Below are 57,671 nucleotides of genomic sequence, written 5' to 3'. Positions count from 1 at the left end.
GGGCGGGCTCGCGCCGGGTGAAAGGATCCCCGAGTTCGCCGCCACGACCACGAAGGGCGAGCCCATCTCGGGGGAGCTGCTCGGCGGCCCCGCCATGGTGGGCTTCTTCTCGGCGGGGTGCCGGCCGTGCAAGGACCTGCTGCCCCTCTTCGTCGAGCGGGCACGACAGACGCCGGACGCGGTGCTCGCCGTGGTCACCGCCGGCTCTGACGAGGACCCGGCGCCGTACGTCGAACAACTCGCTCAGGTGGCGAGCGTCGTTTCCGAGGAGCCTCAGGGGCCCGTCCAGTCGGCGTTCAAGGTCGCCGGGTATCCGACCGTTTTCCTCATCGACGCGGACGGAACGGTGGCCGACAGCGACTACATCATGCCCACCACAGCAGGCTCGTGACAGTGATCGTTTCCCTGGGCCCGGGTCCGCCCGGACACGGCCTACTCCATGACGAGGACGCTGCCGCTCCGGAGGATCTCCTGATGCCGGCGGCGTAATGCGTCGGCCGGCTCGATGCCGAGCTCGGAGTTGAGGATGTCGCGCAGCCGACGGTAGGCGGCGAGCGCCTCGGCACGGCGGCCACGGTCGGCGAGCGCCTGCAACAACATCGCCCACGAAGCCTCCCGGAAGGGATGGGCCTCGACGAGCCGCTCCAGTTCAGGGATGACGCGGTTGTGGTGGCCGAGCCGCAGTTCGGCCTCCGCGCACAACTCGCGCGCGGTCAGATGGACCTCGTCCAGGCGGCGGCGCTCGTCGCGGACGAGCTCGACGTCGATCTCCGGCGCCACGGGGCCACGCCATACCGCCAGGGCCTCCCGCAGCGGCTTGACCGCGGACCCGGCCTCGCCTTCCGTGAGGGCGTCCGCCCCCTTGGCGACGGCCGTCTCGAACACCCTGACGTCGACCACCCCGTCCGGGACGATCAAGGTGTAGCCGTTGCCGACGGTGGCCAGGTCCACGCCGTCGGCGGCGAGCGGGGACAGAGCACGCCGCAGGCGGTACACATACGTCTGCACGCTCGCCTTCGCCGTGGCCGGCGGCTCGTCCTGCCAGAGCTCGGATATCAGCCGGTCGATGGTGACCACCTCGCCCGGACGCAGTATGAGAACGGCGAGCACAGCCTGCTGCTTGGCGGCCCGAACCATGATCGCCCGGCCGCCGCCATCCACCACCGCCAGGCGTCCCAGCAATGTGAACATCCACCCACCTCCGACCGGAATCCTGGTCGAAGTCGGTATGTTCCGGGTATGGCGCGGGTATGCCTGCCCATCACGTTCGGACGGCCTCAGCTCGACCGGGCGATCGCGGCGGAACGGACAGGCACACGCGAGGGATCCCCCGGTTACTCCTCAGCAGCCGTTTTCGCTGATGATCTCGTACTTGGTGCAGCTGCCGTCACAGCAGTGGGCGCGGAGCCTGATGGGGTAAACGCACTTGTAGATGTAGTAACACTCCACGGCTGCGGCGCTCTCCTGCGGGACGATCATCCCCAGCAGCCGGTCGCTGAGCTTTCCCAGAGCAGACGTCATGACCCATTCCTTTTGATGTAGGGGTTGCCTGGCTTCCTCCGCCCGCCGGCCGCGTGTGCGCAACGCACGAGCGGAGATGACACGAGGTCAAGGCTTGCTCATCGCCCTAGCCCGTCGATCGCGTGCCGCTAGCGGCGCCGCGTTCGCGGGCGGGCGGTGTTGCCCGAGCGGCGTCCTCTGGCGGGGCTGGACGTCGGCTCAGGGACCGGCAGGTTCACCCCCGGACTGGCTGTTCTTGACCTGGCACCACGTCCAGCACGAGCAGGGGGCGGCAACCTCAGTGGGCGCGCCTGTGGACGGCGGCGGCCCGAATCAGACCGGGCGGCGCACGCGGCAACCGGATCGGCAGCGAGAGGATCCCGGCGACCGGCCGTTCGACCGTCGAGGCCGGCGTCGAGCACCTCCGGGGTTCAGACGCGCACCACCGCGGTGCGGGTGTGCCCGCGGCTGCCACCGAGTTCCACCTTGACCGTCTTCTTGGTCTTACGCACGCCGCGATCACCTGCCTTGACCGATTTCACCGGCCAGGGCAGCGTGATCTTCACCTCGTCGGCGGTCCTGGACGGGTCGGAGACCGCGAGCCGCACCTGCTCGTCATCGCGGCGGATCAGCAGCGCGCACGGGCCGTCGGCGGCGAGCGGCCCGTCCGCGGTCTCTACCGTCCCCGCGCGCCAGAAGACGGCGGCGAGCAGGCCGTCGCGGGAAATGGCCTGCACCCCTCCGGAGTTGGCGAGGATCTCGATCCGCCCGCCGTAGGCCGCGGTCTGCGCGACGGAGGCGCCGGGCAGCACGGCATAGGCGTAGCGCGCCTTGCGCGGATCGACGCCGTGGTCGATGAGGATCGTCGTGTAGTGCCTGGTGACGCGGGTCTTGTCGCCTCCTGTGGTGGCGCCCTTGTCGATGTCCCGCCAGCGGCCGGTGCGCTTCTCGCGGATCACCTTCGCGTCGGCGCCGTCGAGCAGCGCGTAGCCGGCCACACCGCACAGGTGGGCCCAGCCGTCGCCCCGGCACAGCGGCGGATGCCCGTCATGGGTGTTGCGGTTCTCCACGACGGTCTCGATGCGGCGGCCGTCGGAGGCGGTGATTCCGGTGCCGAGCGCGATCACCGCGTCATCGAGAAGGAACCACGCCTTCTTGGCCCGCAGCGAGGAGCCGTCGGCGATCAGCTTCATGGCCGCCGCACCGTACGCGCCGTCGAGCGCCACGCCGCCGGCCCACGGGGTGGGCGGCAGGCGGCGCTTGCCGTGCCGGAGATCGGCGCGTCCGCGGGTGTCCACCGTCGTGCCCGGCAGCCGGTACGGGTCGATCGTGGGCCACAGATCGTCGTTCCAGTGAGTGAGGTCGCCGGTGTAGAGGTAGGTCATGCCGTCACCGGTGTACCAGCCGTGCAGGTTCTCCCGGTTCATGGCCTCGGCCGCGCCGATGCGCTCCGAGCTCATCGCGATCGCGAAGGCCCAGGCTGGACGGCGGTGCACGACCCGATCCATGTCGGCGAAGACGTACGTGCCCGTCGTACGCGGGCCGATCGGCACCGACGGGTCCTCCACCAGGGCCTTGGCCTTCGCGATGCTCGCCAGCGGCGCGAGCGTGTCGTAGGGGACGGCCTGGTTGCGGGTGAGCCAGCCCTTCACCAGCGGTTGCCAGCGCCGGGCATGGCGCTCGGGCGCCGCCTCCAGCAGGGTGAGGATGGCCTCGACTGTTTTCTGCCCCGCGTGGTAGTCGCGGTGCCCCTGACGCGAGACGGCCCGGCCGCGTACGCAGTCCATCATCAGCCCGTCGAAGACGAACGGCACGAAGGAGCGATCGACGATGTCGTAGACCTTCCCGGTGTCGGAGATCTCCCAGGGCGAGTGCGCGAGCATGGCGATCAGCTTGGCCACGCTCTCCAGGTAGTCCACGCCGTAGCTGCCGGTGTAGGGGTACACGTCGTGCTGGATGAACGACCCGTCGCGATAGAAGCCGTCGCCCGGGCCCTTGGTGGTCCGCAGCAGGTCGGAGACCGCGTCCTTGGCCCGCTTGACGAGCCGGGCGTCGTGGGTGAGCAATCCCCGCATCGCCACCGCCATGGCCTTGCTCGCCCGGTTGGCGCCGGTCTCGACCACGCCGGAGTGACTGACCCGGCGCTCCGGGTCGGGGCACCAGCGGCGCAACGGGCGCAGCCAGCGCTTGAGACGGTCCTGGGGCAGGCCGTCGTACAGCAGGGCGCAGGTGTCGGTCAGCGAGCGGGGCACGCCGATCTCCCACCAGAACCAGTTGCTGCCCCGCGGGTCGAGCCTCTCGTGGTAGGCGTGCTCGTACAGGAAGTCCAGCGCCCTGACCGCGATCTCGGCGACCTGCCTGTCTCGATGCATGGCGGTGCCCGGGGTGGCCCAGCCCAGCGCCAGGGTGCGCATGCGGTTGTAGGCGCGGTTGAAGTTGCCCGTCCGGGGGTCGTCCAGCGGCAGGTCGGGCCAGAGGCTCGGGCGGCCGGGGGCAGGTTTCAGCTTGCGCAGCACCGCGTGAGCCGAGCCCTCGACCGCCCGGGTCTTGTCGGCATAGGCGGCGTTGTACGACCTGCCAGCCAGCAGGCCCACCCACCGCTCACGCGCGGCGTCGAACGCGGCCCTGCCGGCCGCCTCCGCGGGTTCTTCCCAGAGGGCGAGGCCGGCCACGCCCGCGGCGCCCAGCAGGGTGGACCGCCGGCTGAGGGGGTGGGACATGGGGGCCTTCCGACAATCGGGCAATACCAAACCAAAAGGTCAATCATATATCGATCAGCATGCGACCATCTCGACCCTGTCGGGCGTCGGCCGGGCTCCGGCATCCCGGAGATCTCACCGGGGACCCACATCGCCGAGGGTGAGCGGGGTGGTGACGAGGCGCCGTTCGCCGCCGAGCGGCGAACGACCGGCCCACGGCAGGGCCGCGTGGATGAAGGGCGGTTGCGACCCGCCGAGTTGCGGGCCGACGTGCGGAGCGGTTTTCGGATAGCCGTTGACCCCTCATGTGAACGCCGTGTATACATGCGCCATACGTGCTGGATTCCTACCCAAGACGGCTCAGTGTCAGGCCCGGCGACCTGGAGATGTCATGGCGATGATGAGCAGGCGAAGCTTCCTCGCGGGAGGCGCCGCCGCGCTGGGGACCACGACTCTGGCGGCGTGTGGCAACCCGGTGACCTTGCCGGAGTCCATGGAGGCCGTCCGGCCCAACCCCGGTGGTCCGAACCGGGGCGGAGCTCTTCACTTCGGCCTGTCCACCGATCCGGCCAACCTGGATCCGCACGTCTCCACGGGCAGCGCGTCGGACTATCTGCGGCAACTCGCTTACAACGGCCTGGTCCAGTACGACGGCTCCGGCGAGATCGTCGCCGATCTCGCGGCCGAGTTCGGGTGGACCGACGAGCAGACGTACAAGGTCAGGCTCCGTCCGGACGTGAGGTTCCACGACGGGTCCACCCTGACGACCGAGGACGTGGTCTTCTCGTTCCGCCGCATGATGGACGAGGACACCGCGGCGACGTCGGGGCCGCTCCTCGACCAGGTCGCCGCCATCGAGGCCGTCGACGCCACCACCGTGGTCTTCACCTTCAAGCAGCCCGACGTGGCCTTCCCGTTCGCCCTCGCGGCGCCGACCTCCACCATCGTGTCCAGGAAGTGGATCGAGTCGGGCGCGAACACCAAGACCCAGATGATGGGCACCGGCCCGTTCCGGTTCGTCGAGCGCATCCCCGGCGTCAGCACCACCTTCGTCCGGTTCGACGACTACTTCGAGCCCGAGCTGCCGTACCTCAACGCAATCGTGTTCCAGCCGATGAGCGATGACTACGCGCGCGTGACGGCGCTCCGCACCGCCACCGTCGACATGATCGACTATGTCCCGGCGACCCATGTCGGGGTCATCACCGGCAACCCCCGGCTGCGGTTCGCGTCCGACAAGACCTTCGGTTTCGGCTTCGTCGGGTTCGTCACCAGCTGGCGGCCGTTCGACGACGTGCGCGTCCGCAGGGCGGTCGCCATGTCGATCAACAGGCCGTCGGTCCTCGACACCGCGCTGCTCGGGAACGGGCGGCCCATGGACGGGGCTCTCATGCCCGAGATCTTCGCCCCCTACGCGCGCCAGCTCGACGGCTCCATGCCCTACGACCCCGAGCAGGCGAAGTATCTGCTCAAGCAGGCGGGTCAGGAAGGGCTGACGCTGCCGGTGGTCACCACCAGCTCGTACTCGGTCATCGCCCGGCCGACACAGGCGATGTTGCCGGGCCTGCGCGCGGCCGGTATGAACGTGAACCTCACCCAGCAGGAGTGGCTGACCTTCCGGGCCAGCGTGGCCGCCCAAACGTTCCCGGTCCATTCCTGGGGAACGGCGCCGAAGTTCGGCGATCCCGCGTCGCTGCGTGACTTCATCGGCGGCACCGGCACCTTCGCGAAGAACCTCGATTTCCAGGACGACAAGATCGATGACCTGCTCGACCAGGGAAGAAGGACAGCCGACCCGGCGCTGCGGAACGAGATCTACCTCGAGGCCGAGAAACGAGCGCTGGAACTGGTCCCGATGACCTACACCGTCCGCCGCGAGCAGGGCGAGGCTCACTACCACTACGTCAGGGGCTACGAGCATCCGCCGAAGGGCGCGTGGACGGCCACGGCTCTCCGCCGGACCTGGATGGAGAAGACAGCGTGAGGCGTTTCCTTGTCAGACGATTCACCCAGGCGATCGTCCAGCTGCTCCTCGTCGGAAGCATCGTGTTCTTCCTCGCCCGGCTCATCCCCGGCGATCCCGCCAGGGCCGCCCTGGGGGACGCCGCCACGGAGGAGCAGGTGGCCCTGACCCGGGCCGCGATGCACCTCGACGAGCCCTTCCTGGGACAGTTCTTCGGATTCTGGGTGCGGCTCTTCCAAGGGGACCTCGGCACCTCCCTCATCAGCGGCCGTGCGGTGATGCAGGACCTCCCCGCCCGTATCGGCAATTCCCTCGAACTGGTCCTGCTCGCCCTGGCCGTCTCCCTGGTGGCCGGCATCGCGCTCGGCCGCATCGCCGCCACCCGGGCCGACAAGCCGTCGGACCACGCACTGGTCGCAGGGTCGATCTTCGGGATCTCCCTTCCCGTCTTCGTCGTCGGAACCCTGCTCCTGCTGGTGTTCGCGGTCCTCATCCCGATCCTGCCGCCTCGTCGCTTCGCCTCGCCACTGGACGACCCCATCGCCCACCTGCAGATCCTCGTCCTCCCAGTGGTCACGCTGGCGGCGGCCTCATGCGCCGTGGTCACCCGGATGACCAGGGCGGCGATGCTGGAGACGCTCAACGCGGACTACGTCCGTACGGCACGGGCCAAAGGGCTCGTCGAGAAGCGCGTGATCAAACGTCACGCTCTGCGGACCGCCATGCTTCCCGTGGTCTCCATGACGACCGTCGAGCTGACGACGCTCATCGGAAGCACGGTCCTGGTCGAGACCATTTTCGGGTGGCCGGGAATGAGCTCCCTGCTCATGAACGCCGTGGGGCAGCGCGACTACCCCGTCATCCAGGCCGTCGTCCTCGCCGCGGCGACCATCGTCATCCTGGTCAACCTCGTCGGAGACCTGGTGATCAGAGCCATCGATCCCCGGGCGGAGGACAACTGATCATGGCAACTGCTCCGGAGTCACTCGCGCCGGCCCTGCCTGGCACACCGCTGGTCAAGGGCGCCGGCAGGAAATCCCTTCTCCAGCGGATGGTGTCGAACCGCAGAACGTCCATCGCGGGCGCCTTCCTCCTGCTGGTCGCCGTCGTCGCGGTGTTCGCGCCGCTCATCGCCCCCTACGACTACCGCGACATCGTCGGCAAACCGCTGACCCCCGGCGGGCCGCTGGGCATCGACGACTTCGGCCGCGACGTCCTCTCCCGTCTGCTGATCGGGCTCCGTACCTCCCTCGGAGTGGCCCTGTCGGCGGTTCTGGTGGCAGGAGTCATCGGGGTCGTGCTCGGCCTGGTGGCCGGTTACGTCGGCCGGTGGGTGTCGACGATCATCATGCGCGGCATCGACGTGCTGCTCAGCTTCCCCCCGATCGTGCTGGCGATCGCGGTGGTGGCGATTCTGGGCCCGGCGCTGGTCAACGTCGTCCTCGTCATCGGCGTCCTCTACATCCCGAGGTTCACCCGGATCGTCTACAGCCAGGTGCTCTCGATAAGGAGCATGGAGTACGTCGAGGCCTCGGAGATCATGGGCACGAAGCCGGCCGACATCCTCGTCAAGACGATCCTGCCGAACGTGGCCGCGCCGATCATCGTCCAGCTCAGTCTCTCGGTGAGCTTCGCCATCCAGATGGAGGCGGGCCTGAGCTTCCTCGGCCTCGGGGCGCAGCCGCCGCTTCCGTCCCTGGGCACGATGGTCGGCGCGGGACGTGACTTCCTGGAGGTTCAGCCGACGCTCCTGATCTATCCGTCCGTGCTCATCATTCTCGTCGTTCTCGCACTCAACGTGTTCGGGGACGGCATGCGCGACCTCCTCGACCCCCGTCACCGCACCTGACGACCGTTTTCCGCGGCGACGACGGCGATTCAGAAAGGAACCCCATCACCATGGCCCTTCCCGCCACGCACAGGCTCGGCGAGCTCTCCTGGACCCAGGTCAAGGAGTTGGCGGAGCAGGATCCGATCATCCTTCTGCCCATCGGAGCCGTCGAACAACACGGGCCGCACCTGCCGATCCATGAGGACTCCATCGTGGCCGAGTGGGTCGCGGACAAGCTGGCGAAGCAGAACGGCTGCTATGTCGCGCCGGCCCTCAACTACGGACACTCCGGAACTTTCCGGGGCTACAGCGGCAACCTCTCGCTGAGCCAGGCCACGTTGCGCAACGTCACCTACGAGATCATCGAGGCTCTGGTCCAGTCCGGCTTCAGACGCGTCATCATCATCGACAACAACGGCGGAAACGTCGGGCCGGTCACGGGCGCCGGCCTTGACGCACGGCGCGACTTCGGGGTCCTGATCGGACACCTTTATCCGTGGCAGCTGGGTTACGCGCTCATGCGCGACGTGTACGACGACCCGGCCAGGGCGTACGGCCACGGGGCGGAGCCCGAGCACTCCGCGATGCTCGCGATGTTCCCGGAGCAGGTGCAGGGCGACCTCGCCGTGGCCGGGGGCCTGGAGTCCCCCAGCGGCTGGACCCCGACGAGCTACACGGAGGCGGCGATTCCCGGCTACGACGTCCGCGGGACCGTCTTCTGGGACTTCTCCGAGGTCAGCTCGACGGGATGCACCGGCGACGTGAGCCTGGGCAGCGCGAAGACCGGCGAGATCTGGATCGAGCGCGTGATCGGTTTCTGCTCGGCGTACATCCGGGAGTACGACCGGAACACCTCGGCGCAATAGCTCACCGTCCGTCCTGCACGAGCACCTGAGGAGAGGCCATGACCACCGGCACGATTCCCTCCGACCCGATCCTCTCGGTCGAGCGGCTCTCCGTGGACTTTCAGATCGCCGGCGAGTGGACACCGGCCGTGAAGGACGTCAGCTTCTCGGTTGCCAAGGGCGAGGTGGTGGCGCTGGTCGGGGAGTCCGGCTCCGGCAAGTCCGTGAGCTCGATGTCCGTACTCGGGCTGCTGGCGCCGAACTCGCGTCGCCGCGGCAGCATCCGGTTCGGCGACACCGAGATGCTCGGCCTCGAGGAAGAGGCTCTCCGCGCCATCCGGGGCAGGAGGATCGCGATGATCTTCCAGGAGCCGATGACGGCGCTCAACCCCGTCTACACCATCGGAGAGCAGATCATCGAGGCGATCCAGTGTCACGAGCCCGTACCGGCGGCCGAGGCCCGCGAGCGGACGCTGGAGTTGCTGACGAAGGTCGGGATCCCGGAGCCGGAGCGCCGGATCCACAGCTACCCGCACCAGCTCTCCGGTGGCCAGCGTCAGCGCGCCATGATCGCCATGGCCATCTCCGGTTCGCCAGAGGTGATCATCGCCGATGAGCCGACCACGGCTCTCGACGTCACGGTCCAGGCGGAGATCCTCGAGCTCCTCCGCCGCCTGCGGGAGGACCTCGGCTCAGCGGTCGTCATCATCACCCACGACATGGGGGTGGTCGCCGATCTCGCCGACCGGGTGGTGGTCATGAGGCGGGGGGAGGTCGTCGAGGAGGCGCCGGTCACCCGGCTCTTCTCCGCCCCGCGGCACGAGTACACCAGGAAGCTGCTCTCCGCGGTGCCACGGCCCGGAGGGCACGCTGAACCGGACGCGGCCACGGCCGACGCGGGCGGGAGCACGACCCTCCGGGTCGCCGATCTGGAGGTCGAGTACCCGGGGCGGCTGGGCCGCAGGGGCTTCAAGGCCGTACACGGAGTCGGTTTCACCATCGAGAAGGGCAGGGTCCTCGGCCTCGTGGGCGAGTCCGGTTCGGGCAAGTCCACGATCGGCCGGGCGCTGGTCGGCCTGGTGCGGGCGTCGGCCGGCTCCATCGAGATCTGCGGACAGGACGTGACGAACCTCAGGCCCAAGGAGCTGCGCGGCTTGCGTAGGAAGTACTCGATGGTCTTCCAGGACCCGGGGTCGTCGCTGAACCCGCGGTTGTCGATCGGAGACTCGATCGCGGCCCCCATGATCGTGAACCGCTACGCGGATCGCCGTGCCGTCCACGCGCGTGTGCTGAACCTCCTCGACCAGGTCGAGCTGCCGACGAGCTGGGCCGGCAGGTTCCCCCATGAGCTGTCCGGCGGTCAGCGGCAGCGCGTCGGCATCGCCCGCGCGCTGGCGCTCGATCCGGAGTTGCTCATCGCCGACGAGCCGACATCGGCGCTCGACGTCTCGGTTCAGGCCACCGTTCTGCGGCTGTTCCAGGAACTGCAGGACAGGCTCGGTTTCTCCTGCCTGTTCATCAGCCACGACCTCGGCGTCGTCGAGTTGCTCTCCCACGATGTCGCCGTGCTGCAGCACGGGCGGCTGGTGGAGAGCGGCCCCGCCCGTGACGTGTTGCGCGATCCGCGGACGGAGTACACCAGGAGGCTGATCGCGGCGGCGCCGGTGCCCGATCCCGTCGAGCAGGCCGAGCGCCGCAGGCTCTGGCGGGAGACGGCGAGGTGACGGGCCCGGTGATCCGGAGGCCGCGTCGGTCATCTCAGGTGGGAGACGACCGTCTCGTCGGGGCGCAGGTGATGCCGCAGGGTCCGCTCGGCGGTGTCGAAGTCGTGATCGGTCAGCGCTTTCAGCAGGGTGCGGTGCTCCGGGGCGATGACTTCCAGGCGCTTGGGGCGCAGGGACACGGCGCTGACCGCGATCCGCTGGTGCCGCGGCTGAAGGCTCGTGTAAAGGTCGATCAGGATGCTGTTGCCCGTCGCCCTCACGAAGGAGTAGTGGAAGAAGAAGTCCATCTTCGCGTGTTCGGCGATGGCGTCCCGGTCACCGGCGCGGACCTGTGCCACACGCTGGGGGTCCTCCATCCGGTCCAGGTGCTCGGACAGCCCGGCCGGTATGTCGATGCTCTTGTCACAAAGGATCTTGAAGCCGTGGAGTTCGAGCAGCAACCGCATCTCATAGGTCTCGAAAAGCTCTCCGGCCGTCACGCGGCGCACCTGGGCGCCTCGCCGGGGCAGCAGGTCGATGAACTTCTCCGCGGCCAGACGGTGGAACGCCTCGCGTACGGGGGTCCGTGACACCCCGGCCTCGTCACAGACGAGCTTCTCCTCGAGGAACGCCCCCTCGGGGATCCGCCCGCTGAGGATCGCCTCCCGCGTCCACTGGTAGGCGCGCTCGCCGGCTGTCATCGCCCGACCGTTGTCGAGTGACTGATCCATGCCACCCCCTCATCCCATTGTATACACAGCGTATACCACCGTAGGAGATTCCATGACGCATGAGCAGGGCGGAAGGCCCGCCGCGTGGCCGTCCGGCCCCGGTTTCGCCGCGGCACTCGACGGGACGAGCTTGCTGCCCCCCGACCACCACTGACAGAGCGGACCATGCTCGCCACCGGCCGGTTCACCGCCACCGCCGTGGACGGGAACGGCGGCAGAACGAAGGAAGGGTGTGTGATGACAACACTCGTCACCGGAGTGGTGGTGATCGCGACACTGGCGGCCTTCGCCCAGGCGCTGAGCGGCTTCGGCTTCGCCCTCGTGGCCGTACCGCTCCTGACACTCCTGACGGGACCCCAGACCGCCGTCACGGTGGTGACGGCCCTGGGAGGTCTGCTGGCGCTCGCCATCAGCGTCCACCAGCGGCGTCACATCGAGGGACGGACCGCGTTCCTGGTGACCGGGGCGGGGCTCGTGGGCATGCCGTTCGGCCTGCTCGCGATCACGGCGCTCAGCGCTCGCTCGTTGTCGGTGCTCATCGCCTGCGTCGTCCTGGCGTTCGCCCTCCTCCTCGGACGCGGGGCGACTCTCAGCCGCGGAGCCGGCCCCGCGGCGGCAGCGGGCTTCGCCAGCGGGGCGCTGCTGACCTCGACCGGCATGAACGGCCCTCCGGTGGTCGCGGCGTTCCAGGCGATGGGGCTGCAACCCCGTGAGCTCCGCGCGACACTCCAGGCGACGTTCTGCGCGGGAGACGCGCTGGCCGTCCTGGGTTTCCTCGCCGTCGGCCGGTTGACCGCCGACAGCCTGCTCCTGACCGCCGCCGGTCTCCCCGGCATGGCCGTGGGCTGGTGGCTGGGAGACCGGATCTTCGCGCGGACGGACCCTCGGCGTTTCAGAAGGATCGTCCTGGCGGTGCTGGTCACCAGTGCCTGCGTGGCCCTGGCCCAGGCCGCTCTGGCCTGAGTACGGCCGCATGGCCCTGCCAGGTGCCCTTGGCCACGTGACCGGACCGAACGGCCGCCGATCCGCCTGGAGCCCTTCCCCTGGGACGACCGTCCCGGCAAAGAGGGTCGCTGACCTGCGGTGTTCTTGGTGAACGGTATGACCGGCGCGTGACGGGCACTGCCACGTCACGAGGTTCTCTTTCCTGTCAGCCACCCCACCAGCCAGGCGGCGATCGCGCGACCGCCGCGCTGCACCGCCACGGCGCGGCTGCGGTGTTCGTGACCCGGCTGGTCCCGATCGTACGCACGCTCACTCCCGCTCGCCGCAGCCGTGGCCGTGCTGCGGCGCCGGCGCCGAGCGGCGGCAGGTCAGCGAGACGACGACCCCGGCTGAGACCCCGTCAGCAACGCCGCCGTCTCCGCGGAGCCGATCGGGCGATCATGCTGAACGACGGTGAGCGTGGGGGTGCCGTGTCAGGTGCCGCGTCAGGGCGGCGGCGGCGCGGTATCAGCACGGTGGGCGATGGTGGAAAACGGCTTCACCAGGACGGGACTGCACAGACTGCACGACGTGCTGGCAGGGCATGTCGGCTCCGGGAAGATCCCCGGGCTCGTCGCCCTCGTCGGCCGGGGTGACGAGACGCATGTCGAAGCGCTCGGCACGATGCGCCATGACGGCGGCACGCCGATGCGCCGTCGTGCACGGCGACGAAGCCGTAGTCGCGGTCCCGGTCGCGGAGGTCGTCGAAGTCGTAGTGGCCGATAGCCTCCTTGCCGACGTAGAGACCGTGCGGGACCGCGCCACCGGTGGGGCCGGGGACCCCCGATGGGCACGCTCGGCAGGTGGGTCTTCGCTCGACGTCCAGCATGCAGTGGCCGGCCGTCGTGACGAGGTTGCGGTACGCGGTCTGCACGGACGTGCCGGTGCACCAGTGGGGCGCGAGGTCGCTGCCGATGAAGAACACCTTGCCCAGGCTCGTGGGCGCGTCCCCCACGGGCGGGACCGTCCCTCCACCGGCGGGACGGAGAAGGAGCGCCCGCTGGGGACGACGTCCGTGGCCAGGCGCTTCCCCGAGAGATCGGTCCACACGTCGTACGGCGTGGCGTTCCTCAGGTTGGCGGCCCCGTCGGCCAGCCAGAACCTGGCGACCTCCTGGGCATCGGCCCTCGTGTACGCCAGCCGCACCGTCACCACGCTCGCGGCCCGGGCCGGCGCGGTGACGGTTGTGGATGCCAGCACGCTCAGGCGGCGATGTTCATCGGGCCTTTACCATCCCGCCAGAGATCCTTCATCGTTGATCGATGAACTCACCGCATGCCTTCCCATGTGCTGTTACGCACCCGCGCCCTTGCTCTCGTCGCCGCCGTGCTCGGCGTCGTTCTCGCCCTCGGGACGGGTCTGCACCCCGCCCACGCGGCAGACCCGCTGCCCGGGATCGACGGCAGCGGCACACCCCGTGACCCGTACCAGATCGACTCGGCCGACGACCTGCGCACCGTCGCCGGCGCGATCAACGGGGACCCGGGCGGCCACGGCGGCGCTGCCTACCGGCTGACCGCCGACGTCGACTTCGGCGGAAGCACGTTCGGTGGCATCAACTCCTTCACGGGCACGTTCGAAGGCGCGGGTCACACGATCAGCAACATCGAGTTCGTACGGGAGGAGTCGGCGGGCGGCGAGGCCGACCGCCTGGGCCTGGTTCGTCGTCTGGACGGCGGCACGGTCCGGAACCTCACCCTCGACGGTGTGCGGGCCGACGCCGGGACGAGCACCGGCGGCTTCATCGGCGCCGTCGCCGTCGTGGCCACCAACGCCACCCTGACGGGCAACGCCGTGACCGACGCGGAGCTCACGGCGAACAGCGCCGAGAAGGTGGGCGGCATCGTCGCCGAGCTGCGCAACGGGACCGTCGAGGACAACCTCGTGACCGGTTCCCTGAACGCGGGCGAGATGCCCGGCGGCATCGCCGCCTACGTCAACCAGAACTCCCAGGTCCGGCACAACCTGGTGGCGGCCGACCTGAGGATGGCCGTTCCCGGCGGGGACGGTGGCACGCGCGGCAACGACGCGGGGCTCATCGTCGGCTACCCGGGCTCGCCCAACGGCTCCACCTTCGCCGGTAACGTCGTGCTGTCCGGCTCGATCGCCTATTCGGGCAAGGTCGACGGGTTCGTCGGCCGCATCATCGGATACACCGGCTACGACGGCTGGACGGCCGAGAACAACCTGGCCAACGCCGCGATCACCATCGGCGGCGACCCGGTCGCCGGCCCCGGCACCAAGAACCAGCACGGCACCGACGCCACGGCCGACCAGCTCGCCCAGCAAGCGACGTACGAGGGCCTGGGCTGGGACTTCACCAACGCCTGGCGCTGGGACGACGCGCTGGGCCACCCGGTGCCGCGGTACACCCCGACGTTGTTCGGCAGCGGCACCGCGAAGCAGCCCTACGAGATCGCCTCCGCCGAGGACCTGGAGCTGCTCACCGCTCAGCTCAACGCCGGCAACGCCCGGTACACCGGCGACAAGCACTTCGTCCTGACCGCCGACCTCGACTTCGCCGGACGCGAGCCGTTCGGCGGCATCAACCGGTTCGAGGGCGTGCTGGACGGCGCCGGGCACACGGTCAGCGGCCTGGTCTACGCCCCGCAGGAGAGCGCCGGCGGCGAGGCCGACCGGCTCGGCCTGGTGCGGCAGCTCGACGGCGGCACCATCCGCGGCCTCACCCTGGCGGATGTCACGGCCGACGGCGGCACGCGCGGCGGCTTCGTGGCCGGTCTCGCCGTCGTCGCCACCGACGCGACTTTGACGGGCAACGCCGTGCTCGACGCCGAGCTCACGGCCACCAGCGCCGAGAAGGTGGCGGGCCTGGTCGCCGAGCTGCGCGGCGGCTCCGTCGCGGGCAACTGGGTGCGCGCCACGGTCAGCGCGCAGAGAATGCCGGCGGGTCTCGTGTCCTACACGAACAACGGCGTGACGGTCCGCGACAACCTCGTGGACGCGAACCTCACCGTGGCGGCCGACGGCGGCGCGGGCGGCACCCGCGGCATCGACGCCGCACACGTCGTGGCCTACCCGGGCAACCCGGGCTCGGGCAGTTCGTTCACCGGCAACGTCGCACGGTCCGGCGCCATCGACTACACGGGCAAGACCGACGGTTTCGTCGGCCGCGTCGTCGGCTACACGGGGTACGACGGCTGGACCGCGCAGGACAACCTCGCGAACAGCGAGATCACCATCGGCGGGCAGACCGTCACCGGACCGGGCACCAAGAACCAGCACGGCACAGACGCCACGGCCGACCGGCTCGCCCAGCGAGCGACGTACGAGGGCCTGGGCTGGGACTTCACCAACGCCTGGCGCTGGGACGACGCGCTCGGACACCCCGTGCCGAAGTACGTCTCCTCGGACGAGGCGCCGAACCGGATCACCACCACCTTCTACGGCGACCCGGGCACGCAGCGCGCCTTTACCTGGTATTCGACGCTGGACACGGGCAACGCCGCCGCCGTGCTGAGCACGGACCGCGAGTTCCCCGAGGGCTCGGCCACGGTGACGGTCGAGGCGCAGCGTGAGCAGAACGAGTACGGGGAGACCTTCTACCGCGCCATCGCCCGCGACCTGCGGCCCGGCACCACCTACTACTACCGCGTGGGCAACGCGGCCGAGCAGGTGTGGAGCACCACCGGCACGTTCGTCACGGCGGACGGCGGGGACGAGGACTTCACGTTCGTCGACCTGACCGACACGCAGTCGCAGAACCTGGCCGAGGCGGAGCTCTCGGCGCAGACCATCGCCAAGGCGCTCAAGCACGTGCCGGACGCGGAGTTCGTCATGCACAACGGCGACGTCGTCGAGAACGGCGGCCGGGAGCAGGACTGGACGGACCTGCTCGACTCCGCCCGCGCGAGCCTGCTGAGCACCACGCTCGCGCCGGCGTCGGGCAACCACGACGCGGCGGCGAACGCGTTCGCCGACCACTTCACGCTGGAGGGCCCGCAGGACCAGGACCGGTCCAGCGGCGTGTACTACTCGTACACGTACAACCGGGCGCACTTCGTGGTGCTCAACACCAACGAGGGCGGGGCCGAGGGAATCTCCCAGAAGCAGATCGACTGGCTCCGGGCCGACGCCGAGGCCGCGCGCGCCGCCGGTGCCCGGTGGCTCGTCCTGTCCATGCACAAGGGCACCTACACGACGGCGAACCACCTGGACGACGAGGACGTCATGGCGATGCGCCGCAGCCTCGTGCCGGTGATCGACGAGCTGGACATCGACCTGGTGCTGCAGGGCCACGACCACGTGATGAGCCGGTCCAAGGTGCTGGCCGCCGACCCCAAGGGGGTCGAGGGCGCCCGCCCCGTAGAGACCACCAAGATCACCGAGGTCCGCAACGGGAAGCGCATCGAGTACGCGGTGGATCCCGAGGGCACCATCTACTTCCTGCCGAACACCGCCGGTGCGAAGCACTACACGCAGGCCACCAACCCGCAGGGTGTGGACCTGGAGCCCTACCTGCGGCTGTTCGACCGCACCGGTGAGCAGGCGGGCGAGAACTTCACGGCGGTGAACGTCACGGCCGACCGCCTCACGGTGAACGTCTACGACATCCGCGAGCGCGGCGTGCCACGCCTCTTCGAGGGCTTCGGCATCGACCGCGCGATCTCCCCGGTCAACGCCCGGATCGGCAAGCTGCCCGCCGCCGACGACGTCACGCTGAAGGACGCCGAGGCGGTGGCCGCGGCGCGCGCCGCCGTCGACGCTCTCACTGAGGCGCAGCGCGGTGCCCTGACCGGGCTGCCGCGCCTGGAGGCCGCCGAGCGGCGGCTGCGCGAGCTGGGCGGCCTGGTGTCCACGGACGGCAAGACCGTGGCCTGGGCCGACCCCGACGCGACCGCCCGCCAGCTGGTCACCGTCCGCAACGACACCGCCTCGGACTTCACGGGCACGCCGGTGCAGCTCCGCATCCCGTCGGCGCCCGACGTCGAGCGGGACGAGCTGGCCTTCTTCGCCGCCGACGGCGCGCCCCTGCCGTTCGAGGTGGAGACCTGGCAGCCGGGCGGCACCTCGACGGTGTGGGTCCGGGTGCCGAGCCTGCCCGCCAGGTCGGCGCGGCAGGTGTGGGCCTACTTCGGCGGCGGGGCGCCCGGCAACGACCCCACGGCCGTGTGGGGTGAGGCGTACTCCCTGGTCGAGCACTTCGGCGGCGACACCACGAGCGGCGCGCGCCGCACCGACTCCACGGGCCGGCAGACCGGCCTCGTGGTGGGCGACGACCTGACCACCGGCGCCTCGGAGCGGGGCACCGGCCAGACGCGGTTCGAAGGTTCGCGCCTGCAGTACCCGGGCGACGTCGGCGGCGGTCACGACCGCATAGCGATCAGCGGCGTGTACTCGCTCACCGAGGAGGACCTGGCCGCACTGGGCTCGGCGGCCCCCGTGGTCGCGAAGGAGAGCGCGACCGGTGACGGGCAGCTCACGTTCTGGCAGGGCATGCGGCCGGACGAGCGGCCAGAGGAAGGGCAGGTCGGCACGCGCCTGGCGGGCAACAGTTTCGAGTTCGGGAACGTCGACCTGAGCCACCGGTTCGGCTTCCCTGCCGACGGCAAGCCGCACCTGGTCACCCAGACCTACGACGGCATGACCTACTCGGTGTTCGTCGACGGCCGCGAGGTGCACAGCCAGATGGTCGAGTACCGCAGCACGTTCGCGGACCCGGCCGTGCAGACGACGATCGGCGACTACTACACGAACGACGGCACCCTCCGGTCGCCGTTCCGTGGCCTGGTCGACGAGGTGCAGATCGCGGGCGTGGCGTTCACGCCCGCCTTCGAGGCCTTCCGGTACGCGAACCTGTTCGGCGACGCCGTGAGCTTCGGCGAGCGGGTCGAGCGTGCGGACGAGCGGCTGACGCTGGTGGTCGGCACCCCGCGTGCCGGCAGCGCGCTGGAGGCAGGTCTGGTCGAGGTGACCGGCACGGTCAGCCGGCGCGCGGTGCTCACCGCGCAGGTGGCCGGTGAGCGGGTGCTCAACCAGCGGGTCGACGCCGGGCCGTTCACGGTCCGCATGCCTGTGAACGCGATCGGCGAGCAGACGCTCACGGTCGGCGCCGCAGCCGCCGGCCGGTCCGGTGGGCCCGGTTCCGGTGGGCCTCGCGACGTGGCCGAGCCGGTCGAGGTTCCGGTCACGGTCAAGGACACCGTGGCGCCTGCCGCACCGGAGGTGAGCGACGACGCGTCGTCGGCCTCCGGGCAGAACCCGAGCGTCACGCTGAGCGCGACGCCGCAGACCAAGGACCGCGAGCGGGTCGAGGCCACGTTCTACGCGGGCCCGACCATCCCGCTCGACGACTCGAACGTCGTGGTGCGCAGCGGGACCACCCCGGACCGGGTGCCCGACGCGCTGACGCCCGGCAGCGGCACCGTCAGCGAGCAGCTGCTGCCGACGACGGTGGGCACGAACGAGAACCCGTTCCAGATTTACGAGATCTCGCTGACCGGCGAGCAGGCGAAGCAGAAGGAGTTCCACCTGACCTGGACGGGCTCGGGGGACGAGCGCACCGTCTCGGCCCACGTGTACGACCACGCGGCCGGCCGCTGGATCCCGAAGGACTCCGGGTCGGAGCCGTCCGGCACCGCGGTCGAGCTGGACGTGACCGCCCGCGCCGACGAGAACGTCGTGGCCGGCGGGAAGCTGCACCTGCTGGTCTGGCGCGGTCTGACCGCGCTGCCGGGGCAGGAGGGCGACGACATCGAGTCGCTGCCCACCGCCGACCGGTACGACTGGGCGTTCGACCACGTGCCGGACTCCCAGCTCTACGCGCAGGCGACGCCCGACCTCATGACCCACCAGTTCGAGTACGTCACCGACGTCGCGAAAGAGCGCAAGACCGCGCTGGTGCTGCAGGCGGGCGACTGGGTCAACCGCGAGTACCTGTCGCAGGAGTACCAGTGGGCGAACGCCGAGCCGTCGGCGCGAGCGCTGGAGGAGGCGGGCCTGCCCTACATGATCTCGTGGGGTAATCACGACTACTCGGACGCGCGCAACGGCCGTGTCATGCTGCCGAAGTATTTCCCGATGGAGCGGTTCGAGAAGAGTCTCGAGGGCAGCCCCTGGCGGTTCGGGGGCAGCGACGACATCGACAACTACTACTACACGGCCGAGATCGACGGGGCGAAGCTCCTGCTGCTCACCGTCGGCTTCTTCTCCGCGGACAACGCCGGCGACGCCGGACTGGCCTGGGCCAAGGGCGTCATCGAGGCCCACACCGGCCACGCGGTGATCCTGGCCAACCACAACTCGGTGAACCAGGGCGTCAACGGCTGGTCGAACGACAACGTCACCAGGGCGCTGATCGATCCGTACCCGAACGTCAAGCTGGTGCTCGGCGGCCACATCGCCGGCACCGGCGTCGCCTCGCGGGAGACCGCGGGCGGCAACCGGGTCTACGGCGTCCTGACCGACTACCAGTCGCGCGTCTACGGCGGGCAGGAGTACCTCAAGCACATCAGCGTCGACGCCGAGAACGACCTGATGTACTTCAACACCTGGTCACCCCTGCTCGGCAAGGCGACGTCCGACGGGAACTGGCACCACGCGGTGCCCGAAGGCGCGATCCCCGGTTTCCACGGCGCGGACACGGAGAACTTCGCCCTGGAGATCGACCTCGGCGGCAGCACGACGCGGACCCTCGCGGCCACGTCGCTCACCGTCGCGGCCGGCGCGCGGCAGCAGGTCGGGGACGTGCGGTCGGCGGTCGGCGCCGAGCAGGTCTCGGTGGTGCTGGACGGCGTCAAGGGCGGCGGCTCCTACGAGTGGTACGCCGAGCTGCGCGACCCGGCGGGCCACGTGACCCGCAGCGCCGTCAGCTCCTTCACCGTGGCCGAGACGCCGGCGTTGCCCGCATGGGACGCCGGGACCGTGTACACCGCGGGCCACGAGGTGACCTACCGCGACGCCGTCTGGCGGGCGGCGTGGTGGACCCGCGACCAGGAGCCGGGCGACCCGAACGGGCCGTGGCAGGAGATCGCCACGACCGACGACGGCACCGCCGTCTGGAAACCGTCCCGCATCTTCGTGGCCGGTGACGTGGCGGAGCACCGCGGGAAACGGTACGAGGCCGCATGGTGGACCCGCAACCAGGAACCGGGCAACCCACACGGGCCGTGGCGCCCACTGAGCTGACCCCGGGTCGTGCGCACCGCCGCCCGAGCGTTCGCATCACGCACGAGAGCGCCGGCCACCAGACTGGCCCTCAGGCTGGTACGGCGACCGTCGCCGACGAGACGCGCTCCCGTCGAGACCGACCCGCTGCCGACCGACCCGGGCCCCGCCCTGAAACTACGAGTGCCGGCCGGGTGAGGGGCCCAGTTTCTGCAGGTCAGGGCGTGACGATGGCGAAGTCCGGCGTGGGCTCCTCCAGCACGGCGGTCAGACGTTGCAGGGCGGTCATGTCGCCGTCGTGGCCGAGACCGCCGGCGCCGCCGTCTCCGGCGAGCAGGGAGAGCAGGCGCTGCCTGGTGAGCTGGAGCGTCAGGTCCGCGCCGTCGCCGGACGGTGACGTCTCGTGGATCAGAACACCGTTGGACATCGTGGTGCGGTGGCGCTCGTCCAGGTCGGTGATGTGCCAGTCGATGGCGAAGTGCTCGTTCCAGGCACTGGGGCCGTTCACGCGGATGGCGAGGGAATCGAAGATCTGCTCGATGGTGAGCGCCTTGAGCATGTCCGGTGCGGTGGTGTCGGTCGTGCCCGCCGAGGGGCGGCCGGTCAGTTCGGTGGCGCCGGTCAGGTAGAAGTTGCGCCAGGTGGCGTTCTCGGCGCCGTGCCCCATCCGGGTGTAGACCTGGGCCAGGAGTCTGCGGGCCGCCGAGTCGTTCTCGTCGGCGAACACCGCGTGGTTGAGCAGGGTCGCCGCGAAGCGCAGGTCACCGTCCCGGACGTAGCGCTCGGCCAGCCCCACCACGGCGGAGGTGCCGCCCAGGCATTCTACGTAGCGGCGGGCCTGTTCGACGGGCGGGTGCTCCCACAGATGGGCGGGATTGCCGTCGAACCAGCCCAGGTAGCGCTGGTAGATGGCTTTGACGTTGTGGCTGACCGAGCCGTAGTAGCCGTGGGTGTGCCAGGCCCGTTCGAGGGCGGGCGGCACCTGCATGGTTTCGGCGATCTCGGTGCCGGTCATGCCGCGGTTCACCATGCGTACGGTCTGGTCGTGCAGGTAGGCGTACAGGTCGCGCTGCTGCGACAGGAAGGTGACGATGTCGTCCCTGCCCCAGGTGGGCCAGTGGTGGGAGGCGAAGGCCACGTCGGCGCGGTCGGCGAACAGCGCGATGGCCTCGGTCAGGTAGCGGGCCCAGACGCGCGTGTCGCGGACCAGCGCGCCGCGCAGGGTGAGGACGTTGTGCAGGTTGTGGGTGGCGTTCTCGGCCATGCACAGGGCGCGGTGGTCGGGGAACAGGAAGTTCATCTCCGCCGGGGCCTCGGTGCCGGGGGTGAGCTGGAAGACGATGCGTACGCCGTCGACGGTCTCCTCCTGCCCCGTACGCGTGATGTCGACGGTGGGCGGGATGAGGGAGACGGTGCCGGACGAGGTGCCCATGCCGAGACCGCAGCCGAGCTGGCCTTCGGGGGAACGGGGCAGGAGCTGGCCGTACATGTACAGGACCCGGCGGTTCATGGCGGTGCCGGCGTAGACGTTCTCGGAGACGGCGTGCTCCATGAAGTGGGCGGGAGCGATGACCGGGGTGCCGGTGACGTCGCGGGTGCCGTCCATGACGCCGCGGGCGCCGCCGAAGTGGTCGGCGTGGGAGTGCGTGTAGACCAGGCCGGTGACCGGGCGATCGCCGCGGTGGTCGCGGTAGAGCCGTAGTGCGGCGGCGGCGCACTCGGTGGAGACGAGCGGGTCGATGACGATGACGCCGCGTTCGCCTTCCACGATGGTCATGTTGGACAGGTCCAGGCCGCGCACCTGGTAGATACCGTCGGTCACCTCGAACAGCCCTTGCTTGGCGCACAGTTGCGCCTGCCTCCAGAGGCTGGGATGGGCGGTCTGCGGGCAGTCGCCGCTGAGGAAGTCGTAGGCGTCGTTGTCCCAGATGGCCTTGCCGTCGGCCGCCTCGACCACGGCGGGGGTCAGTTGGGCGACGAATCCGCGCTCGGCGTTGTCGAAGTCCGCACGATCGTGAAAGGGAAGGTCTGCCATGGGACGGTGCTGCCCTCAGCCGTCTCCGGAGAAGGCAAGGAGAGCCTCAAAATTCCTCGTCACGGCCAGAAACGAGCGGGAGGACGCCGGGACGATCCCGCCCGTCCCGGCAGCAGGCCTGGCGCCGCGTGGACGAGCCGGCGCGCGTCGATGCCTGCTCGACCTGGGCTTGCTCGATACGCACCCGCTCGTTCACTCTTGGCCGAGTGCATACCGTGGCCCGCGTTGAGCGCCGGATGCCTGAGGAAGGCTGAGCACATGTGTCCTTCCCGGGCCGGCCTGCCGGCATGGCTGCGGACGGCGGGCGCCATCATGGTGATCGTCGGCCTCTACTTCGTCGTGCCGATGCCGTGGGCACAGGCGGAGGCCGACCGGACCGCGCTGCGTGCGGTCGTGTGCCTGGCCGGGCTGGCCGTGGTGACGTGGCTGCTGACGCGTCAGGTCAAGCGTGCGCTGCGGCCCGACCGGCTCGTCGCGGAGCAGATGGCGGTGCTGCTGACCATCGTCACCGTCGTGGTGGTCTTCTTCGCGGCGGCCTACCTCGTGATGGCCGATCAGTTCACCGGGATCCGCACGCGACTGGACGCGCTGTACTTCTCGGTGACGACGCTGGGCACGCTCGGGTACGGCGACGTCGTCCCCGTCGGGCAGGGGGCGAAGGTGGCGGTCATCGTGCAGGTGGTGTTCGACCTCATCATCGTGACGTCGGCTTTGACGATCGTCGTGGGCGGCGTGCTCGTCCTGGCCGTGATGACCGTGCTGGTGGTCATCGGGACCGTACTGACCGGCAAGGGCGTCGGAGGGCTGCTGTGACGTTCGCGGCGGGACTGCGCGGCGTCCAGCGGGCCGACCTCGGCAAGGAGATCATCGCGGGTGTGACGCTGGCGGCCGTGGCGATCCCGCTGAGCATCGGATATGCCCAGATCGCCGGTCTGCCGCCGGTGGTCGGCCGGTACACCGCCATCCTGCCGATGCTGGTCTTCGCACTGTTCCGAGCCCGTGCTGGTCGGCTCATCGCGGGCCTGACCGTCGAGATCCTCACCAGCCAGGTGAAGAAGATCCTCGGCGTCCACACCAGCGCCGAACGGTTCTTCCGGAACGGCGGGAGATCATCACCAAGCTCCCCCAGGCACACCTGTGGAGCATCGTCATCGCGACCGTGCTGGCGACCGTCGCACCGCTCCCAGATCCCCAGCGCCGTCCGCACGCGTTTCCCAGGCCGTCAGGGTGGCCACCTCGGCGTCGCCGTGGCGCGATGGACTCACCACCCATGGGGAGCCGGCGACCGATCCGCAGATGCGCCACGGATGCAGAACCGACGCTACGCGGATGTCACCATGTCGGTAGTGATCCGATCCCACCTGCCATGATTACTTAGAGCATTGAATCAATCACCAAAAGTGACTGCCTGGCTTTTGGGGGAGGTCCATTGCTTCTCCATGTCTTTCACGCAACCCGGGCCGCGGCCGCACTCGGCGGCGCTGCCGTCCTCATTCCGCCGCTGGTCCTTCCCGCCGCGGTCGCCGGCGAGGCGCGCACCGCCGCGGTCACGGTCGCGGTCACGAACGGGGTGCAGTTCACCGGCGCGGCCGGCAAACCCCTCCACGCGCACGCAGGCGGGGTGATCCGGGTGCGCGGCTACTTCTACTGGTTCGGCCAGAACGCCCACGGCAACAACCGCTTCCGGTTCATCTCGGTGTATCGCTCGACCGACCTGCGCACCTGGGAATTCCGCAACCACGTGCTGACCCAGTCCTCGGCCCCCGAGCTGAAGGTCGCCGGCCTCTGGCGGCCCAAGGTCATCTACAACGCCCGCACGAAGCAGTACGTGCTCTGGATGCGCAAGGAGAAGAAGGAGGGGGACTTCAGCCAGGGCCGGGTCGCGGTCGCCACGTCACCCACCGTGGACGGCGACTACCGCTACCGGGGCAGTTACCGGCCTCTCAACGACAAATCCTTTGACATGACCGTATTTCGCGACGACGACGGCCAGGCGTACCTGATCTCGACCACCAACGCCCAGGAAGACCTCACCATCTTCCGCCTGACTCCCGACTACCTCAGGGTGGCCGCCAGGGTGACCACCCTGCGCGGCGTCAAACGGGAGGCCCAGGCGATCTTCAAACGCGGCGGTGTCTACTTCCTCGTGAGCTCAGGCGTCACCGGATGGCAGCCCAACCAGGCCAAATACGCCACCGCGACCCGCATCGCCGGGCCCTGGAGCCGCATGGCCGACGTCGGCGACAGCATCGCCTACGGCTCGCAGGCCGCGCACGTCCTTCCGGTCCAGGGGAGCGCCACGACCTCGTACCTCTACATGGGCGACCGGCATGCGAACGCGTGGGGCGGCAAGATCAACGCATCTGAGTACGTCTGGCTGCCGCTCCGGTTCCCGTCCACAAGGTCGCTGTCGATGCGGTGGTACCCGCGGGTCTCCATCAATACGGCGACCGGCGTGGTGCGCGGCCTCGGCTCCGGGCACGCCTACGAGATCGTGCGCGCCCGGCACAGCGGCAAGTGCCTGACCGTGCGGTGGTCCTCCAGGGCCGACGGAGCCGGGACCGCGCAGCAACCCTGCGGCACCGCCGCCAGCCAGAACCAGCACTGGCAGGTGCTCGGGCTGGGCAACGGCTACCACCAGCTCGTCGCCAGGCACAGCCACAAATGCCTCACCGTGCCGTCGTCGTCCACCGCCAGTGGAGTACGGGTGACGCAGCGGACCTGCGGCACCGGCGCGAACCAGCAGTGGCGGCTCACCCGGACCACCGGCGGCTACTACCGGATCACCGCCCGGCACAGCGGCAAATGCCTGGACATCCGCTACGGCTCGGCCGCGTCCGGCGTGCGGGCCATCCAGTTCACCTGCAAGGGCAGCGCCAATCAGCAGTGGCGGCGGGCGGGCGCACCCTATTGAGCCTGCCCCGACCGTGTGCCCGGTTCCGGATCTCCTACGGACGGAGGAACATGTATCACCCCTTCAGGCGTTCGGTGCCCGTCATCGCCGTCCTCATCGCCGTGCTGCTCGCCGCATCGCTCGCCGCCATGCCGTCGCAGGCCCTGACCCCCGCGGCGAAATCTCCGCTGCAGGTATGGGTCTATCCCGGTAACAAGGTGGCCATCCAGCCAACCGTCTACGGTGTGAACAACGAATGGCGCCACATCACCAGCGCCGAGTTCCCGGCCTTCAACGCCAAGCTGCGCAGTTTCGGATACCGGCTGCTGCGTTTCCCCGGCGGCTGGGAATCGGAGCACTACGACTGGGCGACCAATACCACTCCTGGCTGGAGCAAGGCTCCGAGGCAGACGGGCGCGAATGCGACGCAGGCCAAGAAGGCAGGCGTCAAAGCGGCGTTCGTCGTCAAGACTGCCCCCTATGTCGGCAACCCGACCACGGCCAACCTGAACATGCTGAAGAACGAGGCCCGCCGCCTGGTGCGGGCGCACGGCGGCACCGTGAAGCACTGGCTGATCGGCAACGAATGGTGGCTGCAGCAGGGTGGTGACCGGGCGACGAAGCTCCGCAGATACGTGACCGTGGCACGAGCCATCGCACGGGAGATGAAGGACGCCAACCGCTCGATCAACGTGTACGTGACCGGCGACTGGACGGCCCCCTGGGAGTTCACCTGGATGCGGAACGGCTTCGCCGCCGGATGGCGCCACGTCGACGGTGTGGACCTGCACATCTACGCGGGCGACGACGGCTCTGCCACCGATTACCGGCACATTCCACGCAACCTGGCAGCCATCAAGTCAAGAACCGGGAAGTCGAAGATCTTGGTCTCGGAGTGGGCGGCCACCAAGGCCAACTCCGTCGGGACGAAGAGAGCGTTGCGCTCGGTGAACACCATGGTCGTCATCATGCACACGATGATCCGGGCCGGCGTGACGTCCATGTCCTACTGGCCGGCACCTGACATCGCGCAAGGAATCGGGCTTGTCCACGAGGTGCGAAGCGGGGTCTATCGAGACCTGCCGCACGGTCAGGCGTTCAGATGGATGGCCAACGGGATGACGGGCCACTCCGTCGCGACCACCGGCACCCCGGCGACGGTCGCCTCACACCACACCGGCAACAGGACCATCACCGTGCTGATCCCGTCCAAGGAGCTGTCCAAGCAGCCCGTCACTGTGCATTTCGCCAACACGAACGTCACCCAGGTTCTTTCCGGACACGTCATGTGGATGAAGGACCCGAACGCGATCAAGCAGGCGGCGAACATCACCGGCATCAGCGTCACCGGCTTTGATCCGGCGAAGAACACGGTGACCGTCACCGCCAACCCCGCGACCGCCGGACGGGGCAGCAGCTACGAGCTCATCAAGCTCGTCGTCAGGTACCGGTAGGACTCCGCGTCCAGGGACCCACGCGTCGGATCGAGTCATGTAGCGGCGGCGGCGAGCGGGTCGACCTCGGCATCCTCCACCGTACCGACCAGGTGTGGACCTCCGACAACACTGACGCGCTGGACCGGCTGGAGATCCAGCACGGCTTCTCCCAGCTCTATCCGGCACGCGTCATGGGCGCCTGGGTGACCGACAGCCCCAACCCGTACACAGGCCGGACGATCCCGCTCGACCGCCGCTTCCACGTGGCGAGTGCGCGGTTCCGGTATACCGGCGTTCGCTCCGCTTCGGGCTGGCCGGCCACCGGACCAGCGTGTCAAGAATCCGCCGGCCCTCAGCTGCGCTGGACGAACTGGGGGGTGATGAGCTCGGTCCGTCCGGCGGTAGACCCACGGCCGGAGCTCGCCTTGACCCTGGCCGCCAGGATGGGGCCGTGGAGCAGCGGGTCGTACGTCTGCTCCTGCCACGTACGCAGCCGCTCGGCGAGGTCCTTCTCGACTTCCGCGAGGTCCTCGCTGCCCGCCAGGTTCACCGTCTCGTGGGGGTCTGCCTCGACGTCGTAGAGCTCGACGCGGGACCGGAGGCTGGTGTCGTCGACGCCGACGGCCGAGCCCGAACGCGCGATGTCGAGAGGCAGCGGCACGATCGGCCGCTCCTCGTAGCTGATGATGTACTTGTACCTTTCCGTACGCACGCAGCGCACCGGGTCGTACTGGCGCAGGCCATGCCAGTTCTTCTCGGCGTAGATCTCCTGACGCGGTGTGCCCTCGCCACCGACCAGCTCCGCGGCGAAGCTGGTCCCCTGCACGTTCGCAGGGACCGGCGCCCCGAGCAGGTCGAGCAGGGTCGGGACCACGTCGACGTGGCTGACCAGCCGCGAGCTGCGCGGCTGCACGGGCGGGGTCGCGGCGGGCAGCCGCACGATGAGCGCCACCTCGATGCCGGAGTCGAAGAGCGTGGACTTGGCGCGCGGGAACGGTACGCCGTGGTCGGTGGTGAAGATGACGATGGTGTTGTCCTCCAGGCCGAGTGTGCGCACCTGGTCGAGGATCCGGCCCGTGGCCGCGTCCGCGTACGAGACGGCCGAGTTGAACCGGCGCAGGTCCTCCAGCCCCTCCGCGGTCGGCCTCATGTAGGGCGGCACGTCGACCTTCATGTCGTCCGGCGCCGGGAACCGGTGCGGCGGGAAGGGCCGATGCGGTTCGAACATGCCGACGACCATGAGGAAGGGTTCGTCCTCGGCGGCGAGCGTGGCGAGCCGGTCGACCGCGAGCTCCGCGACGACGGGGGCCGCCTGGCGGTCGGCGTTGAGGTCGATGACCTGGTCGTATCCCAGGGTGGCGCAGTCGGCGCTCTCGTGCTGCAGTCCGACGAGGATCGACCGGTAACCACGCGGCGCGAGCAGCATGGGCAGGGTCTGCTCGTTCGCGTGGTACTCCCAGCCGAGATGCGCCAGGCCCATCAGCCCGTTGCTGTGCGGGTACCTGCCGGTGAACAGGGACCCTCGCGCCGGCGAGCACAACGGCGCGGTCGAGAACGCCCTGTCGAAGACCACGCCGCCGTCCGCCAACGCGTCCAGGTGGGGTGTCCGCACGTGCTCAAGGCCGTAGGCGCCGAGGTAACGACCGGTGTCGTGCCAGTGGACGAGAAGGATGTTGGGTTGGGCAGTGCTTGTCACGAGCGATCCTCGATCAGTGGGGTTCAGGAGAAGGCGGGCTATTTCAAGCCGGTTGTGGCGATGCCGCGCACCAGCCAGCGCTGTCCCAAGAGGAACGCGATGAACACCGGCAGGAGCGACACGACGGACATCGCGAAGAGCGCGCCCCATGAGGTCTCGCCCTGGGAATCGACGAAGGACCGCAGCGCCACCGGGACGGTGTAGGCCTCGGGGGACGTCAGGTAGATCAGCGGCGTGAAGAAGTCGTTCCAGGTCCAGATGAACGTGAAGATCGCCGTCGTCGCCAGGGCCGGGACCATCAGCGGGAGGATGATCCTGGTGAAGATGACCACGTGCCCGGCGCCGTCGATCCCCGCGGCCTCGTCGAGCTCGCGTGGGATGCCGCGGATGAACTGCACCATGAGGAAGACGAAGAAGGCGTCGGTGGCCAGGAACTTCGGCAGCACCAGCGGCATCAGCGTATTGATCCAGCCGAGGTGGGAGAACAACACGTACTGCGGCACGATGATCACGTGCAGCGGGAGCATGATGCTCACGAGCATGACGGCGAAGGACAGCCGGCGGCCGCGGAAGTCCTGCCGCGCGAACGCGTAGGCCGCCATCGCGCAGGACACGAGGTTGCCGGCGATGCTGAGCACGACGATCACGATGGAGTTGACCAGGTAGTGGCCGAAGGGATAGCGCAAGGCCTGCCAGCCCCGCGTGTAGTTCTCCGGCTGCGGATCCCTCAGCAGCAGACCCGATTCGCGGAAGATCTCACCCTCGGGCCGTAGCGAGCTCACCACCATCCACAGCAGCGGGTAGATCGCCACCACGCAGGCGACGATCACCGCCAGGTGTTTGACCAGGCTCTTGCGGCGGACGCTCCGCCGTGGGGCGGCCTGAGCGGCCGGGGCGCCGGCACGCCGGGTCGCCGGGGAGGCGGCTTCAGTTTTCATAGTGGACCCAGAATCTTGCGGCGTAAAAGTTCACGGCGGTGAAAGCCCCGATGATGATCAGCAGCAGCCAGGCGAGCGCGGAGGCGTAGCCCATGTCGAACTCGCCGAATCCCTTGTCGTAGAGGTACAGCGTGTAGAACAGCGTGGAGTCCGAAGGGCCGCCCGTCCCGCCGGAGACGATGAACGCCTGGGTGAACGCCTGGAAAGCCGAGATGATCTGCAGGACGAGGTTGAAGAAGATGATCGGCGTGATCAGCGGAAACGTGATGTGCCTGAACAGCTTCCACCTGCCCGCGCCATCCACCTGCGCCGCCTCGTAGTAGGACGAGGGGATCTGCCGCAGGCCCGCGAGAAAGATGATCATCGGCGCGCCGAACGTCCACACGTGCAGGCCCACGATGCTGTAGAGCGCGGTACGAGGATCGGACACCCAGCCGATCCCCTCGATGCCGAAATACGCCAGGAGCCGGTTGACCAGCCCTTCGGTGCCGAACATCTGACGCCAGAGAATCGCGACGGCGACCGACCCGCCCAGGAGCGAGGGCAGGTAGAGCACCGACCGGTAGAACGCCAGCCCGCGCATGCCGGTGTTGAGCAGTACGGCGATGGCCAGCGCCAGGCCGAGTTGCAGCGGCACCCCGAGTGCGACGTAGACCAGGGTGACCTTCAACGACTGGTGCAGCCGCTCGTCGCCGAGCATGCGGCTCAGGTTCTCCACGCCGATCCACTCGGCGGGCTGGAGCAGGTTGTAGTCGGTGAAGCTGAGGTAGAGGGAGGCGAGCATCGGGCCGGCGGTGATGACCACCAACCCGACCAGCCAGGGAGTGAGGAAGGCGTAGGCCGAACGGTCGCCCTTCCGCTTCGTGGCCGGGTTGTGCCGCAGGTCGCGCAGCTCGCTGATGACGCTCACGGACGACTACTCCTTGATCGCGGACGCCATGTCCGTGGTCAGCTTCCCTGCGGCCTCCTGCGGGGTCAGACTGCCGAACAGCACGTCCATCGCATGGCGCTGCAGAGTGCTGTCAAGCTTTCCGCCGCCTGCGGGGATCGCCGGCCGCTGCCCGCCGAGGTCGGGGGTGATCTTCTCGGCGAAGTCGAGCGCCTTCTTGTCCGCGGGGCTGACGCCGGCGGCGATGGCCTCGCGCACCTGCGAGTTCGCGGGCACACCCAGGCTGGTGAGCGTCACCTTGGCGGCCTCGGGGTTGTTGACCATGAAGTCGACGAACTTCTGCGCCATGGTGGGGTTCTCGGCGCGGGCGTTGATGGTCCACAACGAGTCGGGCTTGAAGAACAGGGCCGCCTCGGCGGACGAGCCTGTGGTGCTCGGCGGGCGCAGAACGGTGAGATCGGCTCCGGACGCCTTGGTGACCGCGCCGACGGCCGAGCTGAAGAACCAGCCGAAGGCGGACTTGTTGGTCGCGAGGCCGCTCTGCTCCAGCGCCTTGTGCTGCTCCGTGATGACCGAGGCCGGGGGGATCCCCTTCGACGCGCCGAGCCCCTTGAGGAACTCCATGAAGCCCGTCACGTCGGAGGTCTGGTATCCGAGGCCGCCCTCGTTGGTGTACATCGATTTGCCATTCTGGCGCAGCCAGAGTTCGAGCATCGGGCCGAAGTTGGAGAGGTCGGAGCCGTAGACGCCTTTCTCGCTGCCCGCGGTGACCTTCGCCGCCGTCTCGGCGTACGTCTGCCACGTCCAGGTGGAGTCGTCGGGCATCTCGACCCCGGCGGCCTTCAGCACGTCGGGGTTGGCCAGGATGGTCATGGTGTTCAGGCCCGCGGCGACGCCGAAGCGGCCCTTCGCGGTCTTGCCCTCGGCGGCGGCCGGCTCGCTGAACTTCGAGACGTCGATCGAGGCGCCGAGTTCCTTCAACGCGCCGCGGTCGGCGTACTCGCCGAGGAACGAGTCGTTCAGCATGACCACGTCGGGCGCGTCCTGAGCGGCGAACTGCGTCGCGAGCTTGTCGAAGTAACTCGCGAAGCCGGTGCACTCGAGCTGCACGGTGATGCCGGCATGGGCGGACTCGAACGCCTTGGCGGCCGCCTGCACCTTCTGCGTCCGCTGGTCGTTGCCGAAACAACCCACCCGCAGCGTCGAAGACGCCTCTCCACCGCCGGAGCCGGTCCCACAGCCGCTCGTCGCGAGCACCGAGGCGATCAGGACACCCAGCGCCACCGTTGCAGGCTTCATCATCGTTTCCCTCCTGATCTGCCCCTAGAATGAAGGCAGAATCTACACGAATAGATTTCGGAGTCAATACCGGAACCTCGGCCAGCCCGGAGACGACCGCGCACGTGAGCCGGGAAGGCTCGCCAACGCGTGTCACCAAGCAGGTTTCCGGTGTTCACAACGACGACAGCGCGCAACAGTCGCCGTTGCCGCTATGCTGATCGCGTGACATGGGACCGTGCGGTTACTCGTAACGACGTTGCCAGATACGCTCAGGTCAGCCCGGCCGTCGTCAGCTATGTGGTCAACAAGGGGCCCAAGCGGGTCCGCCCGGAGACCGAGGCTCGCGTCCTCGAGGCCATCCGCGTCCTCGGCTACCGGCCCAACGCGGCGGCGCGCGCGCTGAAGCTGCGTTCCCAAGAGATCTTCGGTCTCGTGTTGTCCTCGGGAGGCAACGCCCTGTTCGTGGAACTGGCCAACGCCATCGAGGATGCCGCCAAGGCCGAGAGGTTCGCCGTCATCCTCACCAACTCCCGCGCCTCGGCGGCCAAGGAGCGCGAGCACCTGCGCAACCTCGTCGCCCGGCAGGTCGACGGGATCCTCCTGGCCAGCGTCGATGCCGTGCCGGACATCTCCGACGTGAGCGCGGCGGGCGTGCCGATCGTGTTGCTCGACAACACCGGCACCGTCCCGGCTGTGCCTTCCCTGGGCGCCGACCTCGAAGGCGGCGCCTACGCTGCGGTCAGCCACCTGATCGGCCACGGGCACCAGCGCATCGGCATGATCAGCGGTCCGCCCGGTGACCACCCCGACGGACGCGAGACCGGCTGGCTCCGGGCGCTGTCCGAGCACGGGCTGCCCGAGGGTCCCCTGCTCCCGGCGAAAGTGTCCCGGTTCGGCGGCTACCAGGCGGCCAGGCGCATGCTGGCCTTCCCCGGCGCCCCCACCGCGATCTTCACCAGCGGGGACGCGCAGGCCGTCGGAGCGCTGCGCGCGATCCACGAGGCGGGCAAGCACATCCCCGAGGACGTCGCCGTCATCTCGTTCGACGGCTCGACGGAGGCCGAGTACACCTGGCCCCCGCTGAGCACGATGCGCCAACCGGTCGACGAGATCGCCCGCGACGCCGTCACCGCGCTGCTGGCGCTCAAGGCCGGCGGCGGCACGCCGCCACAGCACCGTCACTACACCACCACGCTGCAGGCCCGCGGCTCCTGCGGCTGCGCGGACACGCCGGCCTAGAGCGGCGGGCCGGTCTGCCCCGCCGGGCGGGCGAACCGGTCGGCGGCCGCTCAGGGCGAGTCGCCCATCTGGTGCATCGTCGTCGCCAGCAGGTTCCAGTTGAGGAATCCCGCACCCGTGATGCCCTCGCCGGTGTCGGGGTCGTAGTACTCGTGCAGTGTTCCCGTCCGCTCCAGGTCCCCGGCCAGCAGCGCCAGCGTGCCGTCGAGGATCCGGCGGGCCGGCACGGCGAAGCCGTAGCCGCGCAGCCCGGCGAAGGCGATGTAGTTGGCCACCACCCACACGGGGCCCTGCCAGTTCGACGGGTTGGCCGTCGCCGCGAGGTTGTAGAGCGGCTCTCTGGGCGACAACGTCCTGATCCCGAAGTCGCAGAAGAGGTCGCAGGCGGCGACCATGGCCGCCGCCTGCCCGGTCGTGGCCACGCCGGCCCACAGCGCATAGAAGCCGACCCACGACCGGTAGCGGAGCGGCACGGCCCAGTCGGCCTCCTGGCGCACTCCGGCAGGCGTGCGGGTCAATGCGTCGGCGTGGCAGAAGTCGCGGGCGACCGGATCCCACAGGTCCCGTCGGACCAGTTCGGCGAGCCCGTCCGCACGCAGCGCACAGTCCGCGCCGCAGCGCTGATCACCGGCGAGGTCGTGCAACCGGGCCAGCGCGCGGTACTCGGCCACCATGAGGCAGTTGAGGTCGATGCCGATCGTCGCGTTGAGCGGGCGCCCGTACACGCCGGGATGGTTGTCGGCTCCACTGCCCCGGTGCGACCGCCACACGAACAGGCCGGAGGGGTGCCGCTGCGTCCGCTCCCAGTGTTCGACGTGCCGGCGCAGCCCGGGAACGGCCTGCGCCGCCCAGTCCCGTACCTGGTCGCCGGCGAGCAGCGCCATCTGCGCGAGCACGGGCTTGGCCGAGTTCAACGGCGAGTCGGCGGCCCGCCCGGGTGGGCTCTGCGCCAGGTCGGTGGGGATGACGAAGGGAATCGAGCCGTCGGCGCGCTGGTGGTCCAGGAAGTTCATGACGCAGTCCCGCACCAGCCCGCCGTCCGGCAGGTGGGGGCGAAGGGCGATGAGGGTGAAGTACGCGTCCCAGTCCCAGAGCTGGCCACGGTAGGCGGCCGCGGGGTCCACGAACGGTCTGCGCAGGGCTCCCTCAGCTGGCCTGCGCACCTGGGGTCGCTGGACGGACAGGAAGTCCTCGATCCGGGCCAGGTCGTCTCGCGGGCGCCTCATGCGGTCACCGCCTGGCTCCGGTGTGGCCGGTCGTCCACAGCGGCCTGCTGCCGCGCCAGTTCCTCCGTGAGATCGGCGCGGATCCGCGCGTAGGCCGGGTCGTTCCAGACGTTGCTCAGCTCGTCGGGGTCGGTGGCCAGGTCGTAGAGCTCCCAGCAGGGCGGCTCCGACGTCGTGCCGGTGCCGGGCAGGCCGAGGCCGTCGTTGTAAAAATAGATGAGCTTGTAGCGGTCTGTACGGATCCCGTAGTGCGCCCATACCCCGTGGGCAGGGTCCTGGTGCTGCCAGTACCGGTAGTAGACCGCGTCGCGCGGGGGCGTGGTGGCCCATCCCGCGACCAGCGGGCGCAGACTGACCCCCTGCATGCGCGCGGGCGCCGCGATGCCTGCCCAGTCCAGGAGCGTCTGGGCGAAGTCGACGTTGGACACCAGTTCGCCGCGGACCGATCCCGCCTCCACCTCCCGCGGGTAGCGCACCAGCAGGGGCATGCGCAGCGCATGCTCGTAGATGAACCGCTTGTCGTACCAGCCGTGATCGCCCAGGAAGAAGCCCTGGTCCGAGGTGTAGACGAACACCGTGTCCCGCGTCAGACCTGCCTCGTCGAGGTAGCCGAGAAGGCGGCCGACGCTCTCGTCGACGGCCGCGACGCAGCGCAGGTAATCGGTGATGAAGCGCTGGTACCGCCACGCGGCCAGGCCCTCCTCGTCCAGGCCGGGGGGCGGCTCCATTTTGAGGTCCTTGGGCGTGAGGTCCCGGCCGACGCGCATCCTGGCAGCCTGGGCGGCGCCCGTACGGGTGGCGTAGTCGTCGCGGAAGGTCGCCGGCTCCTCGAAGGTCCGGTCGTTGTAGAAGTCGCGGTGCCGTTCGGCCGGCTCCCACCCGCGGTGGGGCGCCTTGTGATGCAGCAGCAGGCAGAAGGGCCGGCTCCGGTCCGTGGCACGCAGCCAGTCCAGGCTGAGCTCGGTGAGGACGTCGGTGACGTAGCCCTCATGCCGCTCGTCCCCGCCGGCGGTGCTCAGCACGGGGTCGTGGTACTCACCCTGACCGCGCAGGACCCGCCACTCGTCGAACCCCTGAGGGTCGTGGCCGGCGCCGTGGCCGAGATGCCACTTGCCGAACAGGGCCGTCTGGTAGCCCGCCTCCTGGAGCAGGGCGGGGAAGGTCGGCTGGGCTGCGTCGAAGGGGCCAGCCATGGACATGACCCCGTTGACGTGGCTGTGCGTACCGGTGAGGATCACCGCCCGGCTCGGCGCGCAGATCGCGTTGGTGCAGAAACAGCTGTCGAACCGGGCGCCCTCCTCGGCGATGCGGTCCAGCTCCGGAGTGTGGTTCAAGGTGCCGCCGTACGCGCTGATGGCGTGGGCGGCGTGGTCGTCGGACATGACGAAGACGATGTTCGGGGTGGTCATCGGGGTACGGATACTCCTCGGGCGCCACGGTTTCAGCGGTCAGGCGACGGCGACGCGCTGGGACGCGCTGGCCTCGCGGCGGATCTCGGCGTTGAGGAAGCGGCGCATCACCTCGGCGCGCAGGCCGGCATGCGCGGACTCGTCGAACAGGTCATGCAGCTCGGCCGGGTCTTCGACCAGGTCGAACAACTCGCCGTCCGGCCGGTCGCGGTAGAGAGTCAGCTTGTAACGCTCGTCCACATACGTGCGCAGGTGCACGGCGCTGGGCTGGTGGCGGTTCTCCACGAGCACGTGGTCGCGGGCCCGCGCCCGCCGACCCGACCACACGGAGAGCTGGCCGACACCCTGCATGTCGGTGGGCACCTCGATGCCCGCGGCCTGGAGGAACGTGGGCGCGAGGTCCACGAGACTCTGCAGGGCCCGCACGCTGCTGCCCGCGGGCACGACACCCGGGAAGCGGGCAATCAGGGGGATGCGGACGAGGTCCTCGTAATGGAACGGGCCCTTGGCGGTCAGCCCGTGCTGCCCCAGGAAGTGCCCGTGGTCGGTGGTGAACACGAGCAGGGTCCGCTCCGTCAGCCCCCGCTCGTCGAGGGCGTCGAGCAGCCGGCCGACGCAGGCGTCCACGAAGCTCACCATGCCGTAGTAGACCGCGAGGTCCCGGCGCATCCGGTCGGGGTCGACGCGGTGGCTGACGAAGCCATGGTTGGCGTGCTCGGTCTCCTGCCACGGACTGAAGTCGGGCTCGGCCTCCTGGGTGCGGCGGGTCCACTCGGACATGCGGTCGAGCTCGCCGTCCACCAGCTCCCCGGGCTCCACGTCGCTGGGATCGTACATCGACGCCCACGGCTGCGGCACAAGGTAGGGCGGGTGCGGATCCTGGAAGCTCGCCCAGGTGAAGAAGGGCTTGCCCGCCTCTACGGCCCCATCGATGGCGGCCACGGTGCGCTCGGCCACGAAATGGCCGTAGTGATAGCGCTCGGGCAGGTCCCACACATGCTCGCGCCCTCTGTCGCCGGGCCGCGTCCGGAAGTAGTCCTGCCATTCCGGCAGTCCCTTCTCTTCCATCCAGAGGGCGTAGTGCTGACCGGCCCACGCCTCGTCGCCGTGGTTCCTGGCCAGCTCGATGTGCTCGAATCCGTAGTAGGGGCCGTGGAAGCCCGCCCAGAACTCCAGGTCCCGCAGCTTGCCGGCAGCCTCCAGGGAGGGCTGCCCGGCGGTGGCGGCGAGCGGTTCGAAGTGCGCCTTCCCTATCAGGGACGTCGCGTACCCGCCTGCCTGCAGCAGGTGCCCGACGGTACGCCGGGCAGGGTCCAGTCGCGTGCCGATCGCCCAGCAGCCGTGCGTGGAGGGGTACTGGCCGGTGATGAGCGAGGCGCGCGACGGCGAGCAGGTCGGATTGGGGCAGTAGGCCCGCTCGAAGAGGGCGCCCTCCCGTACGAGCCGGTCGAGATGGGGGGTGCGCAGCAGCGGTGTGCGAAACCCGAGCGCCCGGTGATGGTGCTGGTCGGTGGTGATGAGCAGGATGTTGGGCCGCTCTGGCATGTCCTTGACTCGGTCCTCTCTACAACTATCTACCCGTGTCACTTCGGTTGCCTACTGCCATCTAAATACAGGATCCGACACGGTGTCTACGTGTAGAAACCCCGGAGAGTACGCCCGGGCGCACCTCGCGAAGGTCTTGACAAGGAATACGCCCCTTGATTGGATCAGTGGCGCCCGCCATGGTAACACGAGTAAATCATCCAGCACTCCCTAGCTGCGATGGCATGGTTCATCGCAAGAAATCGGGCTCTAATGGTCGACGAGGTCAATCGACACGAGTGGCAGGATGAGGCTGCGAACCGGTCGCGGACCGACGGAGCCCGCCTTACCCGCCGCGAACTTCTGAGCGCGTCCGGCGGCCTGGCCGCGGCTTGGGCGACCGGTTCGGCCATGGGCCCCGCACCCGTCGCGCATGCCTCCGCCCACGACCCCGAGCTCCAAGAACGTGTGCGGCGGTTACGCTCACAGTTCTTCACCGGGCCGATCCTCGACCGGCTGGATCTGGACTCTCTCGATCCCGCTCGGCGTCCACCGCACTCACAGCTGGGGGTGGTCGGGCACTTCCAGTACGCCGACCGCTATCCGTGGATCACACCCGAGACCATGCTGCCGTTCGTGGTCGCCGCCGGGATCAAGTGGGTGCGCACCGGTCTGCTCTACGACCATTGGGACTGGTCCACCGGCGGGCCGGGTGACCAGGTCCGGCACTGGGTCGAGGCGGAGTTGCGGGCCGGCGTCAAGCCCCTGTTCACGGTGAACAACAACGTCAACGTCGGAACGGCCAAAGAGATCTCCGGGTGGGTCGACCTCGTCCGCGGTGCCGTCGCCGAGTGGGGTCAGGACGTCGGAGCGTTCATGTTCGGAAACGAGCCGGGGAACGAGATCTGGAAGAACCACTACGGCGGCGACTATGCGGGCGGCCACCGGGTGGCGGCGTACGCGCGCTTCGTCGAGGAGGCGTCCAAGCAGGTCAAGGCAGAACACCCGAACGTGACGCTGGTCAACGGAGTCCAGGTCGAACAGGTGGCGATGACGCAGCTTGAACAGTCGTCACCCCTGATCGACGCGCTCTGCATGCATCATTACACCTTCAAGCACGGCCTCCCGCCGGAGTACAACCCGCGCACCGCCGACCCCAGGTTCAAGGATTTCGCGACCTCCGACCCGGAGTTCGCCCGGACGATGAACGACTACCTGCGCCAAGGGCGGATGTTGCTGGGCAACCCGGATCTCCAGCTGTGGATGACCGAGGTGGGGATCCCGTCCGCCGCCGGTCGGGAATTCGAGCCCGACACCTTGGAGCCGATGAGTCTGACCCAGCAGGCCAAGACCGTGGCCCGCATGCTGGTCCTGGGCTTTCTCGCGGTGGACAAGACGTTCGTCTACACCTTGGGCGCCCAGGGACACGATCCCGCTCGCGAGCTCGACAACTATGGGCTCGTGACCGACGAGGTGACACCCAAGCCGGCCTATTTCGTACTCGGCAGAATCAGCGCCCTCACGGGCGGTCAGGCCACCCCCGATCCGCGATTCCTCGCAACCGTGAGCAGGTTCGAAGGCGGGGCTCTGCCCACCTACGTCAAACAGATCGGCAGCCCCGTCGCCCGGCTCGTGAAGGAACGGATCGAGGCTAAGCGGTTCGTCACCGGGGATGGTCGCGGTCTCGTCGCCATCTGGTCGTCCGCGCCACCGCGCGAACGATTCCCGGCCAGACAGGCGACGTTCGCCGTCACCACCTCACTCGGCGCAAGACCCCTCGTCGTCGACCCGTTGACCGGCTCCTCCCAGGTTCTGCAGACCCATCCCGGCCCGAGCGGTACGACCCTCTTCAAGCTCGACGTGGCCGACTACCCCCGCTTCGTTCTCGAGGATTCATAGTCGCCCAACCGGTCCCGGTGCGCGGCACCGACCCCGAACACCAGATGAAGGAGTCTCATGGTCACACGACGTACCACGCTGAGAGCAAGCCTGCTCGCCATCGCGGTGACCATCTCGACCGCGCTGCCCGGCAGGGCCGATCCCCTGCCGTCGACCATGCCGCAGGCCGGCGCCGCGCCCGGTGGCTCATCGCCGTGCAGCGCCGGGCTCAAGCCGCTGAAAAAGGCAAGCGACGAGTTCGACAAGCCGCTCGCCAAGCGGTGGCAGCGCTACGACTACGCCCGCGATGACTTCTACAAGTCCGGCGAACTTGTCTTCCGGCCGGAAATGGTCGAAGTCAAGGCCGGGCGGCTGAACCTGTATATCCGTGACGAACCATCAGACGTCGACGGTGACGGCACCCTCGAGTATCCGGCCGGCGCGGTCGAGTCCACCTTCGCCGTCCCCGGGGCGAGCACGCGCCGGGCCAGCTGTGTCGAGGTGCGGACCAAGGGCTTCGCCGCCAACGTCGCCGGCTCGAACGTCTGGGACCAGAACGTCTTCAGCGCTGTCTGGCTCCACGACCGGCCCGCGTCGTTCGACAAGAACCCCAACCCGGAACTCGACATCCAGGAATTCTTCGAGTCGGACAAGCAGCACATGGCACTCCACACCTGGGAGTCGCCACCCCCACCGGCTCCGGGGACGCCCGCCTCCCACACGCAGGTCGACAACTGCCGCACCGGACGGTCCGACCAGACGGTAGACCCGGATGGCATGATCGACGACTGCCGCACCGACCTCGCCTTCGGTGATCTGACCACCGAGATGCACACGTTCGGTCTCCGCCGGGAGATCGTCGAGACCGACGGGCGCGAGGCCGGCCTGCTCACCTTCTACCTGGACGGGCAGCCCACCTGGACGAAGGAAGTGTCGGCCGGCTCCCCGTTCGTCACCGAAGGCCGGCACCTGATCCTCAGCGCCCAGGGCAATCCACCCGGTGGTCCAGGTCTGTCGTTCCCGAAGGTGGCCGAGCACGACTGGGTGCGCACCTACCACTGAGGCGCGGAATCCGGCGTGCCCGTGCACGACCGTGATCCCGGCTTCTCCGGGAGTTTTCGGCCTTACCGCGTACCGGATCGTTGAGGAGTCGCTGACCGACGCCCGTCGTCCAGCCGTTCGCCGTAGCGGGAGATCGGTGATTTGAGCCGTCAGCGCAGGTCACGGTGATCTGCGCGTCGACGATCCGCACCGGGACCGAGCCGATCACCGACAGGTAGGAGCCGTCTGCCAGGCGGGACAGGACCAGGACGCGGCGGTTGCTGCGCAGGCGGCCGACGACCTGAGCTCCGGTGCCCGTCACCGCGGCGAGGAAGTCGTTGCCTCCGAAATCAGACGTCAGATGGCGAGTTCCACGATCGTGATGTCCGGAGGTGCGCCGACTCGCACCGGTGGTCCCCAGAATCCCGCTCCCTTGGTCACGTAGAGCTGGGTGTCGCCGAAGCGCTCGTATCCGGCGAGCGTCGGCTGCGCCCAGGAGGTGAGCAGGTTCAGCGGCATCATCTGGCCGCCGTGGGTGTGCCCGGACAACTGCAGATCCACGCCGTGGCGCATTGCCTCGTTCACCTGTATCGGCTGGTGGGCCAGCAGGATGACCGGGCAGGCCGGGTCGCGGTCGCCGAGAGCCCGCTCGTAGTCGGGTCCGTCGTCCTGCCGGGCGCCGGTAACGTCGTTCACTCCGGCGAGGTCGAGGGCGGGCAGCTCCACGCGCTCGTTCTGCAGCGGACGGATGCCCAGCTCCCGCAGTTCCTCGATCCACTCGGTCGCGCCTGAGAGGTACTCGTGATTGCCGGTGACGAAGAACGTGCCGTGCCGGCTGCGAAGGCCGCGCAGGGGAGCGGCGGCGGAGGCGAGTTGCTCGACGGTGCCGTCGACGAGATCTCCGACGATCGCGACGAGGTCGGCGCCGGTGCCGTTGATCATGTCGACGATGCGCTGCGTGTGTGCTCGCCCCAGCATCGGTCCCAGATGGATGTCGCCGACCAGCGCGATCCGGAGTCCTGCCGCTAGGGGTCCGCCGCGCCGCAACCGTACGGTGACGCGGTCGAGACGGGGCGGGCTCAGTGCGGTCGCCATGCCGTACCCGACGATGCCCGTCGCGGCGGCCCCAGCCGTCACCGCGATCGAGCGGGCGAGGAACGCTCGTCGTGCCGAGTCCGGGGTCTCGGCCCGTGCTTTCGCCCGGCGCTTACCGATGAACGCCGCGGCCAGCCGTACGGGCTCGGTGAGGATGAGCAGGATCAGCAGGTAGACGGCCAGGCCGTACCAGATGTTGCTCGGCCACGCGATCCATCGGGACACGGCGATATCCACGAAGAACGGCGTGATGAGCGAGGCTGGAATGAACGCCGCGAGCACCACCGCGAGCACGGTGCCCACGCGACGGGCGCGGGACCGGGAGGGCGTGGTGCCCCGGACGAGGCGGGCCCACAGATAGATGTGGGCCAACGCCCACATCACCGACTGCCCCCATACCCATGAGGGAATCGACATACATCACTCTCCAACGAGGTCGGCGCCGGGCAGGTCGAAGGACGTGTACCGTCACCCACCCGGACCTGCGATTGCTGCTGCGTACGACGGAGCAGCCGCGATCCCTCGGCTGCATCCGTAGGTGAGTCATGCGCTGGACGGCGCCCACCGTGATCCCGGCCTCCTGATGAGGATCTCCACCACGATGAGGTTGACGATCCACCCGAGCGCCTGCCCGACCGGGATCATGGACTGAGCGCCGGCGGCGATCGAGCCTGCGTTCACCGTGTCGCTGAACGGAATCTGGACCAGCAGGAGGAGCGGCACCAGGACGCGTGAGGTGACGGCAAGGAAGGTGAGCGCGTAATTGCGCATCATCCAGTGCCGGTGGCGGAGGAAGTCGCGGCGGCGGGCGGCCCGGATGGCGAGCCGGCCGGTGATGAGCCACAGGACAGCGGGGATGACCAGGCCGATCTGGGTGATGAGGCGGCCTGAGAGCAGCGCCACCGGTATGGCGGCCAGCGCGGAGGGGAGCACTCCTCCGAGGAGATAACAACGGCCGATCGTACGGTGCGTCCGCCTGCGCGCCCGGATCGCCGGAATGAACTGCAGCGGGCCAAGAACGAGCGCCACCAGCGCCGTGAAGATGTGCGCGACGAGGAGGTAGTAGTACGGTCGGCTCGTAACGTCGAGTCGGCTGCCGTCGGTGTCGAACCCGAGGTAAGGTCCGATGAGCACGGCCCCGAACACCGCCGCGATGATGAGCATCAGCCAGATCCGGCGGGCTCTCTCCGGCCTGGCGGCGACCTTCATGTGATGCGTCCCCTTCCTGACCCAGTCTGATGACTGCTCATCATGTGGCGCGGAGGATGGCTCGGGCATCAGCCGTGGGGTGCGGGCCTGACTACGCCGATCGACGTACACGACCAGGTCGCACCCTGATGAGGGGGATCGAGGGACGCCCACAGGTGAGCGCAGCGTGAGTCAGATCGTGACGGGCCGTTCCTTACAGCGTTACCCGTGCCCTGTCTTCGTGGCGTCGGGCAGGGAATGATGTCCATCGCGGGACCCGCCTGGGTCATGGTCGGCTGCGGACCGGGGAAGCAACACCAACCGCTTCGCCTCGGCGGCAGTGCACGCAGTCGTCTCTGCGCCGGTAGTAGTAGGCGAGCGTCGCTAGGCCGAGTGCGACACCCCAGATGAGGAACGCCGGGATGGGCAGGTAGAACAGCGGTCCTACCGGATAGCCCTCGATGTCACCGGAAAAGCCATTGGCGATGAGGCCGGGCAGGCCGCGCGCCCAGGACAAGCCGACAGCCGTCACCCCGACCGCAGCGAGGCTTGCGAACGTCACGGGAAAGGCCGACGGGACCGGGCGGCCGGCAAGCCCGACCAGCCAGCGTGGCCAAATCTCGCCCCAGCGCTGGATCAGCCCCACGGTCAGGAGGGAGCCGCCGGCGCACATTCCGGCGAGCACGAGCTCCATACCCTTCGCGCCTGCTCCATCGTTGGCGGACTCCATCCGCCTCAGGAATTCCGTGGAGACGCCGGCCGGGATGTCCAGTGCCCAGGCCAGCCGTACCACCGCATATCCCCAAGGCGCCGCGATGGCTACATAGGTGATGACCCGGCCCCAGCGCAGCAGCCACGCCTCGGCCCGGCCCGTCCGATCCGTCGCCACGCGTCCGCAGTTCGCACATGCTGACCGGCTCGCCCGCTGGTAGGCCAGTGTCGCGCCGGCCCAGAAGATCCCTCCGACCATGAGGATGAGGAAATTCATGGTCGGCCAGTCCATTTTGTCGAGCGTCAGGAAGATGAGCGGGAACAGGGCTATGTTGAGTGCGCGGACCTCAGGAAGCACCAGCACAAGGAGCGCGGCAACGCTCCAGCCGAACCCCAGCAGCATCGCTCGCGGCCCTCGTGCCCGCCGCGCCATCGCCCCCGCGGTCACCACACCTGCCGCGCCGAGTGCGGCCGTGATCGATCCGGCGACTGGAGCCGTTGCTTCGGCCAGCAATTCGCCCTGGCCTTCGGCATTGATGTCGTTGGCGCCGAAGGGGAATCCTCCTCCGCCCAGCGCCCAGGAGATCCCGAGGACTGCGTAGATCACTGACCAGAGCAACGCGGCATAGGCTGTCCACGTCGGCCACCGGTTCCAGACCGGCACGGGTATTCGCTGAGTGACTGCCATGGTTGCGGCTCCTTTGCCGTTCGTGAAACACCATGGCCAGCGTGCGGCAGGTCTGAGATGGGCACATCCGCCGTCCCGAGGATGGACATCCTCTCCTGGGGGGAAATCAGCGACTTACCTCCGGGCGCCGGAGGTGTTCCTCATTCGACCAGTCCTGTTTCCCAGGCTCGTGCCGCGAGCTCGACGCGATTCCGCGCGCCCAGTTTGCGTTGGACGTTCTCCACGTGCGTCTTCACCGTGCTCGGAGCGATGAACATGGTCCGAGCGATCTCGTCGTTGGTCTTTCCCCGCGCCAGCAGTCGGAGTACCTGGGTCTCGCGCTCGGTCAGTTGTCCGGCGATGACGCTCTCACCAGCGGCTGTTCGTTGGGTGAGCCGCCGCAGGAGCCGCACGGTAATCGATGGACTGACGAGTGCGTCACCCGCCATCGCCGCGTGGAGAGCCTCGGTCAGCAGGGCGGGACCGCTGTGCTTGAGTACGTAGCCGCAGGCGCCGTTGCGGAGTGTCGCGTAGACGTAGTCGTCGCTGTCGAACGACGTGAGGATCACCACCCGCAGGGACTCTCTGACAAGAAGCTTCGTGACCTCGATGCCGTTCAGACGGGGCATCTCGATGTCGAGAAGGACGACATCAGGACGGAGCTCCCGGGCCAGTTCCACCGCCTCAGCGCCGTCGCGAGCCTCTCCGATCACGTTGATGGCCTGACTCTCCAAGATCATTCGAATGCCTGTGCGCACGAGTTGGTGATCGTCCGCGACCAGGACCCGCATCTCCGGTTCAGCCATCAGCCGGCAGCGTATCGGCTGGGATTTCGGCCACCATCTGCCATCCTCCGTGAGCACGTGGACCGGCGGTGAAGCGCCCGCCGAGAGACCTGACGCGCTCCTCCAGCGCCACCAGGCCCACGCGGGTCGTGGGCGCGCTCACCGGAGCACGTCGTCCCGGCCCGTTGATGACGCTCGCCACCACGTTCTGGCCATCACCGACCACCTTCACCTCGGCAAACTCCGCATCCGGCATGTGCCGCCGGACATTGGACAGTGCCTCGATCACGATCCTGGCCACGGTCGTGCTTACCCGCCTGGGCAACCGCCCCTCCAGGCCCGGTTCGACGTGGAGCGTGACGGGCACCGTGCCAGCAGCGGCGAACCCTTCGACGATTCGGGGAAGATCTCCCAGGTCCGGCGCGGCCGCGTCCGCTCCCGAGCCATCGTCCAACTCGTGCAACGCTCTCACCGTAGCGCTCAACGAGGCGAGGGCCCGCTGGCCGATCAACTCGATGTGGCGTAGCGCCTCCCCCTCCCTGCCCGGCGCGACCTGACCGACCTGCGCCTGGATGACCATCTCTCCTAGATCGTGGGCGATGAAGTCATGGAGATCCCTGGCGAGCACCAGCCGCTGACCCCTCCGAGCGTCGGTCACCGATCTCACCCGCTCGGAGTCCAGCCAGCGCAAATGCGTTCCGATTGCCGCCGCCCCGACCGCACCCAATCCCCAGAACGCGCAGAGTCCCGCCGCTTCCAGCAACGACGAAGCCGGCACCAGACGCAAGATCAACAATGATTCCGCGAGACCACCCACAAGCCCAGCGGCCGTAGCATGCCGCACTGGTGAGTTCCTGGCCACGACCATCACCATCAGCAGCAGGGCGAGCGTCTCGATGTACGACCAGGCACCCGCCCCGCCGCCCCGGTACCCATGGACCACGCTCACGCTCGCCGAGACCAGCGCGATCACGGCCAGGATGAGGGCGACCCAGCGCCGCACCTGGCACAGCCCGAGCACCATGGCAGCCGCCCCACACGTCACCATGGCCGACGCGACAACCACCGGCTCCGCGTCTGGGGTGATGAGCCGGCCCGCGACCGCACACGCGGTCACCCCTACGGCGATCGCCGCTGCCCGAGCCCGTGTGGTCCACTGCACGTCATGAGCCTACGGATCCTTCCGCAGGCAGGTATTCGTGGGAGCCGCTCCCACGGCGCGCTCGCGACTGCCGCATCGGGTTCCTGACAGACAGCCGCTGGCCCGGGAATTCGGGATTCACGACACAACGCTGGGCGGCGGATGCACTATCTCCATAGTAAGAAGGGCGTAACGCAGGATCGGACGAATCACGCGATGGCCTGCAGCAGGCCGCTGGCGATGCCGAGAACCAGGGAGAGCGCGGCCGTGAGGTAGGCGATCCAGGAGGCGCCGCCCTCCGGGATCCGGCTTCTCTCCCCATGCTGGAAGAGTGGTCTTATCCACCGCAGGTAGTAGAAGAGGCTGGCCACGGTGTTCAGCACGGCGACGACGGCGAGCCACGCGAGCCCGCCGTCCCACGCTGCGGCGAAGACCAGCAGCTTGCCCACGAAGACAGCGGTAGGCGGCGTGCCGACCAGGCCCAGCAGGCACACCACCAGGGCGAGCGCCAGGCGGGGTGACCGTCGGGCCAGCCCGGCGTAACCGGCCAGGCTGTCGGTCCCGGCCGCGATGACGACGGCGAACGCCCCGAGGTTCGTGATGGCGTAGGCGGCGACGTAGAAGAGCAGCGCCGGTTCGGCGAGGTCGGTCCGCCCGGCGACAGCGACCGGAACCAGCAGATAACCGGCCTGGCTGATGGTGGAGTAGGCGAGCAGGCGGCGGACGTTGTCCTGGTAGAACGCGGCGAGATTGCCGAGTGTCATCGTGGCCGTGGCGACGATCGCGAGAAGCGGCCGCCACCCCGTCTCGGAGCCGGCGAACACCTCGGACGCCAGCCGGAGCAGGGCGACGAACGCTCCGATCTTCGGCACGGTCGTGACGAACGCCGCCACAGCTCGCGTGGAACCTTCGGTGACGTCCGGCACCCAGAAGTGCGCCGGCACGCATCCGGCCTTGAAGAACACTCCCGCGAGCAGCAGCAGGACGGCGATCCCGGCCGCCGGTGACCCCGGGAGATTCCGCGCCACGTGCTCGTAGGCGGTGCCTCCGGTCAGGCCGTACAGGAGGGTGACCCCGGCCAGCATGACGACGCCGAGGAACGCGCCCATCAGGTAGTACTTCAGTCCCGCTTCCGTCCCCGGCCCGTCCTTGGCGAAGGCGGCCAGCGCGTAGGTGGGGATGCTCGCCAGCAGGTAGGCGGCCACGAGCACCAGGAGGTCGGCCGCCCCGGCGAGCGCAACCGTGCCGAGGGCTGACAGCAGGAGCAGGACGTACACCTCGGCCTCGCGGCTGTTCCCGCGCGCCCAGCGGGCCGCGAGCACGACGACCAGCAGCGTGGCGACGGCCACCGCGGCCCGGGTGGCATGGGTCAGGAGGTCGACTGCGAACGCCTCGAAGGCCATCGTGTCGGGCCGGAGCGCGGCCACCGCGGCGGCCATCACCGACGCCACGAGCGCCGCCGCGCAAATCCAGGCCACGATCTGCTGGCGCGGGCGCGGCGTGAACAGCCCCACCAGGAGCCCGGTCACCGCGCCACCCAGGATGAGGAGCTCCGGCATGAGGTCGAGAGGGTTCTCGGTCATCGGCTGACCAGGGACACGATGGTGGCCGAGACCGGTTCGATCAGGTCGAGCAGCCAGCGGGGCGCGAGACCGATCGCCAGGGAGAGCGCGAGCAGCGGCACGACGGCGGCCGTCTCGTACGGTCTCACGTCGGAGACCGTGAGCTCGCCCGGGGGCCCGAGGAACGCCTTCTGCAGGACCCGCAGCATCAGAGCGGCCGTGATCAGGATGCCGGCGACGCTGAGCGCGGCGGCCACGACGGCCCCCACCAGGCCGGTCCCGATGACGCCCGTGAAGATCTGGAACTCCGCGATGAACCCGGACAGGCCCGGCAGTCCGAGTGATGCGAACGCGGCCACGACCGTCATCGCGGTCAGCCGGGGCGCGGTGCCGGCGATGCCACCCAAGCGGCGGATGTCGTAGCTGCCCACGCGGTCCCACAGCACGCCCGCCAGCAGGAACAGTGCGCCGGTGACCAGGCCGTGGCTGACCATCTGGGTGACCGCCCCGCTGACCGCCAGCTCCCGCGCCCGCGCGTCCCCGGCGGCCAGCCCGGCGGCGCCGAACGCGAGGACGATGTAGCCCATGTGGTTGACCGACGTGTACGCGATCAGCCGCTTGAGGTTGTCCTGGGCGAGCGCGACCAGGGCCCCGTACAGCACGCTGACGACGCCGGCGACGATGACGACCCACGCGTACCGCTGCCAGGCCCCGGGCAGCATCGGCATCGCGATCCTGGCGAAGCCGTACGCGCCCATCTTGAGCAGGATGCCCGCCAGGATGGCCGATCCGGCGGCGGGCGCGTCGGTGTGCGCGGGCGGTAGCCACGTGTGGAAGGGCACGGTCGGCGTCTTGACGGCCAGCCCGATCCCGATCGCGAGCAGCACCAGGCCACCGGCGTCCGGGGGAGCCGCCGTGAGGTCGACCATGTCGAAGGTGCGCGGATGGCTGCCCAGGTAGAGCCCGATGAGCCCGAGCAGCAGCGCCAGGGAGCCGAGGAAGGTGTAGAGGAAGAACTTCAGCGCGGAGCGGCCCCGCTCCCCGTGCCCCCAACCGGCGATGACGAAGTACATGCCGACGATCGACAGGTCGAAGAAGACGAAGAACAGCAGCAGGTCGAGGGCGGCGAACAGCCCCTGCGCAACGGTCTGCAGGAACAGGAAGAGCGCGGCGTACGATCGTGGCCGCCGGCTCTCCTTCAGCGAGTAGACCGCGCACAGCAGGAAGAGCAGGGCGGTCAGCGCGATCAGCGGCAGGGACATGCCGTCGACGCCCACGTGATATCCAGCGCCCACCGAGGGGATCCACCGCAGCCGGGTCTCGTATCCGATCCCGCCCGTGTAGCCGTCCCACATGATGGTGACCAGGGCCAGGTCGGCGGCGGAGGTGGCGATCCAGATCCAGACGGCCGTCCGCCCGCCGAGCCGGGGAACGGCGAGGAGGGCCGCTCCCAGCAGTGGCAGGAAGATCACTAGGGAGAGCACGCTCACCTCACCAGCGCGATGACGACGGCCAGCAGGACGAGCCCGACCGCCGCCTGGGCGAAATAGGTGTGCACCTGACCGGTCTGCGGCCGCCGGGCCAGCTCACCGAGGCGGGCGACCGTCGCGGAAACGCCGCTGACGACGCCGTCGACCCCGGCTTCGAAGGGCGACCTGGCGAACCGGGCGACGGCCATCCCGCCCCGAGGTACAGCGCGTACGAGGCCGTCGACCACGTGGTCGTCGAATCGGGCCAGCCCTCTGCCGGCAGCCAGGAGCGGCCTCCACACCAGCAGCCGGGCAGCGCTCTCCAGCCGCAACCAGTCCCTGAGGAAACCGGGCGCAGCCCGGCGCTGGGGGCGCAGCCGTGCCAGCACGACCACGGCGATGGCCAGCGCCCCCGACAGGGCCAGCTCCACCGGCCCCGGTCCGGGCGCTGGAGCGCCGAGCAGCCGGGACCAGCCCGCCAGGACGGCGGGCATCCCGACCAACCCGAGTGCGACGGCCAGGAAGGCGAGGGGCGGCAACGGAACCTGCTCCAGCACGCTCATGGGACGGGCTTCCCACCCACCACCCGGTCTCCAGACCGCGATCACCGCCTGGCCCGCGTACACCGCTGCCAGCAGCGTCGCCGCCAGCCCGACGACGTGGAGAGCTGGGGAGTCGACAGCCGCCAGGATCAGGTCCTTGGTGACCCACAGCGACAGCGGCGGCAGCCCCGCCAGCGCCAGCCCTCCGATCGTGAAGGTGACCCCGGTCAGCCGGTGCCTCCGTGCCGCACCGCTCAACTCGCCGAGCTCCTGGGTGCCCAGCGTGGTGAGCCAGGCGCCCGCCACGAGGAACAGCAGGCTCTTCACAGCCGCATGCGCGACCAGGTGGGCGGTCCCGCCTGCCACCGCCGACACGCCCGCGGCCAGCACCATGAAGCCGACCTGCGCGCACGTGGAAGCGGCGAGCAATTGCTTGAGCTCGCGCTGGGCGACGGCGACCGCGCCGAGCAGCAGCGCCGTCAGCCCGCCGGCCCAGGCGACGAGCGTCGCGGCCCAGCCGGTCGCGGCCAGCAGCGGCTGCAGCCTGAGCAGCAGGAAGGCCCCGGCGGCGACCATGGTGGCCGAGTGCAGCAGCGCCGACACCGGACTCGGACCGGCCATGGCGCGCGAGAGCCAGAACGAGAACGGCAGTTGCGCCGACTTCCCGAGCGCCGCGACCACCACTCCCCCGGCAATGAGGTCCAGCCACGGCCGCTCGGCCGCCTCCACGCCGACCAGCCCGAGCGACAGCGTCCCCGCCAGCGCGCAGCCCGCCGCCAGGTAGAGGCCCAGGTCAGCGGCGCGCGTGGTGACGAAGGCCAGGCTCGCCGACCGTACCCGGTCCGGCTCGCGCCACCAGAAGCCGATCAAGGCGTACGACATCGCGCCCATGAGCTCCCAGCCCATCAGCAACACGACGAAGTCGGTCGCCATGACGGTGACCAGCATGGCCCCCACGAAGACCAGCATCAGGCCGGAGAACCGGCTCCGCTCCTCGCGGATGTCGCCCGCGGCGAACACCAGCACGGCGAGCGCGACGACCGCGACCGTCACGACCATCACGGCCGCGAGCCCGTCGACCGCCAGCCCGGCCGGCAGCCGCGCGAACAGCGTCGTCTCCACCGCAGGCCGAACTACCGCGGCCCAGCCGGCCAGCAGGACCGTCACCCCGGCCACCGCCGTCGCGACGGCGGGAGCGACCCGGTCGGCCCGCCGCGTGACGGCGAGCACGGCGCCCGTGGCGATGGGCAGCCCGGGCAGCAGCCACAGCAGACCGCTCAACTCTTCAGATCCCCCGCATCGTCCGTCAGGTCCACGTCGCGGGCCCGGAAGATCGCGGTGACGACGGCGAACCCCATCGCCATCTCCAGCGCCATCACCGTCACCGCGACCAGGACGAGCACCTGGCCGTCGGCCGTCGCGGGGGCGAGGAAGTACCAGAACGCACCACCCGCCACGATCAGTCCGTTGATCATGAGTTCCAGGCCCATCATCAGCATGACGATGGACTGCTGGGACAGCGCGCCGTACAGGCCGACGGCGAACAGCGCGGACGCCAGCAGCAGGAACGCCTCTAGCGTCATGACGGTGCCCCGACGCCGGGCCGCCGGTCGTAGCGGCCGCGATGGGTGGCGAGCACCACCGTGGAGATCATCGTGGCCAGGATCGCCACCCCGATCACCATCATCACGAGCATCTTGGGCCCCATGATCGACAGGCCGAGCTGGTGGGCCGGGTCGGCGGGCGGGCTCCCCCGGCGTTCCGGCCACTCCACCAGGAGCACCCCGGACGCCACCAAGGCGAACACCGTCCCCGCGATGATCGCCGAGCCTTTGTTGTTGTGCGTCATCTTCATGGGCATGAGCCCGGCCGGGTTCATCATGTACATGATCATGAAGACCGCCATGACAAGCATCTCCATGACCATCATCAGGATGATCAGTACGCCCAGGTACTGCAGGTCGATCAGCAGGAACGACAGGCCGACCGCCAGCAGGGACGCGAGCAGGGCGAACGTCGCCCGCGCCATGGAGTCGACCACGAACACCGCGATCCCCCCGGCGACGGCGACGGCCGCGAGAATCCAGAAGGCGACGGTCATCACAGCACCACGATCCCGACGACGAGAAGCTGCACCAGGGTCAGCGGGATCAGCACGACCCACGACACCGGTGTGAAGCAGTCCATCCGCACCGCCGGCACCCGATGCTTGGTCCAGATCAGGGCCGCCAGCACCCCGGCCGTCTTGATCAGCACCCAGAGCCAGGCGGGAAGCAACGGCCCGTTGCCGCCGCCGAGGAAGAGCGGCACGGCCGCCGCAGCCGCGACCACCAGAATCGCGTAGCGTCCGGCCTGGAAGATCAGCCGATCGGCGCCCGACAGTTCCGCGCCCACTCCACCGGCGATGTCCGATCCCAGCGGCTGACTCATCGGGCCCCAGAAGGCCATCGCGAGCGCCGAGACCAGGTAGACGACGAAGGCGATCGGCATCCAGACGATGAACCACAGGTCCCGCTGCGCCTGAACCGCGCCCGTCATGCTGAGCGAGCCCGCCCCCAACGCCACCGTGATGAGCGCGAACATGTGCGGCAGCTCGTACGCCAACCCCTGGGCCACGAACCGGTAGCCACCGACCAGCGGGTGGACCGAGTTGGCGCCCCATCCGGTGAGCCAGAGAGAGCCCCAGACGCACACCTCCATGGCGTTGAACCACACGATGCCCACCGGCAGGTCGACCAGCGGCGCGTCCCCGAGCGGCAGCACGATCGCGGCCAGCACAGCGGCGACCAGGAGGCTGACCACGCCGCAGCGCATCAGGAGCGTGTCGCGGAGCAGGGTGCGGCGCCGCTGCTGCACGAGGAGCCGGGCCGCCTCTCTGAGCGGGTCTGCTGCCGACCTCACCGTGCCGGCCAGAACGGAGTCCAAGGCCGCGGCCGACAGCGCCAGCACGGCCAAGGCCACCGGCAAGACCGGCACGGTCCAGATCGGCGTGACATCAACCATGAGCCACCTGCGCCTGGGCCCGTTCGAGATCGAGATCCAGCGCAGCGACGATCAGCCGGGCAGCCGCCAGCTCGACGCCGACCAGGAGCCCGGACAGCGCCGCCAGCGACGGTTGATCGTGTCGCGGGCCCTGATCATCGCCTGGACGCGAACGGTCGTCGAGGGCATCGAGCGCCTCACCGGTCCGCGCCAGCCAGTACTCCAGCCGGGACAGCACATCGCTCTCACCGGCGTTCACGCCACGCAACATCCAGCGCAGCACCAGGGAACGCCGTACCTGCCGGGCGAAGGGCGCATAGGCCGCCACGAGCGGAGTCCGTGACTCGCCCGCCAGGACACGATCGCGCAGTCCCCTGGCTCGCGCCCCCGCCGCCGGCCAACCGGCCACCGCGAACAGCCGCCCCATGCTGTCGAGATGTGCTGCGGCCCTGCGCCGTTCCGCTTCCCCTCTTGTCACTGGATGCCCCTGATCGGACAAGATCCAGGGCTCGTCCCAGAAGCTGATCCCATGTGCCGCGCCCTCGACGGGCCTGGCCGCGGCTTGCTGGATGACGTCCCCCTGCATCGTCGTCTCCACCACCAGGCCGCTCGGCCAATCGGGCAGGAGCGGCCCGAGGGGCACGTGCAGCCGGTCGAGCTTCAAGCCGTCCCGGTCCGCTCCTCGTCCAGCCATCGGCAGCCCACCGGGATTGCCCATGTGGTGCTCGTGGCCGGAGTGTTCCATATCCCCGCGATCCCCGTGATCCCCGTGGTCTGCGTGTTCCGTGTGGCCGTCGCCGTCGTGCGTCCCGTGCCCGGCGTGCGGGTCATGATGGGGGCGGTCCATCCCAGGCGTGCCGGGGTCCGGCTCCGGACCACGCACGGCTGCGTCCCGCTGTTGTGCCCGGCTGTCCGAGAGCCGAGCCGCACCGCCGTCCAGGGCATGCGCCACTTCATTTCGCGTGGCGCCACCTGGAAGTGCCACGTGCGCGCGTGGATTCGCCAGGCTGTCCCAGAAGGTCCGTACGGCAGTGTCCAGTTCGCTGCCAGGCGTACCGCAGACGATCAGCAGGCTCGCATTGCCAGGCCCGTTGGCGGCCACCCAGCCCCGCCGCGCCAGCTCCGCCTCGACGGTCAACCGCGCCCTCGTCCCGTACAGGCCCGTGACCACGAACGGCCGAGGACGAGCCGCCGCCTGACGCCGGATCCACCCGGTCAGACCCACCGGAACGCGCCCTCTCGCCACGCGTAGACGACGCCCACCATCAGTAGCCCCAGGAAGACGAACATCTCCACCATGGCCATGGTGCCGACCTCGGCGACCACCAGGGCCCAGGGATACATGAAGACCATTTCCATGTCGAAGGCCAGGAAGACCAGCGTCACCGCGTACCAGCGAACGTGATAGCGCGACACGGCATGTTCCCTGGCCACTCCTCCTGACAGGTAGGGGCCGACCGCGAGGGGCCGGGGTGCGAGGCCCCGGGACACGGCGTAGATGCCCAGCACACCGATGGTGAGCAAACTCAGCAGGCCGAGAAGGGCCGCCCAAGGTTCCATGGGTCCTCGCAACTTTGACCTACATAGTTCCCCAGCGAGTCGTGGCAAACCGCCTCTCCTGACACTCTTTGCACAGCCTGTCAAGGGCAGACGGAGGCAACGCTTCGATCATCGTGTGCCCGGCGCGGCATCGGCTGCGGCCCGCTCCACCCGGGCCGGGGCGGCCTTGATCCACCGATAGAACCCCGGGTGGGACACCTTCGAGACCCGGCACAGCCGCTTCACGCCGAAGGCGTCCCGATGATCGCCGGCGAACTGGAAGCGGCTCGCCGGTTGGCATGGGCTGCCCAGCAAGCCGTAACCTTCTCGCCACCCCGCACCGGGTGGGCCTGGCGGACGAAGGTGCGCCGTTGCGCCTCTTCTTCGATGACCGACCGGGAGAGCGAGGCCGCCGCAGCGAGGCTGGGCCCTGCGAGCACGATGAGGTCGAGGTCGAACAGGCTCGCCATGGTGACGGCCGCAGTGCCCAGGAGGTGGCCGGAACCCTCGATGAGGGTCAGCGCTTCCGGGTCGCCGGCGTCCGCGGCGGTCGCGATGCGGCGGAAGGCGGTGATGACGTCGGTGTCGCTGGCGTTGAGCCCCAGTCGCCCGCCGAGGCTCGACTCCTGCAGCGCCTGCTCGATGACGGCGGAGGGGTCGGCGTAGTTCGCGAGGCAGCCGTAGTTGCCGCAGCCGCATGGCCGCCCGTTGATATCGACGGTGATGTGGCCGATCGCAACGCCGTTGGAGGAACTGCCGCGGTACACCTCGCCGTCCACGACCACGCCGCCGCCGAAGCCGTTGCAGGCCGGCACGCTGACGTTCGCGGTGGCGACGGTGCCGCGGGAGGCTGCGACACTGGCCGACGTTGCATCCGGACCCCGCTGGTACGGGTTGTCCGCGGCGTGTGCTGAGCCCGGTAAGGCCAGGGCCGAAGCGATGCAGAAACCGGCCGTGACCACGGACGTTCGTAACTTCCACATCCGGCCTCGCGAACGGGGCCTGGCTCAGCCGGTTCCCGCCTCCTCTGGCCCGTGCGGCAGCTTTCGGTCAACAGGCGTTGTCAGTCGCCTCCTCTTCTCGGTTTCCTGCAGCGATGCGTGTCAGCTGGCTGTGATGGTCAGGTTGTTGGTGACGAAGTCCTTGCCGCCGGCCGACGATGTGATCTCGTAGCCGAACTGCACGTTGCCGATCGTCACGTCACCGAACCAGCCGCGGTTGCGGATCCAGGTGCAGATGGCCTTGATGTCGACCGTGCCGGAGGCGGCGTTGGTGGTTCGGATGAAGGAGTAGACGGCGTTGTGGCCGTTCGAGCCGCGGTGGATGTTCCAGGTATGGCCGCCGACTGTGGCCGTGGTCTGGAAGCTGCCGAGCGGTCCTACCGGGCCATATTTGTTCATCCAGAGCATGATTTCGTGCTGGTTGTCACTGGACCACACGTCGTACGCGCTGGTGAACGCGACTCCGCTCGTGGGCACGGTGACGTCGAATCTGCTGCTCAACGTGCCCAGGGCGCTGATCCGCTTGCCGGACCAACGGGTGGAGTTGGGGTAGGACTTGATCCCGCCCGTGTTCGGGTGATCGGCCCACACTCCCCAGTTGGTGGCCGAGTTCGCCCAGACGCACTGCCGACCGGCGCCGGAGCCCCAGATGTTGTTGTAGAGCGTGTACCCTCCGTTGGACCAGGTGCCCCATTGGTCGCAGGACGACCAGACGGCGGCGTGCACCGGAGCGGATACGAGACCGGACAGGATGATCGTCAGCCCAACCGCGAGGGCGGCCAGGCTTCGACGGGCCGTACGGGTCATGAGCTTCCTTTCGAGGAGGTGGAATCGGCGGTCATGTCCCGGGATCACCCCTCCGCCTCGGGTGAGCAGGACCGTCACCACTCGGCGATGGACCCGCCGGGGTGCCTCCAGAGCGGGCCGCGCCGGCGATGGCCCTGCTGCGCCATCCGCTCCACCGCGCCTTCGTCGGCTGCGATGCGGAGGGCTCGGGGCGGGTCGTGTGGGCGGCGTCAGCAGCGGTAGGGGTGGAGCCGGCGGTCGTGGTCACGGGAGCCAGCGGATGTTGGGATTGAGCTGGCCGGTCCAGTTGAAGACGGCCATGTTGTCCCACTCATCACCGGAGTTGTTGATGTCGGCCGGGTCCCAGCCGTTGCCGGGCAGCGCGTACCAGGTCGGTTCCCAGTAGAAGACGCCGATGGCGCCCGCGTTACGAGCCGTGCTCTGCACCGCCGCGAACTCGGCGGCCTGCCCTTGCCACGTGAGGTCGTAACCGGAACACCCCGACGTGACCACGTTGGGCGTCGAGTCGGCGTTGGCGGAGGTGAACGGATAGGCGGTCTCGGCGATGACGACCGGCTTGCCATAGCGAGACCGCATGTCGGAGATCACGCTGGCCATGTTCGACAGGCTGCCGTGCCACATGCAGTAGTACGACAGGGCGGTGATGTCCCACTGCACGCCCTTGGCCCGGATCCCGTCGTAGAACCAGCGTGCGCCGCTCTCCACTCGTGCCGTGTGGATGATCACCTGTGTGCTGCTGTTGCAGGCCTTGGTCGCGTTGTAACCGGCCTTGAGCAGCAGGCTCAGGTCGGTGAAGTCATTGTTGACCACCCGGCCGTCGGGCCACAGCATGCCGGTGTTGATCTCGTTGCCGATCTGCACGCTGTCCGGGGTGGTGCCCTGGGCCTTGAGGCTGGTGCACACGTCGTAGGTGTAATCGTAGACGTCGGTCTGCAACTGGCTGATGCCGTGGCCGGCCCAGGCGGCGGGCTTGTACTGCTTGCCGGGGTCGGCCCAGGTGTCGGAGTAGTGGAAGTCGACCATCAGCTTCAGGCCCTTGGCCTTCACCGTACGCGCGTACTGCAGGACCTTGTCCTTGTTGTTGTAGCCGCTGCGCGGGTTGTTCCAGATCCGCAGCCGGACGTAGTTCACCCCGGCACTCTTGAGGATGTCCAGCGGGTCGCCCGGGGTGCCGTTGGGGTAGGAGTACCGGGCGCCCAGGTCGGCGGCTCGCTGGAGCGTGGACACGTCCGCGCCCTGCATGATCGTGCTGTTCCCGCCGCCGTCTGTCGTGACGTCGAGGTAGTCGATGTTCCCGAGCCCGCCGGCGGTGGTCGCGGCGAGCCGGACGGTGTTGGTCCCGGCGTTCAGCTGCAGGGGCAGGGTCTTGCTCGCCCAGGCGGTCCAGGCGCCGGTGCCCTCGAAGCCGAACCCGGGCTGCGCCATCGCGCCGTTGACACTGATGTCCGCCGATCGGTTCGCGGTGGTGCCGTTGGCGTACCGGATGGTGAGGGTGGCGGTGCCCGCGGCCGCTGTGTTCACCGTGAGCTGGACGGCGCTGCCGATGGTGTTGTTCGTGTCGCAGAAGCCGCTACCGGAGTAACCGACATGGTTGGAGGCGATGGCACCGTCGCACACGGCGGGTGCGGACTCCGCCTCGTATCGGTTCGTCGCGGCGTGCGCGCTGGCCGCGAGTATGACGGGAGCGCCGGACAGGGCCGTCGTCATCGCCGTGACTATTGAGATCTTCGCTGGCCAGTTCATCGAGGCTCCTGGGGAGGCCGTACTCGGGGTGGAAGGGGTAGCCACCCGGATCGAACGCCGGAGGCGGAGCAGCGTGGCCGCCGAGCGGCGACAGGATGGGAAGGCTCGGGACTCGTTCGGCGGGGGTCACGGACGCGCAGATGAGTGCGGATCGCGCGGGAGAACACGCGTGGCCGCGATCCGGCAGGGCGGCCAGGTGGTGCCGGCCGCCCTGCCGGGGGTGTTCAGCGGACGTGGATGTCGGGTTGCGGCGGGGTGCTCATGCCGTTGCCCAGGAAGAAGCTCGGGTGGGGCGGCTGGTTGTAGGCGGTGTTCTGCCAGGCGACGGCGACGCGGTACTGGGCGTCGTGCATCAGCGTGTAGATCCGCCGGTCGGTCTGAACCGGGGTGGCGTAAATGCGCAGCGCGGCGTTGTCGTCACGAGGCAGGATGATCTCCTCACGCCAATCGCCGAACAGGTCGCCGGACAGGGACGGGGTGGATTTGGTGCCGTTGATCGAGTGCGCGCCGGAGCCGGTGAACAGGCGCGTGTCGCCGCCGGTGCCGTACTTGTCGACGTAGTTGCCGTTCAGCA

The 57,671-nt window shown here is 69.1% G+C and carries 44 protein-coding genes and 1 pseudogene (1 of these 45 running past the window's edge); 16 read left to right on the top strand and 29 right to left on the bottom strand.

The features are described from left to right. A protein-coding gene (locus E1294_RS14760; RefSeq protein ID WP_132508813.1) for a TlpA family protein disulfide reductase crosses the window boundary here: on the top strand, window positions 1-391 show its 3' portion. It extends 131 nt beyond the left edge of the window; the window shows 391 of its 522 coding nt (coding positions 132-522); the start codon falls outside the window, past its left edge; it ends in the stop codon at window positions 389-391. 41 nt (window positions 392-432) lie between these two features. Here E1294_RS14760 and E1294_RS14755 read toward each other — a convergent pair whose 3' ends face one another. The 3 genes from E1294_RS14755 to E1294_RS14740 all read right to left on the bottom strand — a co-directional run bounded on the left by E1294_RS14755 (window position 433) and on the right by E1294_RS14740 (window position 4,220). Then, complete coding sequence (locus tag E1294_RS14755) at window positions 433-1,191, bottom strand: AfsR/SARP family transcriptional regulator (protein WP_132508811.1); 759 nt, start codon at window positions 1,189-1,191, stop codon at window positions 433-435. A 150-nt stretch (window positions 1,192-1,341) separates the two neighbouring features. Continuing rightward, the gene (locus tag E1294_RS14750) at window positions 1,342-1,521 is read right to left on the bottom strand and encodes a hypothetical protein (RefSeq protein ID WP_132508809.1); all 180 of its coding nucleotides are present in this window, start codon (window positions 1,519-1,521) and stop codon (window positions 1,342-1,344) included. Window positions 1,522-1,931: 410 nt separating this feature from the next. Next, window positions 1,932-4,220: a polysaccharide lyase 8 family protein gene (locus tag E1294_RS14740; RefSeq protein ID WP_132508807.1), complete on the bottom strand. Its 2,289-nt coding sequence runs from the start codon at window positions 4,218-4,220 to the stop codon at window positions 1,932-1,934. Window positions 4,221-4,599: 379 nt separating this feature from the next. Here E1294_RS14740 and E1294_RS14735 point away from each other — a divergent pair, with 379 nt between their 5' ends. Genes E1294_RS14735 through E1294_RS14715 form a run of 5 tightly spaced genes read left to right on the top strand, consistent with a single transcriptional unit; the run spans window position 4,600 to window position 10,562 of the window. After that, the gene (locus E1294_RS14735) at window positions 4,600-6,183 is read left to right on the top strand and encodes an ABC transporter substrate-binding protein (protein WP_220447744.1); all 1,584 of its coding nucleotides are present in this window, start codon (window positions 4,600-4,602) and stop codon (window positions 6,181-6,183) included. Beyond that, window positions 6,180-7,124 carry an ABC transporter permease gene (locus E1294_RS14730; RefSeq protein ID WP_132508803.1) on the top strand — a complete coding sequence of 315 codons (945 nt, stop codon included), beginning with the start codon at window positions 6,180-6,182 and terminating at the stop codon, window positions 7,122-7,124. The genes E1294_RS14735 and E1294_RS14730 overlap by 4 nt, the downstream gene beginning before the upstream one ends. A gap of 2 nt (window positions 7,125-7,126) precedes the next feature. Then, a complete protein-coding gene (locus tag E1294_RS14725) occupies window positions 7,127-8,011 on the top strand; it encodes an ABC transporter permease (protein ID WP_132508801.1) in 885 nt (294 codons plus the stop codon). Between the two features lie 50 nt (window positions 8,012-8,061). Beyond that, entirely contained in the window at window positions 8,062-8,859 is a 798-nt protein-coding gene (locus E1294_RS14720) for a creatininase family protein (RefSeq protein ID WP_220447743.1), read from the top strand. Window positions 8,860-8,897: 38 nt separating this feature from the next. Continuing rightward, entirely contained in the window at window positions 8,898-10,562 is a 1,665-nt protein-coding gene (locus E1294_RS14715; RefSeq protein WP_132508797.1) for an ABC transporter ATP-binding protein, read from the top strand. A 29-nt stretch (window positions 10,563-10,591) separates the two neighbouring features. Here E1294_RS14715 and E1294_RS14710 read toward each other — a convergent pair whose 3' ends face one another. After that, window positions 10,592-11,272, bottom strand: coding sequence for a GntR family transcriptional regulator (locus tag E1294_RS14710; RefSeq protein WP_220447742.1), 681 nt, complete (start codon window positions 11,270-11,272; stop codon window positions 10,592-10,594). Between the two features lie 237 nt (window positions 11,273-11,509). Here E1294_RS14710 and E1294_RS14705 point away from each other — a divergent pair, with 237 nt between their 5' ends. Beyond that, complete coding sequence (locus E1294_RS14705) at window positions 11,510-12,235, top strand: sulfite exporter TauE/SafE family protein (RefSeq protein WP_165977281.1); 726 nt, start codon at window positions 11,510-11,512, stop codon at window positions 12,233-12,235. Window positions 12,236-13,531: 1,296 nt separating this feature from the next. Beyond that, a complete protein-coding gene (locus tag E1294_RS14690) occupies window positions 13,532-20,401 on the top strand; it encodes a DUF2341 domain-containing protein (protein WP_132508793.1) in 6,870 nt (2,289 codons plus the stop codon). 196 nt (window positions 20,402-20,597) lie between these two features. Here the strand turns inward: E1294_RS14690 and E1294_RS14685 are convergent, their stop codons facing one another. After that, complete coding sequence (locus E1294_RS14685; protein ID WP_132508791.1) at window positions 20,598-22,415, bottom strand: alkyl/aryl-sulfatase; 1,818 nt, start codon at window positions 22,413-22,415, stop codon at window positions 20,598-20,600. Window positions 22,416-22,673: 258 nt separating this feature from the next. Here E1294_RS14685 and E1294_RS14680 point away from each other — a divergent pair, with 258 nt between their 5' ends. The 5 genes and pseudogenes from E1294_RS14680 to E1294_RS55750 all read left to right on the top strand — a co-directional run. Beyond that, on the top strand, window positions 22,674-23,228 hold the full coding sequence (locus E1294_RS14680) for a potassium channel family protein (protein ID WP_165977280.1): 555 nt from the start codon (window positions 22,674-22,676) through the stop codon (window positions 23,226-23,228). Next, complete coding sequence (locus E1294_RS14675) at window positions 23,225-23,785, top strand: SulP family inorganic anion transporter (protein WP_220447741.1); 561 nt, start codon at window positions 23,225-23,227, stop codon at window positions 23,783-23,785. Before E1294_RS14680 ends, E1294_RS14675 begins: the two co-directional genes overlap by 4 nt. A gap of 59 nt (window positions 23,786-23,844) precedes the next feature. Then, a complete protein-coding gene (locus E1294_RS14670) occupies window positions 23,845-25,329 on the top strand; it encodes an RICIN domain-containing protein (RefSeq protein WP_220447740.1) in 1,485 nt (494 codons plus the stop codon). Between the two features lie 50 nt (window positions 25,330-25,379). After that, window positions 25,380-26,762 (top strand): hypothetical protein, encoded by a 1,383-nt coding sequence (locus tag E1294_RS14665; RefSeq protein ID WP_132508787.1) that lies wholly within the window; start codon window positions 25,380-25,382, stop codon window positions 26,760-26,762. A 14-nt stretch (window positions 26,763-26,776) separates the two neighbouring features. Further along, window positions 26,777-27,001 (top strand): annotated as a pseudogene (locus E1294_RS55750) (alpha-galactosidase); the annotation flags it as partial. A gap of 95 nt (window positions 27,002-27,096) precedes the next feature. Here E1294_RS55750 and E1294_RS55745 read toward each other — a convergent pair. Genes E1294_RS55745 through E1294_RS14640 form a run of 4 tightly spaced genes read right to left on the bottom strand, consistent with a single transcriptional unit; the run spans window position 27,097 to window position 31,569 of the window. Further along, entirely contained in the window at window positions 27,097-28,440 is a 1,344-nt protein-coding gene (locus tag E1294_RS55745; protein WP_165977279.1) for a sulfatase family protein, read from the bottom strand. Window positions 28,441-28,478: 38 nt separating this feature from the next. Further along, entirely contained in the window at window positions 28,479-29,378 is a 900-nt protein-coding gene (locus tag E1294_RS14650) for a carbohydrate ABC transporter permease (protein WP_132508783.1), read from the bottom strand. After that, a complete protein-coding gene (locus tag E1294_RS14645; RefSeq protein WP_246083019.1) occupies window positions 29,368-30,279 on the bottom strand; it encodes a carbohydrate ABC transporter permease in 912 nt (303 codons plus the stop codon). Before E1294_RS14645 ends, E1294_RS14650 begins: the two co-directional genes overlap by 11 nt. A gap of 15 nt (window positions 30,280-30,294) precedes the next feature. Further along, window positions 30,295-31,569 carry an ABC transporter substrate-binding protein gene (locus E1294_RS14640; protein ID WP_132508781.1) on the bottom strand — a complete coding sequence of 425 codons (1,275 nt, stop codon included), beginning with the start codon at window positions 31,567-31,569 and terminating at the stop codon, window positions 30,295-30,297. Window positions 31,570-31,770: 201 nt separating this feature from the next. Here E1294_RS14640 and E1294_RS14635 point away from each other — a divergent pair, with 201 nt between their 5' ends. Further along, on the top strand, window positions 31,771-32,787 hold the full coding sequence (locus E1294_RS14635; protein ID WP_132508779.1) for a LacI family DNA-binding transcriptional regulator: 1,017 nt from the start codon (window positions 31,771-31,773) through the stop codon (window positions 32,785-32,787). Between the two features lie 50 nt (window positions 32,788-32,837). On the opposite strand, the gene E1294_RS14630 is transcribed toward E1294_RS14635, so the two are convergent. The 3 genes from E1294_RS14630 to E1294_RS14620 are packed head-to-tail and all read right to left on the bottom strand — an operon-like array spanning window position 32,838 to window position 36,967. Continuing rightward, window positions 32,838-34,013 carry an MGH1-like glycoside hydrolase domain-containing protein gene (locus E1294_RS14630; RefSeq protein ID WP_132508777.1) on the bottom strand — a complete coding sequence of 392 codons (1,176 nt, stop codon included), beginning with the start codon at window positions 34,011-34,013 and terminating at the stop codon, window positions 32,838-32,840. Further along, window positions 34,010-35,422, bottom strand: coding sequence for a sulfatase family protein (locus E1294_RS14625; RefSeq protein ID WP_132508775.1), 1,413 nt, complete (start codon window positions 35,420-35,422; stop codon window positions 34,010-34,012). Before E1294_RS14625 ends, E1294_RS14630 begins: the two co-directional genes overlap by 4 nt. 39 nt (window positions 35,423-35,461) lie before the next feature. Further along, complete coding sequence (locus E1294_RS14620; protein WP_132508773.1) at window positions 35,462-36,967, bottom strand: sulfatase family protein; 1,506 nt, start codon at window positions 36,965-36,967, stop codon at window positions 35,462-35,464. A gap of 390 nt (window positions 36,968-37,357) precedes the next feature. Here E1294_RS14620 and E1294_RS14615 point away from each other — a divergent pair, with 390 nt between their 5' ends. Further along, a complete protein-coding gene (locus tag E1294_RS14615; protein ID WP_132508771.1) occupies window positions 37,358-38,845 on the top strand; it encodes a hypothetical protein in 1,488 nt (495 codons plus the stop codon). Window positions 38,846-38,902: 57 nt separating this feature from the next. After that, window positions 38,903-39,886 carry a LamG domain-containing protein gene (locus tag E1294_RS14610; RefSeq protein WP_132508769.1) on the top strand — a complete coding sequence of 328 codons (984 nt, stop codon included), beginning with the start codon at window positions 38,903-38,905 and terminating at the stop codon, window positions 39,884-39,886. A gap of 336 nt (window positions 39,887-40,222) precedes the next feature. Here E1294_RS14610 and E1294_RS14605 read toward each other — a convergent pair whose 3' ends face one another. The 17 genes from E1294_RS14605 to E1294_RS14525 form a co-directional block, all read right to left on the bottom strand. Continuing rightward, on the bottom strand, window positions 40,223-41,377 hold the full coding sequence (locus E1294_RS14605; RefSeq protein WP_132508767.1) for a metallophosphoesterase: 1,155 nt from the start codon (window positions 41,375-41,377) through the stop codon (window positions 40,223-40,225). Window positions 41,378-41,503: 126 nt separating this feature from the next. Further along, window positions 41,504-42,169, bottom strand: coding sequence for a DUF2306 domain-containing protein (locus tag E1294_RS14600; protein ID WP_132508765.1), 666 nt, complete (start codon window positions 42,167-42,169; stop codon window positions 41,504-41,506). Between the two features lie 265 nt (window positions 42,170-42,434). After that, window positions 42,435-43,547: a hypothetical protein gene (locus tag E1294_RS14595; protein ID WP_132508763.1), complete on the bottom strand. Its 1,113-nt coding sequence runs from the start codon at window positions 43,545-43,547 to the stop codon at window positions 42,435-42,437. Between the two features lie 140 nt (window positions 43,548-43,687). Next, window positions 43,688-44,332, bottom strand: coding sequence for a response regulator (locus tag E1294_RS14590; protein WP_246083015.1), 645 nt, complete (start codon window positions 44,330-44,332; stop codon window positions 43,688-43,690). After that, complete coding sequence (locus tag E1294_RS14585; protein ID WP_165977278.1) at window positions 44,325-45,335, bottom strand: sensor histidine kinase; 1,011 nt, start codon at window positions 45,333-45,335, stop codon at window positions 44,325-44,327. Before E1294_RS14585 ends, E1294_RS14590 begins: the two co-directional genes overlap by 8 nt. Window positions 45,336-45,661: 326 nt before the next feature. Then, window positions 45,662-47,035, bottom strand: a complete 1,374-nt coding sequence (locus E1294_RS14580) for an NADH-quinone oxidoreductase subunit N (RefSeq protein WP_132508759.1) — start codon at window positions 47,033-47,035, stop codon at window positions 45,662-45,664. Beyond that, window positions 47,032-48,498, bottom strand: coding sequence for a complex I subunit 4 family protein (locus E1294_RS14575; protein WP_132508757.1), 1,467 nt, complete (start codon window positions 48,496-48,498; stop codon window positions 47,032-47,034). The genes E1294_RS14580 and E1294_RS14575 overlap by 4 nt, the downstream gene beginning before the upstream one ends. 2 nt (window positions 48,499-48,500) lie before the next feature. Continuing rightward, on the bottom strand, window positions 48,501-50,306 hold the full coding sequence (locus E1294_RS14570; protein ID WP_181958498.1) for an NADH-quinone oxidoreductase subunit 5 family protein: 1,806 nt from the start codon (window positions 50,304-50,306) through the stop codon (window positions 48,501-48,503). Continuing rightward, a complete protein-coding gene (nuoK, locus tag E1294_RS14565) occupies window positions 50,303-50,608 on the bottom strand; it encodes an NADH-quinone oxidoreductase subunit NuoK (protein ID WP_132508755.1) in 306 nt (101 codons plus the stop codon). Before nuoK ends, E1294_RS14570 begins: the two co-directional genes overlap by 4 nt. Next, window positions 50,605-51,126, bottom strand: coding sequence for an NADH-quinone oxidoreductase subunit J (locus tag E1294_RS14560; protein WP_132508753.1), 522 nt, complete (start codon window positions 51,124-51,126; stop codon window positions 50,605-50,607). Before E1294_RS14560 ends, nuoK begins: the two co-directional genes overlap by 4 nt. Continuing rightward, window positions 51,126-52,028 carry a complex I subunit 1 family protein gene (locus E1294_RS14555; RefSeq protein WP_132508751.1) on the bottom strand — a complete coding sequence of 301 codons (903 nt, stop codon included), beginning with the start codon at window positions 52,026-52,028 and terminating at the stop codon, window positions 51,126-51,128. The genes E1294_RS14560 and E1294_RS14555 overlap by 1 nt, the downstream gene beginning before the upstream one ends. Beyond that, window positions 52,021-53,145 carry a hypothetical protein gene (locus E1294_RS14550; protein WP_132508749.1) on the bottom strand — a complete coding sequence of 375 codons (1,125 nt, stop codon included), beginning with the start codon at window positions 53,143-53,145 and terminating at the stop codon, window positions 52,021-52,023. The genes E1294_RS14555 and E1294_RS14550 overlap by 8 nt, the downstream gene beginning before the upstream one ends. A 77-nt stretch (window positions 53,146-53,222) precedes the next feature. After that, complete coding sequence (locus E1294_RS14545; RefSeq protein ID WP_132508747.1) at window positions 53,223-53,567, bottom strand: NADH-quinone oxidoreductase subunit A; 345 nt, start codon at window positions 53,565-53,567, stop codon at window positions 53,223-53,225. A 221-nt stretch (window positions 53,568-53,788) separates the two neighbouring features. Then, window positions 53,789-54,508: an ROK family protein gene (locus E1294_RS14540; RefSeq protein ID WP_165977277.1), complete on the bottom strand. Its 720-nt coding sequence runs from the start codon at window positions 54,506-54,508 to the stop codon at window positions 53,789-53,791. 141 nt (window positions 54,509-54,649) lie between these two features. Further along, entirely contained in the window at window positions 54,650-55,354 is a 705-nt protein-coding gene (locus E1294_RS14535) for a glycoside hydrolase family 12 protein (protein WP_132508743.1), read from the bottom strand. Between the two features lie 243 nt (window positions 55,355-55,597). Next, a complete protein-coding gene (locus tag E1294_RS14530) occupies window positions 55,598-57,097 on the bottom strand; it encodes a glycosyl hydrolase 53 family protein (protein ID WP_132508741.1) in 1,500 nt (499 codons plus the stop codon). A 224-nt stretch (window positions 57,098-57,321) separates the two neighbouring features. Then, on the bottom strand, window positions 57,322-57,671 hold a 350-nt coding region (locus E1294_RS14525), incomplete at its 5' end, for a rhamnogalacturonan lyase family protein (RefSeq protein ID WP_484213980.1).

Source organism: Nonomuraea diastatica (assembly GCF_004349015.1).
Lineage (GTDB): Bacteria > Actinomycetota > Actinomycetes > Streptosporangiales > Streptosporangiaceae > Nonomuraea > Nonomuraea diastatica.
Note: the sequence above shows the minus strand (reverse complement) of the source record. Positions and strands in the feature narration are given on the sequence as shown.

Bases quoted from the DNA above. Each gene is read 5' to 3' on its own strand.
- E1294_RS14590 (WP_246083015.1), bottom strand. From the start codon at position 44,332: ATGGCTGAACCGGAGATGCGGGTCCTGGTCGCGGACGATCACCAACTC.
- E1294_RS14585 (WP_165977278.1), bottom strand. From the start codon at position 45,335: ATGGTGCTCGGGCTGTGCCAGGTGCGGCGCTGGGTCGCCCTCATCCTG.
- E1294_RS14665 (WP_132508787.1), top strand. From the start codon at position 25,380: ATGTATCACCCCTTCAGGCGTTCGGTGCCCGTCATCGCCGTCCTCATC.
- E1294_RS14640 (WP_132508781.1), bottom strand. From the start codon at position 31,569: ATGATGAAGCCTGCAACGGTGGCGCTGGGTGTCCTGATCGCCTCGGTG.
- E1294_RS14530 (WP_132508741.1), bottom strand. From the start codon at position 57,097: ATGAACTGGCCAGCGAAGATCTCAATAGTCACGGCGATGACGACGGCC.
- E1294_RS14725 (WP_132508801.1), top strand. From the start codon at position 7,127: ATGGCAACTGCTCCGGAGTCACTCGCGCCGGCCCTGCCTGGCACACCG.
- E1294_RS14690 (WP_132508793.1), top strand. From the start codon at position 13,532: ATGCCTTCCCATGTGCTGTTACGCACCCGCGCCCTTGCTCTCGTCGCC.
- E1294_RS14705 (WP_165977281.1), top strand. From the start codon at position 11,510: ATGACAACACTCGTCACCGGAGTGGTGGTGATCGCGACACTGGCGGCC.
- E1294_RS14595 (WP_132508763.1), bottom strand. From the start codon at position 43,547: ATGGCAGTCACTCAGCGAATACCCGTGCCGGTCTGGAACCGGTGGCCG.
- E1294_RS14685 (WP_132508791.1), bottom strand. From the start codon at position 22,415: ATGGCAGACCTTCCCTTTCACGATCGTGCGGACTTCGACAACGCCGAG.
- E1294_RS14580 (WP_132508759.1), bottom strand. From the start codon at position 47,035: ATGACCGAGAACCCTCTCGACCTCATGCCGGAGCTCCTCATCCTGGGT.
- E1294_RS14680 (WP_165977280.1), top strand. From the start codon at position 22,674: ATGTGTCCTTCCCGGGCCGGCCTGCCGGCATGGCTGCGGACGGCGGGC.
- E1294_RS14545 (WP_132508747.1), bottom strand. From the start codon at position 53,567: ATGGAACCTTGGGCGGCCCTTCTCGGCCTGCTGAGTTTGCTCACCATC.
- E1294_RS14535 (WP_132508743.1), bottom strand. From the start codon at position 55,354: ATGACCCGTACGGCCCGTCGAAGCCTGGCCGCCCTCGCGGTTGGGCTG.
- E1294_RS14740 (WP_132508807.1), bottom strand. From the start codon at position 4,220: ATGTCCCACCCCCTCAGCCGGCGGTCCACCCTGCTGGGCGCCGCGGGC.
- E1294_RS14735 (WP_220447744.1), top strand. From the start codon at position 4,600: ATGAGCAGGCGAAGCTTCCTCGCGGGAGGCGCCGCCGCGCTGGGGACC.
- E1294_RS14600 (WP_132508765.1), bottom strand. From the start codon at position 42,169: ATGAAGGTCGCCGCCAGGCCGGAGAGAGCCCGCCGGATCTGGCTGATG.
- E1294_RS14750 (WP_132508809.1), bottom strand. From the start codon at position 1,521: ATGACGTCTGCTCTGGGAAAGCTCAGCGACCGGCTGCTGGGGATGATC.
- E1294_RS14715 (WP_132508797.1), top strand. From the start codon at position 8,898: ATGACCACCGGCACGATTCCCTCCGACCCGATCCTCTCGGTCGAGCGG.
- E1294_RS14555 (WP_132508751.1), bottom strand. From the start codon at position 52,028: ATGGTTGATGTCACGCCGATCTGGACCGTGCCGGTCTTGCCGGTGGCC.
- E1294_RS14650 (WP_132508783.1), bottom strand. From the start codon at position 29,378: ATGAAAACTGAAGCCGCCTCCCCGGCGACCCGGCGTGCCGGCGCCCCG.
- E1294_RS14620 (WP_132508773.1), bottom strand. From the start codon at position 36,967: ATGCCAGAGCGGCCCAACATCCTGCTCATCACCACCGACCAGCACCAT.
- E1294_RS14610 (WP_132508769.1), top strand. From the start codon at position 38,903: ATGGTCACACGACGTACCACGCTGAGAGCAAGCCTGCTCGCCATCGCG.
- nuoK (WP_132508755.1), bottom strand. From the start codon at position 50,608: ATGACGCTAGAGGCGTTCCTGCTGCTGGCGTCCGCGCTGTTCGCCGTC.
- E1294_RS14615 (WP_132508771.1), top strand. From the start codon at position 37,358: ATGGGCCCCGCACCCGTCGCGCATGCCTCCGCCCACGACCCCGAGCTC.
- E1294_RS14630 (WP_132508777.1), bottom strand. From the start codon at position 34,013: ATGAGGCGCCCGCGAGACGACCTGGCCCGGATCGAGGACTTCCTGTCC.
- E1294_RS14605 (WP_132508767.1), bottom strand. From the start codon at position 41,377: ATGTCGATTCCCTCATGGGTATGGGGGCAGTCGGTGATGTGGGCGTTG.
- E1294_RS14710 (WP_220447742.1), bottom strand. From the start codon at position 11,272: ATGGATCAGTCACTCGACAACGGTCGGGCGATGACAGCCGGCGAGCGC.
- E1294_RS14720 (WP_220447743.1), top strand. From the start codon at position 8,062: ATGGCCCTTCCCGCCACGCACAGGCTCGGCGAGCTCTCCTGGACCCAG.
- E1294_RS14755 (WP_132508811.1), bottom strand. From the start codon at position 1,191: ATGTTCACATTGCTGGGACGCCTGGCGGTGGTGGATGGCGGCGGCCGG.
- E1294_RS14560 (WP_132508753.1), bottom strand. From the start codon at position 51,126: ATGACCGTCGCCTTCTGGATTCTCGCGGCCGTCGCCGTCGCCGGGGGG.
- E1294_RS14625 (WP_132508775.1), bottom strand. From the start codon at position 35,422: ATGACCACCCCGAACATCGTCTTCGTCATGTCCGACGACCACGCCGCC.